53 protein-coding genes, 2 tRNA genes and 1 riboswitch (1 of these 56 running past the window's edge) are annotated in these 56,273 nt (G+C 63.6%); of the genes, 31 read left to right on the top strand and 24 right to left on the bottom strand.

The window, feature by feature from the left end:
• Positions 1-488 carry the end of a ketol-acid reductoisomerase gene (gene ilvC, locus ABID44_RS05290; RefSeq protein WP_354150654.1) on the top strand. The gene continues 532 nt to the left of window position 1, outside the view, so the window shows 488 of its 1,020 coding nt (coding positions 533-1,020); its start codon lies beyond the left edge, outside the window; its stop codon occupies positions 486-488.
• 75 nt (positions 489-563) lie between these two features.
• On the opposite strand, the gene ABID44_RS05285 is transcribed toward ilvC, so the two are convergent.
• Positions 564-947, bottom strand: coding sequence for a BA14K family protein (locus tag ABID44_RS05285; protein ID WP_354150653.1), 384 nt, complete (start codon positions 945-947; stop codon positions 564-566).
• Positions 948-1,171: 224 nt separating this feature from the next.
• Here ABID44_RS05285 and ABID44_RS05280 point away from each other — a divergent pair, with 224 nt between their 5' ends.
• Together ABID44_RS05280 and ABID44_RS05275 are read left to right on the top strand one after the other, a co-directional pair.
• Positions 1,172-2,284, top strand: a complete 1,113-nt coding sequence (locus ABID44_RS05280) for an endonuclease/exonuclease/phosphatase family protein (RefSeq protein WP_354150652.1) — start codon at positions 1,172-1,174, stop codon at positions 2,282-2,284.
• Positions 2,285-2,294: 10 nt separating this feature from the next.
• Positions 2,295-3,008 carry a hypothetical protein gene (locus ABID44_RS05275; RefSeq protein WP_354150651.1) on the top strand — a complete coding sequence of 238 codons (714 nt, stop codon included), beginning with the start codon at positions 2,295-2,297 and terminating at the stop codon, positions 3,006-3,008.
• Positions 3,009-3,026: 18 nt separating this feature from the next.
• On the opposite strand, the gene ABID44_RS05270 is transcribed toward ABID44_RS05275, so the two are convergent.
• The 3 genes from ABID44_RS05270 to ABID44_RS05260 are packed head-to-tail and all read right to left on the bottom strand — an operon-like array spanning position 3,027 to position 6,263.
• Positions 3,027-4,247 (bottom strand): ABC transporter permease, encoded by a 1,221-nt coding sequence (locus ABID44_RS05270; RefSeq protein WP_354150650.1) that lies wholly within the window; start codon positions 4,245-4,247, stop codon positions 3,027-3,029.
• On the bottom strand, positions 4,244-4,957 hold the full coding sequence (locus tag ABID44_RS05265; protein ID WP_354150649.1) for an ABC transporter ATP-binding protein: 714 nt from the start codon (positions 4,955-4,957) through the stop codon (positions 4,244-4,246). The genes ABID44_RS05270 and ABID44_RS05265 overlap by 4 nt, the downstream gene beginning before the upstream one ends.
• A gap of 4 nt (positions 4,958-4,961) precedes the next feature.
• Positions 4,962-6,263 carry an efflux RND transporter periplasmic adaptor subunit gene (locus tag ABID44_RS05260; RefSeq protein ID WP_354150648.1) on the bottom strand — a complete coding sequence of 434 codons (1,302 nt, stop codon included), beginning with the start codon at positions 6,261-6,263 and terminating at the stop codon, positions 4,962-4,964.
• Between the two features lie 117 nt (positions 6,264-6,380).
• On the opposite strand from ABID44_RS05260, the gene ABID44_RS05255 reads away from it, so the two are divergent.
• A complete protein-coding gene (locus tag ABID44_RS05255) occupies positions 6,381-7,280 on the top strand; it encodes a PhzF family phenazine biosynthesis protein (protein WP_354150647.1) in 900 nt (299 codons plus the stop codon).
• A gap of 219 nt (positions 7,281-7,499) precedes the next feature.
• Positions 7,500-7,575 (top strand) — tRNA-Lys (locus ABID44_RS05250).
• A 779-nt stretch (positions 7,576-8,354) separates the two neighbouring features.
• Here ABID44_RS05250 and ABID44_RS05245 read toward each other — a convergent pair.
• From ABID44_RS05245 to ABID44_RS05230, 4 genes are all read right to left on the bottom strand, one after another.
• Complete coding sequence (locus ABID44_RS05245; RefSeq protein WP_354150646.1) at positions 8,355-8,570, bottom strand: transposase; 216 nt, start codon at positions 8,568-8,570, stop codon at positions 8,355-8,357.
• A gap of 345 nt (positions 8,571-8,915) precedes the next feature.
• Positions 8,916-9,077, bottom strand: coding sequence for a Thivi_2564 family membrane protein (locus tag ABID44_RS05240; RefSeq protein ID WP_354150645.1), 162 nt, complete (start codon positions 9,075-9,077; stop codon positions 8,916-8,918).
• Positions 9,078-9,143: 66 nt separating this feature from the next.
• Positions 9,144-9,446: a helix-turn-helix domain-containing protein gene (locus ABID44_RS05235; RefSeq protein ID WP_354150644.1), complete on the bottom strand. Its 303-nt coding sequence runs from the start codon at positions 9,444-9,446 to the stop codon at positions 9,144-9,146.
• Between the two features lie 783 nt (positions 9,447-10,229).
• Positions 10,230-11,981, bottom strand: coding sequence for a putative bifunctional diguanylate cyclase/phosphodiesterase (locus ABID44_RS05230; RefSeq protein ID WP_354150643.1), 1,752 nt, complete (start codon positions 11,979-11,981; stop codon positions 10,230-10,232).
• Between the two features lie 290 nt (positions 11,982-12,271).
• On the opposite strand from ABID44_RS05230, the gene ABID44_RS05225 reads away from it, so the two are divergent.
• Positions 12,272-12,814 (top strand): DUF2478 domain-containing protein, encoded by a 543-nt coding sequence (locus ABID44_RS05225; RefSeq protein ID WP_354150642.1) that lies wholly within the window; start codon positions 12,272-12,274, stop codon positions 12,812-12,814.
• 3 nt (positions 12,815-12,817) lie between these two features.
• Here the strand turns inward: ABID44_RS05225 and cobT are convergent, their stop codons facing one another.
• Genes cobT through cbiE form a run of 7 tightly spaced genes read right to left on the bottom strand, consistent with a single transcriptional unit; the run spans position 12,818 to position 19,094 of the window.
• Positions 12,818-13,828, bottom strand: a complete 1,011-nt coding sequence (cobT, locus tag ABID44_RS05220) for a nicotinate-nucleotide--dimethylbenzimidazole phosphoribosyltransferase (protein WP_354150641.1) — start codon at positions 13,826-13,828, stop codon at positions 12,818-12,820.
• Between the two features lie 24 nt (positions 13,829-13,852).
• Positions 13,853-14,608, bottom strand: coding sequence for an adenosylcobinamide-GDP ribazoletransferase (gene cobS / locus ABID44_RS05215; protein ID WP_354150640.1), 756 nt, complete (start codon positions 14,606-14,608; stop codon positions 13,853-13,855).
• On the bottom strand, positions 14,605-15,924 hold the full coding sequence (locus ABID44_RS05210; protein WP_354150639.1) for a cobyrinic acid a,c-diamide synthase CobB: 1,320 nt from the start codon (positions 15,922-15,924) through the stop codon (positions 14,605-14,607). Before ABID44_RS05210 ends, cobS begins: the two co-directional genes overlap by 4 nt.
• Complete coding sequence (gene cobA / locus ABID44_RS05205) at positions 15,921-16,727, bottom strand: uroporphyrinogen-III C-methyltransferase (RefSeq protein WP_354150638.1); 807 nt, start codon at positions 16,725-16,727, stop codon at positions 15,921-15,923. The genes ABID44_RS05210 and cobA overlap by 4 nt, the downstream gene beginning before the upstream one ends.
• Positions 16,724-17,488: a precorrin-4 C(11)-methyltransferase gene (gene cobM / locus ABID44_RS05200; protein ID WP_354150637.1), complete on the bottom strand. Its 765-nt coding sequence runs from the start codon at positions 17,486-17,488 to the stop codon at positions 16,724-16,726. Before cobM ends, cobA begins: the two co-directional genes overlap by 4 nt.
• Positions 17,485-17,871: a cobalamin biosynthesis protein gene (locus ABID44_RS05195; protein ID WP_354150636.1), complete on the bottom strand. Its 387-nt coding sequence runs from the start codon at positions 17,869-17,871 to the stop codon at positions 17,485-17,487. The genes cobM and ABID44_RS05195 overlap by 4 nt, the downstream gene beginning before the upstream one ends.
• Complete coding sequence (gene cbiE, locus ABID44_RS05190; RefSeq protein ID WP_354150635.1) at positions 17,868-19,094, bottom strand: precorrin-6y C5,15-methyltransferase (decarboxylating) subunit CbiE; 1,227 nt, start codon at positions 19,092-19,094, stop codon at positions 17,868-17,870. The genes ABID44_RS05195 and cbiE overlap by 4 nt, the downstream gene beginning before the upstream one ends.
• On the opposite strand from cbiE, the gene ABID44_RS05185 reads away from it, so the two are divergent.
• Positions 19,093-19,854 carry a cobalt-precorrin-6A reductase gene (locus ABID44_RS05185; RefSeq protein ID WP_354150634.1) on the top strand — a complete coding sequence of 254 codons (762 nt, stop codon included), beginning with the start codon at positions 19,093-19,095 and terminating at the stop codon, positions 19,852-19,854. The two genes, cbiE and ABID44_RS05185, sit on opposite strands and share 2 nt — an antisense overlap.
• On the opposite strand, the gene ABID44_RS05180 is transcribed toward ABID44_RS05185, so the two are convergent.
• The 8 genes from ABID44_RS05180 to ABID44_RS05145 all read right to left on the bottom strand — a co-directional run bounded on the left by ABID44_RS05180 (position 19,821) and on the right by ABID44_RS05145 (position 29,604).
• Positions 19,821-20,582: a precorrin-3B C(17)-methyltransferase gene (locus tag ABID44_RS05180; RefSeq protein ID WP_354150633.1), complete on the bottom strand. Its 762-nt coding sequence runs from the start codon at positions 20,580-20,582 to the stop codon at positions 19,821-19,823. The two genes, ABID44_RS05185 and ABID44_RS05180, sit on opposite strands and share 34 nt — an antisense overlap.
• Complete coding sequence (locus tag ABID44_RS05175; RefSeq protein ID WP_354150632.1) at positions 20,579-21,346, bottom strand: precorrin-2 C(20)-methyltransferase; 768 nt, start codon at positions 21,344-21,346, stop codon at positions 20,579-20,581. The genes ABID44_RS05180 and ABID44_RS05175 overlap by 4 nt, the downstream gene beginning before the upstream one ends.
• Positions 21,343-21,975 carry a precorrin-8X methylmutase gene (locus ABID44_RS05170; RefSeq protein WP_354150631.1) on the bottom strand — a complete coding sequence of 211 codons (633 nt, stop codon included), beginning with the start codon at positions 21,973-21,975 and terminating at the stop codon, positions 21,343-21,345. The genes ABID44_RS05175 and ABID44_RS05170 overlap by 4 nt, the downstream gene beginning before the upstream one ends.
• A 2-nt stretch (positions 21,976-21,977) precedes the next feature.
• The gene (gene cobG, locus ABID44_RS05165) at positions 21,978-23,315 is read right to left on the bottom strand and encodes a precorrin-3B synthase (RefSeq protein ID WP_354150630.1); all 1,338 of its coding nucleotides are present in this window, start codon (positions 23,313-23,315) and stop codon (positions 21,978-21,980) included.
• Positions 23,312-26,635, bottom strand: a complete 3,324-nt coding sequence (cobN, locus tag ABID44_RS05160; RefSeq protein WP_354150629.1) for a cobaltochelatase subunit CobN — start codon at positions 26,633-26,635, stop codon at positions 23,312-23,314. The genes cobG and cobN overlap by 4 nt, the downstream gene beginning before the upstream one ends.
• 47 nt (positions 26,636-26,682) lie before the next feature.
• Entirely contained in the window at positions 26,683-27,720 is a 1,038-nt protein-coding gene (gene cobW, locus ABID44_RS05155) for a cobalamin biosynthesis protein CobW (RefSeq protein ID WP_354150628.1), read from the bottom strand.
• Complete coding sequence (locus ABID44_RS05150; RefSeq protein ID WP_354150627.1) at positions 27,717-28,136, bottom strand: DUF1636 family protein; 420 nt, start codon at positions 28,134-28,136, stop codon at positions 27,717-27,719. The genes cobW and ABID44_RS05150 overlap by 4 nt, the downstream gene beginning before the upstream one ends.
• A 37-nt stretch (positions 28,137-28,173) precedes the next feature.
• A riboswitch (cobalamin riboswitch) is annotated at positions 28,174-28,373 on the bottom strand.
• A 28-nt stretch (positions 28,374-28,401) separates the two neighbouring features.
• The gene (locus tag ABID44_RS05145) at positions 28,402-29,604 is read right to left on the bottom strand and encodes a winged helix-turn-helix domain-containing protein (protein WP_354150626.1); all 1,203 of its coding nucleotides are present in this window, start codon (positions 29,602-29,604) and stop codon (positions 28,402-28,404) included.
• 314 nt (positions 29,605-29,918) lie between these two features.
• On the opposite strand from ABID44_RS05145, the gene ABID44_RS05140 reads away from it, so the two are divergent.
• The 22 genes from ABID44_RS05140 (at position 29,919) to ABID44_RS05035 (ending at position 52,762) form a co-directional block, all read left to right on the top strand.
• Positions 29,919-30,284, top strand: a complete 366-nt coding sequence (locus ABID44_RS05140) for an NADH-quinone oxidoreductase subunit A (protein ID WP_354150625.1) — start codon at positions 29,919-29,921, stop codon at positions 30,282-30,284.
• Positions 30,275-30,856 carry a NuoB/complex I 20 kDa subunit family protein gene (locus ABID44_RS05135; protein ID WP_354150624.1) on the top strand — a complete coding sequence of 194 codons (582 nt, stop codon included), beginning with the start codon at positions 30,275-30,277 and terminating at the stop codon, positions 30,854-30,856. Before ABID44_RS05140 ends, ABID44_RS05135 begins: the two co-directional genes overlap by 10 nt.
• 5 nt (positions 30,857-30,861) lie before the next feature.
• Complete coding sequence (locus ABID44_RS05130; protein WP_354150623.1) at positions 30,862-31,464, top strand: NADH-quinone oxidoreductase subunit C; 603 nt, start codon at positions 30,862-30,864, stop codon at positions 31,462-31,464.
• Positions 31,465-32,655 carry an NADH-quinone oxidoreductase subunit D gene (locus ABID44_RS05125; RefSeq protein WP_354150622.1) on the top strand — a complete coding sequence of 397 codons (1,191 nt, stop codon included), beginning with the start codon at positions 31,465-31,467 and terminating at the stop codon, positions 32,653-32,655.
• Entirely contained in the window at positions 32,655-33,782 is a 1,128-nt protein-coding gene (locus tag ABID44_RS05120; RefSeq protein WP_354150621.1) for an NADH-quinone oxidoreductase subunit E, read from the top strand. The genes ABID44_RS05125 and ABID44_RS05120 overlap by 1 nt, the downstream gene beginning before the upstream one ends.
• Before the next feature lie 10 nt (positions 33,783-33,792).
• A complete protein-coding gene (gene nuoF, locus ABID44_RS05115; protein WP_354150620.1) occupies positions 33,793-35,097 on the top strand; it encodes an NADH-quinone oxidoreductase subunit NuoF in 1,305 nt (434 codons plus the stop codon).
• A 121-nt stretch (positions 35,098-35,218) separates the two neighbouring features.
• A complete protein-coding gene (locus ABID44_RS05110) occupies positions 35,219-35,770 on the top strand; it encodes a helix-hairpin-helix domain-containing protein (protein ID WP_378226886.1) in 552 nt (183 codons plus the stop codon).
• Positions 35,771-35,840: 70 nt separating this feature from the next.
• Positions 35,841-37,922: an NADH-quinone oxidoreductase subunit NuoG gene (nuoG, locus tag ABID44_RS05105; protein ID WP_354150618.1), complete on the top strand. Its 2,082-nt coding sequence runs from the start codon at positions 35,841-35,843 to the stop codon at positions 37,920-37,922.
• Between the two features lie 3 nt (positions 37,923-37,925).
• Positions 37,926-38,972, top strand: coding sequence for an NADH-quinone oxidoreductase subunit NuoH (nuoH, locus tag ABID44_RS05100; protein WP_354150617.1), 1,047 nt, complete (start codon positions 37,926-37,928; stop codon positions 38,970-38,972).
• Entirely contained in the window at positions 38,972-39,463 is a 492-nt protein-coding gene (gene nuoI / locus ABID44_RS05095) for an NADH-quinone oxidoreductase subunit NuoI (protein WP_354150616.1), read from the top strand. Before nuoH ends, nuoI begins: the two co-directional genes overlap by 1 nt.
• Before the next feature lie 134 nt (positions 39,464-39,597).
• The gene (locus tag ABID44_RS05090; protein WP_354150615.1) at positions 39,598-40,218 is read left to right on the top strand and encodes an NADH-quinone oxidoreductase subunit J; all 621 of its coding nucleotides are present in this window, start codon (positions 39,598-39,600) and stop codon (positions 40,216-40,218) included.
• Position 40,219: 1 nt separating this feature from the next.
• Entirely contained in the window at positions 40,220-40,528 is a 309-nt protein-coding gene (nuoK, locus tag ABID44_RS05085; protein WP_035023851.1) for an NADH-quinone oxidoreductase subunit NuoK, read from the top strand.
• A gap of 10 nt (positions 40,529-40,538) precedes the next feature.
• Positions 40,539-42,512, top strand: a complete 1,974-nt coding sequence (gene nuoL, locus ABID44_RS05080) for an NADH-quinone oxidoreductase subunit L (RefSeq protein WP_354150614.1) — start codon at positions 40,539-40,541, stop codon at positions 42,510-42,512.
• Positions 42,509-44,014 (top strand): NADH-quinone oxidoreductase subunit M, encoded by a 1,506-nt coding sequence (locus tag ABID44_RS05075; protein ID WP_354150613.1) that lies wholly within the window; start codon positions 42,509-42,511, stop codon positions 44,012-44,014. The genes nuoL and ABID44_RS05075 overlap by 4 nt, the downstream gene beginning before the upstream one ends.
• A gap of 18 nt (positions 44,015-44,032) precedes the next feature.
• Positions 44,033-45,469 carry an NADH-quinone oxidoreductase subunit NuoN gene (gene nuoN, locus ABID44_RS05070; RefSeq protein ID WP_354150612.1) on the top strand — a complete coding sequence of 479 codons (1,437 nt, stop codon included), beginning with the start codon at positions 44,033-44,035 and terminating at the stop codon, positions 45,467-45,469.
• Positions 45,469-46,305 carry a biotin--[acetyl-CoA-carboxylase] ligase gene (locus ABID44_RS05065; protein WP_354150611.1) on the top strand — a complete coding sequence of 279 codons (837 nt, stop codon included), beginning with the start codon at positions 45,469-45,471 and terminating at the stop codon, positions 46,303-46,305. Before nuoN ends, ABID44_RS05065 begins: the two co-directional genes overlap by 1 nt.
• Positions 46,306-46,410: 105 nt before the next feature.
• A complete protein-coding gene (locus ABID44_RS05060; protein ID WP_354150610.1) occupies positions 46,411-48,081 on the top strand; it encodes a ribonuclease J in 1,671 nt (556 codons plus the stop codon).
• A gap of 112 nt (positions 48,082-48,193) precedes the next feature.
• Entirely contained in the window at positions 48,194-48,601 is a 408-nt protein-coding gene (gene mce, locus ABID44_RS05055) for a methylmalonyl-CoA epimerase (RefSeq protein ID WP_354150609.1), read from the top strand.
• Positions 48,598-48,864 carry a DUF1467 family protein gene (locus ABID44_RS05050; RefSeq protein ID WP_354150608.1) on the top strand — a complete coding sequence of 89 codons (267 nt, stop codon included), beginning with the start codon at positions 48,598-48,600 and terminating at the stop codon, positions 48,862-48,864. Before mce ends, ABID44_RS05050 begins: the two co-directional genes overlap by 4 nt.
• 609 nt (positions 48,865-49,473) lie before the next feature.
• The gene (gene proS, locus ABID44_RS05045; protein WP_354150607.1) at positions 49,474-50,802 is read left to right on the top strand and encodes a proline--tRNA ligase; all 1,329 of its coding nucleotides are present in this window, start codon (positions 49,474-49,476) and stop codon (positions 50,800-50,802) included.
• A complete protein-coding gene (locus tag ABID44_RS05040; protein ID WP_354150606.1) occupies positions 50,799-52,082 on the top strand; it encodes a lipoprotein-releasing ABC transporter permease subunit in 1,284 nt (427 codons plus the stop codon). Before proS ends, ABID44_RS05040 begins: the two co-directional genes overlap by 4 nt.
• Entirely contained in the window at positions 52,082-52,762 is a 681-nt protein-coding gene (locus tag ABID44_RS05035; RefSeq protein ID WP_354150605.1) for an ABC transporter ATP-binding protein, read from the top strand. Before ABID44_RS05040 ends, ABID44_RS05035 begins: the two co-directional genes overlap by 1 nt.
• Positions 52,763-53,634: 872 nt before the next feature.
• On the opposite strand, the gene lipB is transcribed toward ABID44_RS05035, so the two are convergent.
• Complete coding sequence (gene lipB, locus ABID44_RS05030; RefSeq protein WP_354150604.1) at positions 53,635-54,405, bottom strand: lipoyl(octanoyl) transferase LipB; 771 nt, start codon at positions 54,403-54,405, stop codon at positions 53,635-53,637.
• Positions 54,406-54,592: 187 nt separating this feature from the next.
• Between lipB and ABID44_RS05025 the strand changes: the two genes are divergently transcribed.
• Both ABID44_RS05025 and ABID44_RS05020 read left to right on the top strand, forming a co-directional pair.
• Positions 54,593-54,677, top strand: a tRNA-Leu gene (locus tag ABID44_RS05025).
• Positions 54,678-54,762: 85 nt separating this feature from the next.
• Entirely contained in the window at positions 54,763-56,181 is a 1,419-nt protein-coding gene (locus ABID44_RS05020; protein ID WP_354150603.1) for a hypothetical protein, read from the top strand.
• The last annotated feature ends 92 nt before the right edge of the window (positions 56,182-56,273 follow it).

The raw sequence follows: 56,273 nt of genomic DNA, 5'->3' as shown, positions 1-56,273 counted from the left end.
GCATCATCGAGACCACCTTCAAGGAAGAGTGCGAGACCGATCTGTTCGGGGAGCAGGCAGTGCTGTGCGGCGGCCTGGTCGAACTGATCCGCGCCGGTTTCGAGACGCTGGTTGAGGGCGGCTATGCGCCGGAAATGGCCTATTTCGAGTGCCTGCACGAAGTGAAGCTGATCGTGGACCTGATCTACGAGGGCGGCATCGCCAACATGAACTACTCGATCTCCAACACTGCCGAGTGGGGCGAGTATGTGTCCGGCCCGCGCGTCATCACCGCCGAGACCAAGGCCGAGATGAAGCGCATCCTCAAGGACATCCAGACCGGCAGGTTCACGTCGGAGTGGATGCAGGAATATCGTTCCGGCGCGGCGCGCTTCAAGGGCATCCGCCGGATGAACGACGCGCACCAGATCGAGGAAGTCGGCGCAAAGCTGCGCGGCATGATGCCGTGGATCGCCAACAACAAGCTGGTGGACAAGGCCAAGAACTAAGTTTTCGCGAAGCCGATAACGGAAGGCCGGCGATCACGATCGCCGGCCTTTTTCACGTGCGGGCAGGGAAAGGTTTCAGCCGTAGGGCGAACGGCACTGGCGGCGCGGCCCGTGATAGGGCTGGAACGTATTGTCCCATGCCCGATAGGACCGGTAGCGGTTGTAACACCAGCGCACATGCGCATCGCCTGCCGGACGGTAATAGCGGCGCGGCTCGACATGGCGGTAGGACGGCACGCCGAGGCCGAGGCCGAAATAGAAGCCCGAGCCCCGATAGTAGGACCTGTGATGCGACCTGCGCGACCGCCAGTCGTCCCGGTGGTGCGGGCGGTTCCAGTGGCGGGGCGGCGGCCTGCGCCAGCGATGATCGCGCACCTGTGTCACGTCGTTGGTTGCGGCGGCCACAGGGGCGGCGGGCGCGCTGACCGGGGGTGGTCCGGCAAGCGCCGGGACAGACATCAGGCCAGCCAGGCAAAGAGCCGCCAGACCGGCCTTCAAGGGAGAGGAAAGAAGCGTTTTTATGTGCCACTCCAGTGATCGAACAAGCCCCCGCGCCGGATATTTCGGACGAGTGCCTGCAAGATGACGTCTGGTCAATGAACGCAGGATGAACGGCCGCGGTTCCGCCTGTGAGCTGTTTCCACCCTTGTGTTTGGCGTCGCTTGCGGGCAATTGTCGCTGCCATGTCGCTGCGCCTCGCCACCTTCAATGTCGAGAACCTGATGAACAGGTTCGATTTCTCCGGCTTCCGCAATCAGCTCAATCAGGACCGAACGCTGGCCCTGTTCGAGATACGGAGCGAGGCCGAATACCGCGCGCTGGAGCAGGCGCGCGCCATCGCCCATTCGGACGATACGCGCCAGCTCACCGCCCTGGCGATCGCGACGACGCGAGCCGACATCATCTGCATGCAGGAGGTGGACAATATCGAGGCGCTGAAAGCGTTCGAATATGGCTATCTGTTCAAGATGGTGGGGCACGGCTACAGGCAGAAATACACCACCTCGGGCAATGATTCTCGTGGGATCGACGTGGCGCTGATGATGCGCGACGAGACCGCGCACGGCCAGCCGATCGAATTCGTGCGCATGACCAGCCATGCGCATCTGACCTTCGGGGAGCTTGGCCTGCATACGCCGGAGCTGGCTTCATTGGGTCAGGAGCCGCATGAGCGTATCTTCCGGCGCGACTGTCTTGAGATCGACCTGAGGATCGGCGGCAAGCCGCTGACGCTCTATCTCGTCCATTTCAAATCCATGGGCAGCCCGCGCAACGGGCTCGACGGCCGTCAGGCGACGATGCCGATCCGCTTCGCCGAGGCGAAGGCCGTGCGCCATATCATCGAGCAACGGTTCGGGCGCGAGCGCGCCGCTGACAAGCGCTGGGCGATCTGCGGTGACATGAACGACTATCGGCAAAGGGTGGTGATCGACGGGGAAGGGCCGTCCGATTACCGTTTTGAAGTGCGGGACGAGGCTGTTTCCTGCCTTGACGTGCTGCTGCATGACGGCTTTTGCGAAAATGTCGTGGAGCGGCGGCCCGAGATGGACCGCTGGACGCTCTATCACACGCGCGGGCCGCAGGAGCGGCATCTGTGCCAGCTCGACTACATACTTCTGTCACGCTCGCTGGCGGAAGAAAATGCGGGAACCGTGCCGGATATCGTGCGCAACGGGCAACCCTGGCGCACGCCTTTTCCGGGCGGGCAGGAAGTCGATCGCTTCCCGCGCGTCGGCTGGGACAGGCCGAAGGCGTCGGACCATTGCCCGGTCGCCGTGACGCTGGACATCGTGTGAGGTAGTCGCCGTGAGCTTCAACCTGCCGCCGAATATGATCCTGCCTGTCGATGAGATCGACGTGCGGCTCGACCCGACGCCGCATCCGTTCGAGCGCGACAATGCCGATGCCATCGCGGCCGGATGGAAGGAATACAGCGCCGCCAATCCAGCTTTGTTCGACGGCACCATGGTGCTTTTGTCGGCGCTTACATATGATGACGGCCGGCTCCGCGGCGTCAGCCACGCGGTGCGCTATTCCACCTTCCTGCACTGGCGCCGCCACAGCGACACGCCAGATGCCCATCACGCTTTCGCCCACGCCATGCCGGTGTCGGGCGACGGGGCGCTGGTGGCGATCCGCATGGCGCCGCATACGCTCAACGCCGGAAAGGTATATTTCGCGGCGGGGTCGTTCGAGCCCGAGGATTTTGTCGACGGGCAGGTCGACATGCATCGCAACATGGCGCGCGAGGTGGCGGAAGAAACCGGCCTCGATCTTGATGCGGCGCAAGCCGAACAGCGGCACCATCTGATCTCGACGCCGGGCGGCGTGGTGATCTTCCGTCGCTATCATTTCACGGAAACGGCGGATGTACTGGCCGCCGGCGCCCGTGCCTATATCATGGCCGACGCCCACCCCGAAATCAGTGAGCCGGTCGTTATCCGTGATGCAGCGGAGCGCCCGGAGGGACTGATGCCCTACATGCCTGCCCTGATCGACTGGCATTTCTCCAACGCGTGACCGCCGGCAGTTTCGGCTTCATTCGTGCCTGAGCGCATCGATCGGATCGAGACGCGCACCCCGCAGCGCAGGGAAGAAGCCGAACACCATGCCGATCAGCGCCGAGAAACCCACGGCGAGCAGGACCACGGCGGGGCTCGGGGCAAAGGGTATCGAAAGGGCGAATGCCGCTCCGCCAGCCAGTGACAGGCCCAACAGGATGCCGATGACGCCGCCGAGCAGCGACAGCACGGTCGCCTCGACGAGAAACTGGATCAGGATGTGCTTTTCCTGCGCGCCGATGGCGAGCCTGATGCCGATCTCCCGCGTTCGTTCCGTCACCGACACCAGCATGATGTTCATGATGCCGATGCCGCCGACCAACAGGCTGACGCCGGCCACCGCGCCCAGCATTCCCGTCATGGTCGCGCTGGCGCTGGCCATGGTGTCGGCGATCTGGGTCATGTCGCGAACGCCGAAATCGTCCTCGCCGTCCGGCGGGATGCGGCGCACGTCGCGAAGGATGTTTTCCATGCGCGTCTGCAATTCCGAGGTGGGAATCGCCTCGTCGGCGGAGACATAGATGTTGTCGATGTTGCGGTTGCCGGCGATACGGCGCTGATATGTCAGCAGCGGCATCAGAACCACATTGTCCTGATCCTGGCCGAAGCCGGTGTAGCCCTTGGGCAGGAGCAGGCCGATCACCTTGCAGGTGCTGCGGTTGACGCGGATCAGCTCTCCATCTGGATCGCCGGACCCGAAGAATTGCTGGCGCACCGTCTCGCCGATCAGGCACACGCCCGCGCCGCCGCGCGTTTCCTGCTCGGTGAAGGGGCGGCCCGAGGCCAGCGTCCAGTTGCGGGCCTCCAGAAAGGCGCTGTCCGTGCCCGTTACCGAAGCGCTCATGCTTTCCGTGCCGTAGATGACGCGCACCTGCTTCTGGGAAGCTGCGGAGATGGCGCGCGCCCCGGTGAGGCGCATCGAAAGCGCATCGAACTCCTTGGCCCCGAGCCTGCGCCGCTGGCTCCAGTCCGCGCCGCCCGGGCCGCCGGGACCGGCAGGGCGGCCAGGATGGACGACCAGCAGGTTCGAGCCGAGCTGGGCGATATCGGATTTCACCTTTTCGGTGGTGCCGGAGCCGATGGTGAGCATGGCGATGACCGCCGCCACCCCGATGACGATGCCGAGCAGGGTGAGGAAGGAGCGTAGCGCATTGCGGCGCACCGAGCGAAGGGCGAGACGAACGGTCTCCCAGATCATGACGCCATTCTCCGCACCCCGTTGCGCAGGTCCGCAGCGACATTGCCGTCGAGGAAATGGACGGTGCGCTGGGCATAGGCCGCGATGTCGGCCTCATGGGTGACCATGACAATGGTCAGCCCCTGCTCCTGGTTGAGACGGGTCATCAACTCCATGATCTCATGGCTGCGGGCCGTATCCAGATTGCCTGTCGGCTCGTCGGCGACCAGCAGGGTGGGGCGGGTGACGATCGCGCGGGCGATGGCCACGCGCTGCTGCTGTCCGCCGGAAAGCTCGGCCGGCGTGTGGTGCTCGCGGCCCTGCAAGCCGACTTCGGCCAGCGCCTGCATGGCGAGGCTGCGTCTTGGACCGGCGGGCACACCGCGATAGATGAGCGGCAATTCGACATTCTCGGCTGCCGTGGTGCGCGCCAGGAGATTGTAGCCCTGGAAAACGAAGCCGATATAGTGGTTGCGCAGCAGAGCGCGGCGGTTGCGCTCAAGACGGCCGGCATCCACACCCTTGAAGGAATAGGCGCCGGAAGTGGGCGTGTCGAGACAGCCGATGATGTTCATCGCCGTGGATTTGCCGGATCCCGAAGGCCCCATGATGGAGACGAATTCGCCCTTGTCGATGACGAGGTCGACGCCGGCCAGCGCATGCACCTGCGCCTCGCCCTCGCCATAGGTCTTCCAGACCCTGTCGAAGCGGATGAGCGGTGAGCCTGCCATTGGGCTATCCCCGCTGCTGCTGCGCTGTGACGATCAGATCGCCTTCGGAAAGGCCCGACAGGATTTCGGTCAGCTCGCCATTGGTCGAACCGACTTGCACCCGCACGGGCTGCGGCTCGCCGTTCTTCAGCACGTAGAGCATACGGGCGCCGTCCGCCTCGCGCTGGCGGCCCTGTTGCTGCTGGCTTCGGCGTTCGCGCGGCGGCGACATGCGGCCGGTCAGCATCGAAAGCGCGTTCCAGCCGCTTTCACGCTGCTGCGTGACCGGGCGATAGCGGAAGGCGGCGGTGGGAACGGTAAGCGCATCCTTCGCGTGTTTGGTGACGACGGTGACGGTGGCCGTCATGCCGGGGCGAAGCAGCAATTCGTCGTTTTCCACCTCTAGCCGCGCGTCATAGGTGACAACGCCGTCGGTGGTGACGGAAGCATAGGAGATGTCGCGGATGGTGGCGTCAAAGCGCCTTTCCGGAAAGGCGTCGACCGAGAACCGCGACTCCTGTCCGGCCTTGACAGTGCCGATGTCGGCTTCGTCTATCGCCGCCTTGAGCTCCATCTTCTTCAGGTCGGCGGCGATGACGAAAAGAATGGGGGCCTGAAGCGAAGAGGCGACGGTCTGGCCGGGATCGACCGAGCGGGTCAGCACGATGCCGTCGATGGGAGCGTAGATCGTGCTTTTGGCAAGGTCGGTCTGCTGCGCCTTGAGGTCCGCCTCGGCGATGGCGAGATTGGCGTCGGCGCTGTCGAGAGCGGCTTTGGCCCTGTCGCGGGTGGCGGTAGCGGCTTCCAGCGCCTGTGCGGTCGCCATGCCACGTTTCGTCAAGGATTCGGTGCGCACCAGCGCCTGTTCGTTTTCCTTGAGGGTTACGGCGGCGTCGTTGACCTTCGATTCGGCGGCTTTGGCCGACGCCTTCGCCCGTTCGATCTGCACCTCCAGCTTGGAGGTGTCGAGCGTCGCCAGCACATCGTCCTTCCGGACTTCCTGGTTCTCGGCGACGGCGACCGAGCGCACGATGCCGGAGAGTTCGCTGGAAATGTCGACCTGCGTCAACGGCTGCAAGGTGCCGGTGGCGGACACTTCGATGACGAGGTCCGATCTGGCGGCGGGCTGCGTGACATATTCGATACGGGGCGCATCGGCGGAGAGGTAACGATAGCCGGCGAAGGCGGTGGCGGCCGCCACCAGCGCAATTACAGCATAGAGGAGCCGATGCCGACGCTGTTTCGTCGCACCGTTGGCGTCGAGTCCCAGTGTGGCCTCGATCGAGGTTTCCGATTCCGCTTTCGGCGGATTGACAAATTGGTCCACGCCGGACCCCTATATTAGCCGTGAACGTCCCTTACACGACACACATCAGGTCTTTAGGCCTGAATTTCAAATTAAATTTCGCTCATGTTCCGCCGGTGGGGCGGGGGGAAGCCGGCAATGCAGGGTCGCAGATATCTCATCTATGACGTCTTCACCGAAGAGGCCCTGGGTGGCAATCCGCTCGCCATAGTGCTCGATTGCGAAGGGCTGGACGAGCGCGCGATGCTTCGTGTCGCGCGTGAGTTCAACCTGTCCGAAACCGTATTCGTGTCGTCGCCCGGCCAGGCGCGGCACAGGGCGCGAATCCGGATTTTCACGCCGCAATACGAGATGCCCTTCGCCGGTCATCCGACGGTCGGCACGGCAGTGGCGCTGGCGCAGGACGCCGGGGAAGGGGCCAGCATACTCGTTCTCGAAGAGAATATAGGGCCTGTACGCTGCGCGGTTTCGCAGAATGGCGGTTTTGCCGAGTTCGATCTGCCCCGGTTGCCGGAAAGGCTCGATCTGAGCGCCGAAGCGGAGGCCGTGGGAGCCGCTCTCGGATTGTCGCCGCATGAGATCGGATTCGAGAATCATCGGGTCTCCTGCTGGAGCGCCGGTGTCCCTTACGTCCTGATTCCTGTCGCCGGAGTGGAGGAAGCAGCAAGGGCGCGGCTGGATCGACGCCTGTGGGCTGACCTCTCGCCGCGTAAAAGCAGCACCGCCGTCGCCAGCGCCTATGTTTATTGCCGCGAGACAATCCGGCACGACAGCGCTTTCCATGCGCGCATGTTCGTGCCGGGCGAGCCGTCTTACGAAGATCCGGCGACGGGGTCGGCGGCGGCCGCTTTCGCCGGCGCGGTGATGCATTTCGACGGGCCGGGCGAGGGCATGTCGCGCCTGTGGATCGAGCAGGGAATGGAGATGGAGCGTCCCTCGCGAATCCGGCTGGAACTGGATGTGGAAAATGGCCGGCTCGCCGCGGCCCGGATCGGCGGAAATGCGGTCAGGATAGCTGAGGGGCAGATTTTCGTCTGAAGCGCCTCGCGAACTTCTTGTATCGCATGATGCGGATCGCCCGTTGTTTTCAAATAAGATTTTGTTCCCTTATGCATTCCCGCCATTGTGTCGGATGCTTCTGACATCCGCTTTTTTCAATTCTGCCGAATGATTTCTCAGCGAAATATCGGGAGAGGGGTAGACAGGCTCAATAGGGGCGGCTATATGCCCGCCAACGTTGGTTTTGCCAACGCCCGTGGGTGATTAGCTCAGTCGGTAGAGCAGCTGACTCTTAATCAGCGGGTCGTAGGTTCGATCCCTACATCACCCACCATTTTCAATCACTTAGAAGACATGTTGTGGAGCCCATTTTACAGCTGGGCCAATATTCTAGAGATCATACCTGTTTCGTTCCAGCCCTGATCGTCCCGATCACCTCTCCCCCGCCAGATAGTGGCGACGGATAATTGCGTCATACTCTGCCTTGGGGTATCGGGAAATCTCCGCAATCTGCTCGATGTCTGCGCCCGTCGCGTAGGATAGGATATGCCTGTCCCTCGCAGATCATGGAATGTTACCCTCTTTATATCCAGACGCTTCAATTCAGATCGCCACGACGCGCGAAAGCCGCTTGAAGTCCAATGCTGACCGAAATTGTTGACCAAGATGCGCGTCCGCGCTGCGGATTTCGCTTCGCACGATCGGCAGTATCTCATCTGCCGGTCTTATCGTACGCGTGCCCCGGTCTTGCCTTGGTTGATCAGAGCCGGCCATCATCGTAGGCTACGGTCGGCATTGTCAGAATGTCGCCCTGCCGCTGTACGGTCCCCACGGCAGTTTTCATCACCATGACGATGCGTGACGAACCCTCCCCAATCAGCTTTCCGAGCTGAGAAGGCATCCAAATCGAATCTTTTCGGTCTGTCGTGGAGTTTCCCAGTACGTTCCAAAGGGTTTCGCATCACGATCTCGCGGTTCTTCGCCCAGGAAATAAGTGGAGCGAGCACCGACATATGGAGGTCCGCGAATCTAGGCTCAGGACTATTGATTGAGCCAGAAGATGACGGTTGCGGCAATGTAGATTGCGGACATGAAGGTGTGAGCGCATCGATCTTAGCGTGTGTGGATGCGCCACCAATCTTTGAGCCTGCCGAACATGATCTCAATCTTGTGGCGCTGACGATAGTGCGGTGTTGTCACAATGCGCACCTTTCGATTGGTCTTTGACGGGATGCAGGCTTCGATCCTGCTCTCTGCGAGCGCCTTCCGGAACCAGTCGGCATCATAGCCTTTGTCACCGAGCAAGCTCTTGGATGAGGCATCGATCATGAGGGCAGCACCCTGTAACCGCTCATCTGCCCTTCGCTGAGCAGTATGACCAGTGGGCGGCCCTGTCATCGCAGACGGCATGAAGGTTGGAGTTCAGGCCGCCTTTGGTGCGTCCGATACGTCGGGGAACAGCCCCTTTTTAGCGGGCTGGGCCGCGGTCCAGTGCGCTTTCAGCTGGGTCGCGTAATCTGCCGCCCTTGGCGGACAGCGCAGCAAAAATCTTGTTGAATACGCCCAGCCGGCTCCAGCGAATGAAACGATTGTAGATCGTCTTGTGCGGCCCGTGCCGCCGACGGGCCTCGACGTCTCAAATGCTGCATCGCTATGTGGTACGAGTCTAGCAGGTTAGAACACCGCCAGATAGCGCAGCAGCGATATGACTCCGATGATGATCACGATGATGCGGGCGATCTGTTTCGCTCGACTGTCCAGTGGCAGCATGCCGATCAGGTACAGAACGAGAAAGATCACCAGGAAGGTGACGAGAACGCTAATCAGCAGGCTCATGCAATATCCCCTAAAGTGGCAGTGCGGACTTAACTCGCGCCACCTCAAAAAGGTTCCGTCGGGCGATTAGGGTACGGCGTCTGTTGAGGATGGCCCGCCTTCGTCCACCATTGTTCGAAGCCTGTCCGTTACGGAAGTGCTGAATTTCAGGCGAACGCCAGCGCCGTTCGCGCCTTCTTCCGGGATGAAAGCGGCTCCCAGTTCTTCCAGTGCGCTTTGCAGTGCCGAGATCGTGGCGTCATCGGGAGTATGAATACCGCGCTCGAATATCTCGATCGTGTTCTTATCCACTTTCGCGCGTTTGGCGAGCTTGGCGCGGCCAACTTGCACGATGGCGCGGGCTGCCTTGCAGATCGATCCAGTAATCATGTCGTTCTCCCTGACTGACCGAGGGTATCGCAAATGTTGAAGCGCCTTTCCAGTCGGGAAATCCTCGAGAACCTTGCCTCCGATTGGGAGCGGCAAATCAGGTTGGCCTGGATCGAGGCTATTGAACGCATCAGGTCCAACATCGTGCTCAAGCGGATCGTGAAGCTGGAGCGCGGGGACGTTGCCGGTGTGTCCGTGCTCTCGGCATCGAAGATGGCGTGTTCGCCCGGTTCGAGAACGCCATCGTGCAGGTCTACCACGCAGGCGGGATCGCCACGGTGGACGCAATGCCCGCACTTCGTGATCCGAACGGCAATCGCGTCGTGTTCTCATGGGAAGTTCGAAACCTGCCTGCCGAGCAGGAGCTGCGTCGGCGCGCGGCCGAAATCGTGACCGGGGTTACACACGACATGCGGAGGGGCTGCGCGAGATCCTTGCCCAGAACCTTGCCGAGGGAGCAAATCCGAACCGGGCTGCCTTGAATGCCGTTGGCAGGATCAATCGCGCCACAGGTCGCAGGGAAGGCGGGTTGCTTGGCCTATAACCAGCCAACAGATGCGCACCGCCAAGTGGATCGGGCAGGCTTGCGCGATGGCGATGCCGCGAAGATGAGGGATTGTCTCGGGCTGAAACTGCGCGACAAGCGGTTTGACCCATGTGATCAATCCTGCCACCGAGACGGGTTGACAGCAACAGGCCTTCGTTCCTGATTCGTTCTCCCTGTGACGGGGGCCTTACCGAAGAGCCGATTGCTATTATCGGCGTGCGGCCCCCGCGGCCGGTTCAGCTTGCGACTGCGCGGGGGAGCATCTGCCGGTTGGCGCATGATTGCAGGCTTGCGATCATGTAGGGCAGGTGCATGAGGTTGCAGGCCTTGGCGAAATACCAGCCCTGCAGGCTGTCGCAGCCGAGCGCGGTGAGGATGTCGACCTGTTCGCTGGTCTCGACGCCTTCGGCTGTCACGACCTTGCCCATCCCGTGGGCAATATCGATCACTCCGCGCACGATGGCGAGGTCGGCGCGGCTGGCGCCGAGATTCGAAATGAAGCTGCGGTCGATCTTCACGCGATCGATAGGCATGCGCCGCAGATGCGACAGCGAAGCGAAGCCCGTGCCAAAATCGTCCAGCGCGATCTCCACGCCCGCCGCGTGAAGCCGGTGCAGGCGTCCTTCCAGTTGCTGGAAGTCGCGACCCAGGAACACGCCTTCGGTCACCTCGATGCAGAATTTGTCCGGTGTCAGGCCTGTGCGTGTGGAGAGCTCGAAGAAACGGTCGACGAAGGCGTCCGAGCGGAAGTCGGCATTCGTCACGTTGATTGCGACGCGGCGTAGCGGCAGCGCCATTTCCTGCATCTTCTGCATGTCGGCGAAGACCTGTTCCAGAACGAACATGCCGAGGGTGGCGAGAAGCCCGGGGTCGTTCATGTCGGACAGGAATGCGCCGGGCGTCAGATGCCCCTGTTGTGGGTGCTCCCAGCGCAGCAGACCTTCAAGCGCCGGCTTGAGAAACTGGTCGGTCGCGATAATGGGCTGATACTGCAGGTGGAACTGACCCTGCGCCAGACCGGTTTCGAAGGCATGGAGCAGTTCGCTCTTGCGCAGCGCCACCTCACGCAGGCGTGGAACAAAAAATTGCAGGCGGTCCCGGCCCAGTTCCTTGGCGCGGTAGAGAGCAAGATCGCTCGCCTTGAACAAGTCGTCGAGGGAGCCGGCCTGATCCGGGAATGTGGCGATGCCGATGCTGGCGGAGCAGCGGCGCACCACCGGGCCGAGGTCCACAGGCAGGCGCAGGCGGCACAGCACCTTACCCATCATGTCCTGCACGTCACGGTCCGAAAGGCCGGTCATGACGATTCCGAACTCATCGCCGCCCAGCCGGGCGACGAAAATCTCCGGACTGGCAAGCTCGCAAAGGCGTCCGCTGACGACCCGCAGCAATTCGTCGCCCACATCGTGACCGAAGGTGTCGTTGATTTCCTTGAACGTATCGATGTCAAGCAGGGCCAGATGCACCCGCGACGAATCCATTTTACCGTGATTTGATATTACCGTTTCCAGATATTCCTGAAACCGGCGGCGATTGGCGATGCCGGTCAAGGCGTCGATATTGACGATCTGGCGGAGCTTTTCGTCGGCGCGATGGCGGTCGGTGATATCGAAACGGATAGCGGTGTAGCTGTCCACCTTGCCGGCCGCATTCACATGGGGAACGATGGTCGTATCGACCCAGTAGTGTGAGCCGTCCTTGCGCCGGTTGCAGATCTCGCCCTGCCAGACCCGGCCAGCGGCGATGCGCCGGTACATCTGGCGGAAAAACCGGACGTCATGCATGCCGGAATGAAGCATGCGATGATTGGCCCCGATCAATTCCTGACGCGAATAGCCCGATATCTCGCAGAACTTGTTGTTGACGAAGGTGATCGCGCCTTTCACATCGGTGATGGCTACAATCGCGGCGCTGTCGAGGGCATAGCGTATGAACTCCATTTCGGAGGGAAAGGTCGGAGTGCTGGCCTTTTTTGTCTGCGATGTCATGCGCCCGTCGCCCGAGATTTGCCGCCTGCCGAACGCCGAGTGTTCGCCAGCGTGATACCCCAAATCCTCCTGAAGTTACCGTTTAGGAAAGCCCGGTTAAATTTTTGGAACTTTTGACTGGTCAGTCTTCCTGAAAACACGAAGATGAGCCCGCATTTGCCCGGATTCGCCTTGAATGAGTTTCAAATTCTCACGTCCTTGCACAAAAGGGTGCGACAGACTGTCATGAAGAAGAGCTTGATCAGGCCCGCTGCGAGGCTCAGGATGATCACGGCGCAAGGCAGGTGACAATGGTCCGAAACCCTATTGCAGCAATCACAGGCGCGGAAACGGTGGCGATCCAGGCCCTTCTGCTGAATACGGTGGCGCGTTGGCGCGCCGCTGGTCTTGCCGTATGTGGCCTCATCGAGGAAAGCGACGGGCCGACGCAGAGCAGTTGCAGTTGCGGGGTGCTGCGCAACCTCGTCACCAGCGCCCGCTTTCCAATGTATCTCGATGAGGCGCCCGCCCACACGTCGTGTCATCTCGATGAAATCGGCGTCACCACCGCCGGCGAAAGCGTGCTCGATCAGATTGCGGATGCTGACGTCGTGGTGCTGAGCAAATTCGGCAAGGTCGAGGCGGTCGGCGGCGGTCTGTTCTGCGCTTTCGAGGCTGCCGGGGCTCTGGGCAAGCCGGTCATCACCTCGGTTGCGCCCAAGCATGATTATGCATGGCGGCGTTTTGCTCCGCACGCCACGACAATCAGTTTGCGGCAGGACGAAATCGACGGCTGGCGGCAATCGGTCGTTCCAGCCGCTTCCCTGCATGGCGTTGTCGCCTCAGGTCGGTGACGTTCAGCCTTCGGAAATGCCGGCCTCGGCGAAACTCGCCATACGGGCGTGGCACTCCAACGCCGAACGCACAAGGTTGACGGCGAGACATGCGCCCGACCCTTCCCCGAGCCGCATGCCGAGATCGAGCAGGGGCTTCAGTTCGAGCGCTTCCAGCATGCGGCGATGGCCTGCCTCGGCTGAGACATGCGCCGCCAGGGTATGAGCCAGACCCTGTGCATGCAGCCGGGCCAGGGGAGCGACGGCGGCGGTGCATACGAACCCATCCAGAAGCACCGGCACGCCGCGATGGCGCGCAGCAAGCGTTGCGCCGAAGATGGCGGCCAGTTCGCGACCGCCGAGGCTCGCCGCCACCTGTAGCGGGTCCCGCAGAGCGGCGGAATGACGTCGCAAACCTGCTTCAATCGCCGTGACCTTGCGCTTCAGCCCGGCATCGTCCACCCCGGCCCCGCGTCCGGTCCAGCCCTGCACGTCGCCGCCGAACAGGGCGGCCGCGATGGCGGCGGCGGGCGTTGTGTTGCCTATGCCCATCTCGCCGAAGCAGACGAGATCGAGGTCTTCGTCCACGGCGTCATAACCGGCATGGACGGCGGCGAGGAAGGCTGCCTCGTCCATGGCGGGCTCTTGCGTGAAGTCACCTGTCGGCCTGTCGAGCTCGAGAGGAATCACGTTCAGTTCCGCGCCCGCCATACGGGCGAGCTGGTTGATCGCCGCGCCGCCATTGGCGAAGTTCGCCACCATCTGCACGGTGACTTCCGCCGGAAAGGCGGATACGCCCTGCGCGGTGACGCCGTGGTTGCCGGCGAAGACGATCACCTTCACCCGGTCCAGCTTAGGCATGTCTCGGCCCTGCCAGCGCGCCAGCCAGCCGGCAATCTCCTCCAGCCGGCCGAGGCTGCCCCGCGGCTTGGTGAGCGTGTCCTGACGTCGGGCGACAGTCGCCTGCGTCGCCTCGTTTCCGATCGGCAGATCGAGGCAGGCGGCGCGCAGTTCTTCAAGTGATTTGAAGGGCATGAGGCAAAAATCTCCGGAAATGATTCAGGAAAATGCGGAGACCGCGACCAGCAGGACGGCGATCTCTCCCAGTTGCTGGAGCGCGCCGGCGGCGTCGCCTGTCTGACCGCCAATCTGGCGGCGGCACAATGCGCCGAAACTGACGAGCAGCAGGACAAGCAGGATAAGCGCGGCGAGTGCGGCGCTGAGCCCGAGGACCAGAAGCGAAATGGTTCCGATGGCTGCGCCGAGCACGGCCGCCTCCGGCGACACCGTGCCGGCGCCGGCCGAAAGCCCGTCCGCGCGAGCGGGCGGCAAGGCATGCATCAGCGCGCCGGGAAGCGCGCGCGAGGCGCAATGGGCGGCGATGAGGCCGGCGAACACCTGTGCTGGGCCGGCGAGAGCAGCCAGTGCGCTCCAGCGCAGCAGCAGGGAGATGACAAGCGCGGCCGTGCCATAGGAGCCGATGCGGCTGTCACGCATGATCTCCAGCTTGCGCTCACGCGTCGAGCCGCCGCCGAAACCGTCCGCCACGTCGGACAGTCCGTCTTCATGCAGGCATCCGGTCGTCAGCATGGCTGCGGCGAGGGCGACGGCGGCGGCGGGACCTGAGGGCAGGCCGAACCATGTTGCGAGCGCAAAGGCGGCGGAAGCGATGACCGCCACCACCAGACCGGTAACGGGCGCAGCCCACATGGCGTCCGACAAAGTGCGGTTGCGGAAATCAAGGTTCGGCAGCGGCAGGCGCGTGAAGAAGGCGAGGCAAAGCGCGATGTCGAGCGGATTGAACCTGTCTCTCATGCGCCCGCCCGCGCTATCGCATGGAAGAACGTGCCGCCGACATGACCACGACGGCCACCAGCCGGGCCAAGCGAATTGCCCTGACCGTCCGCCAGTTCCACCAGAGCGCTGTCGGAGCCGGGGTCGGTAATCCGCGCATAGTGGAACTCGTGGCCCCGAATGGTGTCGTTGGCCTGTCCCAGAGAGCAGTCCGCCAGAAGATGCGCCTGCCGGTAGCCGAGGTTCATCTTGCGTTTGGCGAAGCTGGTGGTGTGGCCGAGCAGCCCGAGCATCCTGTGGGTAACGCCGTCCGCATCTTCCAGAGCTTCGCCAAGCACCATGAAGCCGCCGCACTCGCCATGCACCGGCTTTTCCGTCGCGAATACGGCCATGCCGGCACGGAAATTTCCGGCCGAGGCCAGCGCTCCGGCGTGCAGTTCGGGATAACCGCCGGGCAGCCAGCATGCGTCGCAATCCGGTCGCGGCGCTTCGTCGGCCAGCGGCGAGAAGGGCACGATCTCAGCGCCTTGGTCGCGCCAATGACGGGCGACATGCGGATAGAGGAAAGTGAAGGCGCGGTCCTGCGCCAATGCGATGCGTTGGCCCGGTGGGGGCAGCGCGCAGGCGAAATCGCCCCCCTGCGGCGAGAGAGGGGCCGCCAGTTCAATGACGGCGTCGAGGTCGATGGAGCGTTCGGCCATGTCGGCCATGCGGTCGATGAAGGCCATCAGATCGTCGTGCTCGCCGGCCTGCACCAGCCCCAGATGGCGTTCCGGCATGGTCAGCGTCGGGTCGCGCTCAACGGTCCCGACCACAGGCAGGCCGAGTTCTTCCACTGCTTGCGCGCACAGGCGGCGATGCCGTTCGCTGCCCAGCCGGTTCAGCACCACGCCGGCGATGCGCACATCCGGCCGGTAAGTGGCGAAACCCTTGGCGACGGCGGCGACCGTTGTGGACTGGCCCGACACGTCGAGCACAAGCAGGGTGGGAATGCCGTAAAGGGCGGCGAGATCGGAAGCGGCGCCAGAGCGGCCGGGCGTGCCCGGAATCCCGTCGAACAGGCCCATGGCGCTTTCCAGCACCACGATGTCGGCATCCTCGGCGGCGCGCCGGGCAAGCCCGTTGAGCAACGAAGGGGCCATCGCCCAACTGTCGAGATTGACGCCGGCGAGGCCGGTCGCGGCCTCATGGAAGCCCGGATCGATATAATCCGGCCCGGACTTCGCCCCGCGCACGCGCAGGCCCCGGCGGGCCAGCGCCCGCAGCAGGCCGATGGTGACGCTGGTCTTGCCCGAGCCCGAACGCGGCGCGCCGACAATGATTGCGCGGGCCGTCATGGCTTGCCCGCCAGTTTTTCGCGCAACGCCACGATGTGACCCACCACGATCAGTGCGGGCGAGGCGATCTGCTCGCGCTCGGCTGCCTCAACCAGCGTGCCGAGCGTCGCCACCACGGTGCGCTCTTGCGCCAAAGTGGCGTTTTCGATGAGCGCCGCCGGCGTGTCGGGCGATAGCCCGCCGGACAGGAGGTCGGCTACGGTCGCGGCCAAGTGGGTGAGCCCCATATAAATGACGATGGGCTGGCCGGTGCGGGCAAGGGCGGCCCAGTCCGGCCGGTCATCCGAGACGGCCGCAAAGCCGGTGGCGAGGATGACCGCGCCGTTGACGCCGCGCATGGTGAGGGGAATGCCCGCCGAGGTGAGCCCGCCGAAAGCGGAAGTCACACCCGGCAGCACGCGATAGGTGACGCCGGCTTCCACCAGCGCGTGGGCTTCCTCGCCGCCGCGCCCGAAAACATAGGGGTGGCCGCCCTTCAGCCGCACTACCTTGCGGCCTTCCCGGCCGAGCTTGACCAGCAAGGCGTTGATCTCTTCCTGCGGGATGGAGAGCCGCCCGCCGCGCTTGCCGACGTAGAATTTCTCCGCCTGCGTGGCGATGGCGACGATCCGGGGCGACACCAGCGCGTCATGGACGACGGCGTCCGCCTGCGCCAAGGCACCGAGCACGTCGAGGGTCAGCAGACGCGGATCGCCGGGGCCTGCGCCCGCCAACCAGACATGGCCGGGTTCAAGCACGCGCGGCTCGAAATCGAGACGGGCCAGCGCTTCGGCAAGGGCGGTTTTGGCGGCGTCGACGCTCATGCGCCCTCCCTGCCGCGAAAGCGGCGTTGATAATAGGCGTCGTAGAGCGAGCTTTCGGAAAAATCCTCGGCGGCCAGCGAGCGGCCGACGAAGATGATGGCCGAGCGCTCGATGGGGTTCTGGCCAAGTTCCCGCGCGATGGTCGCCAGCGTGGCCCTGACGATGCGCTCTTCCGGCCACGAGGCGCGGAACACCACGGCCACCGGGCAATCCGCTCCGTAAAGCGGCGTCAGTTCCGCCACCACCTGTTCAATGGCGTGGATGGCGAGGTGGATGGCAAGCGTGGAGCCGGTGCGGCCGAAGGCGGCGAGCGTTTCGCCGGGCGGCATCTTCGAGGCGCGGCCGGAAACACGGGTCAACACGAGGCTTTGCGCAACTTCCGGGATGGTGAGTTCACGGCCGAGCGCGGCGGCGGCCGCTGCGAAGGAAGGCACCCCGGGGGTGAGCGTGTAGGGAATGCCGGCGCGCTCCAGACGGCGGATCTGCTCCGCCACCGCGCTCCACACCGAGAGGTCGCCCGAATGCAGCCGCGCCACATCCTGCCCGGCCGCATGGGCGGCGCGATATTCGGCCTCGATTTCGTCCAGCGACATCGGGGCGGTGTCGACCAGCTTCGTGTCCGGCCCGCAATGCCGGAGCAGTTCGGGCGAAACGATGGAGCCGGCATAGAGGCACACCGGGCAGGAGGCGAGCAGCTTCGCTCCGCGCAGGGTGATCAGGTCGGCGGCGCCCGGTCCTGCGCCGATGAAATGGACGGTCACGGTTCTTCTCCGTTGACGGCTATGGCGCAAGTCACCGGTCCGTGTACGCTGCGGGGTCCCAGCAGCCGCGATTTCTGGCCGGCGGCGGCAAGGGCGGCCGTTTCCGAAACGGACGGTGTTCCCGCTGCGGACAGCGATGCCGTCGACCGGGTCAGGCCGCGCAGCGAAACCAGTTGCAGGGCGGGGCCGTCGACAAGGAAGACGGGGAGGCGCAGCGCGTTGCCTGCCTCGATGATCGCCTGTTCGCTGGCTTTCAGCCTGGCGGTTGCGAGACCCGACAGCGAATCGGGTGACAGACCATAGGGTTCGAGGGCGGATTCGACAGCTGCCATCACCTGCTCGCGCGAGACGCCCTTGCGGCATCCAATGCCGGCGACGATCATGATTTTTCCCAGCTCCATTGCGTGATCGGCATGGCCGGTTTCCAGCCCGTCATGCTGCCGACGGGGGCGGCGCGCGCCACCGAAATACGGCTGAGCGCGCCGCCCAGTTCGGCATGGCGGGCGATGAGCAGCGCCTCCATTTCGAGCGTGACGGCATTGGCGACGAGACGTCCGCCGGGGCGCAGCGCCCCGATTGCCGCATCGAGAACGCCCGGATCGCTGCCGCCGCCGCCGAGGAAGATGGCGTCTGGCGTTTCCAGATCGGCCAGCGCTGCGGGGGCTGCGCCGTGAATGACGGTCAGGCCGGGCACACCAGCGGCGGCGGCGTTGCGGCCGATGCGGGCCACGCGAGTCGCTTCGACCTCGATGGCGATGGCGCGCAATGAGGTGTGGGCCAGCATCCATTCGATGGCGACGGAGCCGGAGCCCGCGCCAATGTCCCACAACAGTTCGCCGCGTTGCGGAGCCAGTGCCGAGAGCGTCAGCGCCCGCACCTCGCGCTTGGTGATCTGGCCATCATGCTCGAACAGATCGTCGGCGAGGCCGGGGGTGAGCGGCAGGATGCGCGCCTGCGATGTTGATTCAATCTCCAGCGCCAGAACATTGAGCGGGTTGATGTTTTCGAGGCTGAAGGCATCGGCGCGTGCGCTGCGGAGGCATTCGTTCGGGCCGCCCAGCGCTTCCAGAACGGTGATGCGCGAGGAGCCGAATCCGAGTTCGGCAAGCAGCGTAGCGACTGCTTTCGGAGTGGTCCCGTCCGAGGTCAGCGCAATGATGCGTGCGTGCGGATGCAACAGCGGGCGGATAAGGTCGATGGAGCGGCCATGCAGGGAAACGGCTTCGACGCTCTGCAAGGCCCAGCCCATGCGCGCGGCAGCGAGAGAAACGGCCGAGGGCGCGGGGAGGGCGCGCATCTCTTCCAGCGGTATTTTCCGCGCCAGCGTGACGCCGACACCGTGGAAGAACGGATCGCCGGAGGCCAGCACGCAGACGTTGCGGCCGGCAAGGGCCATCACCGCGCTCATGGCCGCGTCGAACGGCACCGGCCATTGGCGCGCTTCGCCCTTGATGAGCGGGCGGCCAAGTTCCAGATGCCGGCTGCCGCCGAATACAAATTCTGCGGCCGCGATCGCCTGCTTGGCCTCGTCGCCGAGACCGGATATGCCGTCCTCACCAATGCCGACGATGGTGAGCCATGGGCGGGAAGGAGCCTCAGCCGACATGCGCATTCTCATTCTGGGCGGAACGGCGGAGGCCCGGCAAACCGCGGAACGGCTCGCGGCCGCGCCCGAACTCCATGTCACGCTTTCGCTGGCCGGCCGCACCGAAAACCCGGTTCGCCAGCCGGTTCCGGTGCGGATCGGCGGCTTCGGCGGGGCAGAAGGGCTGGCGCGACATCTGGCCGAGCAGCGAATCGAACTGCTGATCGACGCCACGCATCCCTATGCCGCGCGCATTTCGGCCAATGCGGCGGAGGCGGCGAAGCGGGCTGGCGTGCCGATACTGGCTTTGCGCCGCCCCGGCTGGCGGCACGGGGAAGGCGACCGCTGGACCTGGGCGGATGATGTGACGGACGCGGTGAGGGCGCTTGGAGCAGCTCCGCGCCGCGTGTTCCTGAGCATCGGACGTCAGGAGGTCGGCGTTTTCGCGGCCGCACCGCAGCATTTCTATCTTATCCGCAGCGTCGATCCGGTCGAGCCGCCGCTGGCCGTTCCAAACGCGCATTACCTTCTTGCGCGCGGGCCGTTCGCGGTGGAGGCGGAACACGAATTGCTGGCTTTGCATGGTGTCGACGCCATCGTCTCCAAGGACAGCGGCGGGAGCGCCAGCTACGGCAAGATCGCAGCGGCAAGGACGCTCGGCATCGAGGTAATCATGATCCGTCGGCCGGAACTGCCGCAGGCGCCGTCGACCTCCACTGTCGGGGAACTGGTTGCGAAGGCTTGCGCTCATTTCGGCCTCGTCGCGGCGCGCGGCGTGTAGACCAGCGCCGGCTTGTCGCCGCGTCTGATGATACGTGTTTCGGTCGAGCCGACGATGATGCAGGTGGCCATGTCGGCCATCTCCGGTTTTGCATCGGCCAGCAGGCAGGTCTGCATGCGTTCGTCCGGCCGGCCGGCGGCGCGGCCGAACACCACCGGCGTGGTGCCCGGAAGGATGGCGGACAGCGCCTCGAAGGCGCGGCCAAGCTGCCAGGGGCGCGACTTGCTGATGGGATTGTAGAGCGCGATGACGAAACCCGCGCCGGCTGCCGCCAGCAGGCGCAGTTCGATCAGATCCCATGGTTTCAGATTGTCCGAGAGCGAGATGGCGCAGAAATCATGGCCGAGCGGAGCGCCGACGCGCGCCGCCACCGCCAGCATGGCGGTGATGCCGGGCACGATCTCGATGTCGAGCGCCTTCCATACCTCCGGACCAGTTTCGATCGCCTCGCAAACGGCCGCCGCCATGGCGAAGACGCCGGGATCGCCGCCGGACACGACGGCGACGCTGTGGCCCTCGGCGGCCTTCTCCAGCGCCTCTTTTGCGCGCGCCAGTTCCTCGCGATTGTCCGAGGCGATGCGGGTCTGGTCGGGCCGCAGGTCGAGCCGCTCGACATAGGGCTTGTAGCCGTAGAAGAAGGCGGCCTGTTCGACAGCCCTGCTGGCTTGCGGCGTCACCTGTGTTTCATTGCCGGGGCCGAGCCCGATGATGGCGAGGCGGCCGCTCATACCACGACTCCCGAAGCGCGTTCGCCCGGCCGGTTTTCCCAGCCGGCGACGAGGATGATGCTGAAATAGGGCGCGGCATCGTCATGCTTGTCGGCAAGGCGCATGGACGCGCCGTTGGCCATGGTGCCGCGCTCGACATAGATCGCCTTTTCCAGCCGGTTCGAGGCGGCCAGCGCCCGCCTGATCTTGGGCAGGTTGCGGCCCACCTTCATGATGACGGCGGCGTCGGTGTCGGCAAGGCGGCGCGCGAGCTCACCCTCGCGCATGGTGCCGGGCAATACAGTCAGCACATCGTCGCCCTGCACGATGGGCTGGCCGGTGGCCGACCAGCAGCCGGACATGGCGGTGACGCCGGGGATGACCTCGGTGGGGAAGCGGTGAGCGAGGCGCACATGCAGGTGCATGTAGGAGCCGAAAAACAGCGGGTCGCCTTCCGACAGCACGGCGACGGTGCGCCCGGCCGAAAGATGTCCGGCCACCTTTTCCGCCGATTCTTCGTAGAAGGCGAGAATCTGCGCCTTGTAGTCGGCGTGATCCTTGTCGATCTCGGTGGTGACCGGATAGTGCAGCGGCAGTTCCACTGTGCCCGGCCTGATATGGCCTTCCACGATGGCGCGCGCATTGCCGTTGGAATTGCGCTTGGCGAAATGCGCGACGACATCGGCCTCAGTCAGCGCCCGCACCGCCTTGAGCGTCAGCAGTTCGGGGTCGCCGGGGCCGGTGCCGACGCCGATCAGCCGGCCGGAGGTGGCGAGCGCGCTCACAGGCCCGGTCTCGCCAGCGCGTTCAGGGCGGCTGCGGTCATGGCGCTGCCGCCAAGCCTGCCGCGCACGATGGCGTAGGGCACGCCACATGAATCTTCAGCCAGCGCCTCCTTCGATTCCAGCGCGCCGACGAAGCCGACCGGCATACCGATGATGGCTGCAGGTTTCGGCGCGCCGTCGCGCAGCTTCTCCAGCAGGTAGAAGAGCGCGGTGGGCGCATTTCCGATGGCGACGACCGCGCCCGCCATGCGTTCTTCCCACAGGTCAAGCGCGGCGGCGGAGCGGGTGTTGCCGATGGCCTGGGCGATTTCGGCCGTGCGCGGATCGCGCAATGTGCAGATCACCTCGTTGTCGGCCGGCAGGCGCGCGCGGGTGACGCCGCGCGCCACCATCTCGGCGTCGCAGAAGATGGGCGCGCCGGCTTGCAGCGCCGCGCGCGCCGCCTCCACGAAGCCGGGACCGAATGCGAAATGCCTCGCCGCTTCGACATCGCCGCAGGCATGGATCATGCGGATAGCGACATCGGCCTCCTGCGGCGAAAAGCGCGACAGGTCCGCCTCAGTGCGGATGATGGCGAAAGAGCGCTCATAGATGGCGTTGCCGTCGCGTATGTAGTCGTAGGCGGTCATTCTCATCCCTGCATGAAGGCGGTGGTTATGGCGGCAGCACCCAGACGGGCGAGGCATGCCGCGACGGTTTCGCCGGATCGGCGGCTCTGGCGCGCCAGCGAAGCGATACTGGCGATGCCGGCCTGTGCGTCGGAAGCCACCTTGTAGCTCGCCGCCGGCGATCTGGCAGTGGCGTCTAGCGCGATTCCCGTGCCCTCGTCATGGCCGACGAGGGTGAGCGCGGCTGGGGAGGGGTGCGCGCAGCCTTTTGCGCAGCCCGAGACGTGGAGCGTGAAGGAGCTGTCGAGCAGGCCCGCATGGTCTGCGGCTATGCATTCGGCCAGTGCGCGCGTGGCGATCCGGCCCGAGGCGCAGGCGGGAGCGCCCGGACAGGCGACGATGGACAGACGCGGGTCATTGGCGTGGGTGACGAAGCCGAGGGCGGCGGCGGTTTGCCGGAGCGTTGCGCAGGCGGCGGCGCTCATGCCGGGAAACAGCAGCGCGCGGGATGGAGCAGGGCGGATTTCGGTTACGCCGAGAGAAGTCGCGCCTTGCGCAAGCGCAATGATGTTTTCAGCGTGCATCGAGCCGAAGGGCAGGGCGACGCCGAGGGCGCAGGTTCCGTCCGCCAACGGGAAAACGCTGACGGGGGCGCCCGTTGGCCGCAGTTGAGAACCATCCGGCGTCGGCAGGCCAGAGAGAGCTATTCCCCCAACGATGTTATGCGGGTCGACCAAATCCCGTGCCCTTGCCTCGCGTCCCAAAACGGCGACGGCTTCGAGAATGGCGACGGTTGCGGCACAGGCTTCCGCCTTTGGGACAATGCCGAGCGGCTGGGCGCTCGCCGCAGTGCCGCCGATGGAAAGAAACCATGTAACCGCGTCGCCGCTCCGGACGGCGACAAGCCGCACATCGGCCAGCACGGCATCCATCGGCAGGCGACCGCCGCCATCGACCACCACGGACACCTTCGGGCCAAGCCGCGCGCCAAGTCCGGCTTTTTCGATGGCTGCCCGGATTTCGTTGGCCAGCGGGCGCGGGTCGGCGATCTCCTCGGCGTCGATGCCGGCCAGCGGGCCGGTCTCGACAGGCACGCCGGTGCGCACGTCAATCTCCAGCATATCGGCCTCGCGGGCCAGCGCCCGCGCCGATGAAGGGGTGAGACCGCGAATCTGGACCGAGCCGCGCGCCGTCACCTCGATCACGCCGCTGCCATTGCGCAAGGCCGATTCGCAGAGTCCGATCAAGGCGTTGGGGGGCAAACTTCCAGCAACGGTGTTGAGTCGGGCGAGCAGGCCGTCGCCGGTCTGCATCGGGGCGGAAAGGGCGGGGCAGGCGCCGCGTCTGGCGAAGGCGTTCATGCCGCCACCTGCCTTGCCTCGGCGATGAGGGCCGCAAGATCGTCGTCTATGGAATTGCGCAGCGGATGCCACAGGCCGCGCCGTCGCGCGGAGAGAAAACGTTCGGCGATGAGCGCAGCCGCTTCGCGATTTTCGCGCAGCAGGAAGGCGCGTACTTCGCTGTCGCCCAGATAGGCGTCGTGAACGGCCTCGATCAGCGCGCCCGATATGGCGTGCGTGGTTTCGGCGAAGCCGATCAGGCGGTCCACCGTCTCGGCGAATTCGGAAGCGCCACGCGGGCCGTGCCGCATCTGGCCGGCGATGAAGCGCGGATTGACGGCGCGGGCCCGCACCACGCGGGCGACCGCTTCCGACACCGAGCGCGGCTTCGGTTTTGCCGGGTCAGACGTGTCGAGCACAATGACGTCGGCATTACGGCCGAGCGCCGCAAGAGCGGCCGAGAAACCGCCGATGAAGGCGACATCGGCGGAGCCTTCGAGAATGTCGCGGCCGGGATCGTCGCCGGTGTGAACGAGCAGGTCGGCTTCCGACAGCCGGTCCGCGAATGCGCCGGGGGCAGCCACGCCTTCGCCTTCCGCGCCGCCATAGGCATGGGAGGCGCTGTCCAGATAGGCGCGCCCGATCTCGTCGCGGCTTTCCCAGTCGCCGCTGGCAAGCAGGCTTTCGATGCCCGCGCCATAGGTGCCGGGCGAGGAGCCGAAGATGCGCGGGCCGACCCGCCCTTCGGTGCGGGCGAGCGCTGCAAGCGGGTTTTCGTCATCGGTTTCGTCGCGGGTGGCGACTGCCCTTGCGGCGGCGTCGATCAGCGCGATCTGGGTCGGGAACATGTCGCGGAACAGGCCGGAGATGCGCCAGGTCACATCGACGCGCGGCCGGCCGAGCACGGCCGGCGGCAGCACCTCGACGCCAGTCACGCGGCCCGTGGCGGCGTCCCATTGCGGGCGGCAGCCCATCAGTGTCAACCCCTGTGCGATCTCCTCGCCGCCGGTGCGCAGCGAGGCCGAGCCCCACAGGTCGATGACCAGCGAGCGCGGCCAGTCGCCATGGCTCTGGAGGTAGGCCGTCACCACCTCGCTGGCCGCCGCCTTGCCGAGGTCAAAGGCGGTCGGTGTCGGCATGGTTCGTGGATCGGCGGTGAACAGGTTGCGGCCGGTGGGCAGCACGTCGGTGCGGCCGCGCGCCGGCGCACCCGATGGGCCGGCGGTGATGTGGCGGCCATCGAGGGCTGAGAGCAGTGCGGCTTTTTCCGCTTCCGCGCTTTGCATACGCAGCGGATCGTTTTCATCCGGCTGGTCGCGGCCGTAAATGTGCAGCCCGTCCTTGATGGCGAAATCCTTGAGGTCGCAGAGCCAGGCGTCGATACGGCGCAGGGCCTCGTCCGGTGCGTCCGTGGTGGAGACGCCGGCTTCGACGGCGAGACCGGTTTCGGCGGCGGTCTCGACGATCAGCTTCGCCAGCCGGTCGCGGCGGCGGCGGTCGAGGCCGTCGGCCTGCGCATATTCATCCACCAGTCGCTCCAGTTTTTGCTGGTGCTCGTCCAGTTCGCCGCTAACCAGCGGTGGCGGCAGATGGCCGAGCGTGACGGCTGAAATGCGCCGCTTGGCCTGCGCTGCCTCGCCGGGGTTGGAGACGATAAAGGGATAGACGACCGGCAGCGGACCGGTGACGATCTCGGGGAAGCAGGCTTCGCTGAGCGCCACCGTCTTGCCCGGCAGCCATTCCAGCGTGCCGTGCGCGCCGACATGGACGATGGCGTGCGCGTCGAGCGCCTTCTGCACCCACAGGCCGAAGGCGACCAGTTGGTGGCGCGGGGGCAGGGTGGGGTCATGATAGTCGGCCCGGCGGTCCTCGGAGCGGCCGCGATCGGGAGCGAGGGCGACCGTGACATTGCCGAATGTGGCCGCCCGGAAGGAGAAGCGCGTTTCGGTTGGTTCTCCCCAGGCCTGCGCCACTGCCTCGCGCGCCTCACCCGGCAACTCGGCGAACCGGGAGCGGTAATCGTCTACGGTGAAGTTGTGGCCTTCAGCGTCGAGCAAGTCGAGCAGGGCGCGCGGCGATTGCGGAATCCGGTCAACTGCATAGCCGGCGCTCTTCAGGTCGTGCAGCATGGCGAGCACGCTGTTCGGCACATCGAGCCCTACAGCATAGCCGGTGCGGCCGGGCGCGCTCGGATAGTCGGGGAGGAGGATGACGATGCGCCGCTTTGCCGGCGGCGTGGCCCGCAGCCGCAGGAAAGCGCAAAGCCGCCGCGCCACCTGCGCGATGCGGTCGGGCGCCGGCTGGTTCACATAGGCGCGCAGACCGAGCGCCGGGTCGGCATCCGTCTCCGCCTTCAGGGAGATGACGCCGGCCATGACGCGCCCGTCAAGTTCAGGCAGCACGGCATGCATGGCGAGGTCGGCGGGCGCGAGGCCGCGCTGGCCGCCTTCCCATGCCTCACGCTTCGTCGTCGCGACGACCACCTGAAAAACCGGAACGCCGGTGCGGTCGAACAGCGTTTCCGCACCCGCTTCAGCGCCGGAGGCGAAGGCCGTGGCGGTGATGATGGCGGCCGGCCGAAGAGCCGCGACTGCCTGCTCGACGAAGGCGAGGGAGGTCGCGTCCTTCAGGCTGGAGACGAAGACAGGAACCGCCACGACGCCGGTGCGGCGCAATTCGACTGTCAGCGCATCGATGGGGGCGATGTCGTTCGCCAGAAGCATCGAACGGTAGAAAAGAACCGGCACGACGGGCGCTTCCCCACCGATGCGCGGCGTTTCGACGACGCCTGATCCGGGTTCGTAAAAGCCGGCCCTCGGCACGGGTTCGGGCGCTGCGGATTCGGCCTCATGGCCTGCAAGCATGGCCAGCCGGCGCACCAGCGCCTGCATGTTGGCCGGCCCGCCCTCGCGGAAATAGCCGAGCAGCAGGGCGAGCTCCTCGCGCGGCAGGGTGGAGGCCTGCATCAGCCGCTCGTCCTCCTCGCGGCATTCTCCGGGCAGCAGGGCCAGCTTGACGCCCCCGGCGCGGGCGGTGGCGGCAAGCTGGTCGCAGCCGTAGCGCCACCAGTCGTAGCCGCCCAGAAGCCGCACCAGAATGACTTTTGCGTGGCTCGCGACGCTGTCCACCCACAGGTCGACCGACATGGGATGGCGCAGGTCGCGCAGGGCCGCCAGCCGCATGGAGGGCAGGCGGTCCGCTTCTGCTTTCCATGCCGAGGCCAGCGCCGCAAGATCGCTGTCCGTGAAGGACAGGGCCACCACGTCGCCCGGTGTCTGGCGCAGGTCGACCGGCTCGATGACGTCGTCGAGCGAGGCGGAACTGGTGGTCAGGATGTGCATCGTTCAATCCTGATGAATGGCCTGATGAGTGGCGTCCTTTGCCTTGTTCAGCCTGCGAGTATGGTCTCGATGGCCGGACGGTCGAGACCCTTGAGGCCGATCACCACCAGCCGCGAGCGTCGGTCATCCCCGGTTGCCCAGGCGCGATCATAATAATGATTGACGCGCGGTCCGACAGCCTGAACCAGCAGACGCATCGGTTTTCCCGAAACCTCGACGAAGCCCTTGACGCGCAGCACATCCTCCTGCTCGGCGGCGGCGGCGATACGGCGCGCCAGCTCCTCGGGGTCGGTCACCGCGGGAACGTCGATGACGAAGGTGTCGAAGTCGTCGTGCTCATGATCGCCCGCGCCGTCATGATGCGACTTGCGGTTTTCTATGTCGTCCTCGACAGCGAGGCCGAGGCCGAGCAGGATCGACGGATCGACCTTGCCATGTTCGGAGGGAACGACCTTCACGGCTGGGGTGATATGGGCGTCCACGATCTTGCGGGCGCGGGCGGCGGCGGCTTCGTCCAGCAGATCGCTCTTGGACAGGATGATGAGGTCGGCGCAGGCCACCTGATCCTCGAACACCTCCTCGATCGGGTCGTCATGGTCGAGCGATTCGTCCCCGGCGCGCTGGGCGGCGAGCGCGTCCATGTCGGAGGCGACCTTGCCCTCGGCAAGTGCGGGGCCATCCACCACGGCGACCACGCCGTCGACGGTGACGCGGCTTTTCACCGTCGGCCACTGGAAAGCCTGCACCAGCGGTTTCGGCAGGGCGAGGCCGGAGGTTTCGATCAGGATGTGATCGACCCTGGGCGTGCGAGACAGGATCTGGTCGAGCGCCGGCACGAAATCGTCGGCCACGGTGCAGCAGATGCAGCCATTGGCCAGTTCCACGATGTTTTCTTCCGGGCAGCTATCGATGCCGCAGCCTTTCAATATCTCGCCATCGACGCCGACGTCGCCGAATTCGTTGACGATGAGCGCGAGGCGTTTGCCGTTGCTGTTCTCCAGCAGGTTGCGGATCAGCGTGGTCTTGCCGGCGCCGAGGAAGCCGGTGACGACGGTGCAGGGCACACGGGTGGCGTTTGCGGTCATGATCTGTCCTTGAGGAGAGTGAGGGGAGGGATGCGCGCAACGAGGCCGCGCTTGAGCGAATCGGGACGACCGCGCCATGGAATCTTGCCGTCATCGGCGTCGGCCAGCAGGCTGGCACCGGCGACCAGATCGGCCCCGCAATCTTCGGTGAGATCGCCGAACACGTAGCTCCATGCGCCTTCCGACAGGATCGAGGCGCTTAACCTGCGCTTGCAGTTGCCGAGGCATTCTGCCGTGCGCACCTCGACCGGCAGGCCGGCGGCGGCCCGGCGCGCATCCTCCGCCAACTTTTCACCGGCGCGCGGATGCGCATCCGAGCCGGTGGCGTCGCGGCAGGAGATGCACACGATGATGGTCGTGCCGGCTCCTGTGGCGCTGGCGGCTGGTTCCGTCTGAGTGGGCGGGCCTGAATCCAATATCTGCTCCTTGCCCGGGACACCCGCCAGGCTTTCGGCTCGTTCCTTGCAGACGGCAGGTCTCCTGGCTCGCGGGTCGTCGCCCTGTCGCCGCCTTCCCGGGTCCGCACCCAGTGGCTGTCGGCTGAGGCTCGTCGCTTACAGTTGCGGGGACAGCTGCGGGTTCGGGGTCACCTCACCGCATTCCCTCTTAGCTCCCCTCCTTGGGAAAGGGAGACCGTCTGGGCGGATTTAGGCTTGGGCGGGTCCGGCTGTCAACTTGCGGCTACGACACGAGCATGTCCGCCAGCGCCGGGCCGAGATTCCCGGCGGGGATAATCTCGATCCGGTCGAGATTCAGCCAGTCGCGAAACTGCTCCAGTTCGGCGAGAAGAGCTTCAGCGGTTTCGGCCGGTGCCCCCTGTTCGGCGTATGCGGCATGGACGCGCAGCACGCCCGCCCCGCGGTCGGCCCTGAGATCGACGCGCGCGACGATCCTGTCGCCGAGCAGAAAGGGCAGGACATAGTAGCCATATCGTCGCTTGGCGGCCGGCGTGTAGATTTCGATACGGTAGCGGAAGCCGAACAGGTTTTCCGTACGATCCCGCTCGAACACCAGTGGATCGAAAGGCGCCAGCAGGGCGCGGGCTTCGACCCTGCGCGGCCGGCGCGCGTCGCGGTGCAGGTAAGCCTGCCGTGACCAGCCCTTGATGGCGACGGGAATCAACTCGCCTTCCTCGACAAGCTCGGCAATGCGGGGGGCCGCTTCAGTGGCGGAGAGCCGGAAATAATCGCGCAGACATGCGGCGGTGGCGATGCCATGGGCGCGGGCGGAGATGCGCAGCAGTTCGCGCTGGGCGTCGGCTGTAGCTGGAACCGGCGTGTCGAGTATGGAACGCGGCAGCACCCGTTCGGGCAGGTCATAGACGCGTTCGAAGCCGCGTCGGCAGGCCGTTGTGACCCTTCCGGCCCAGAACAGCCATTCGAAGGCCGCCTTGGCGTCGCTCCAGCCCCACCAGCCGCCCGAGCCCTTGTGGCCTTCCATGTCGGATGCGGCCAGCGGCCCGTGCGTTTCCACTTCGCGGAAAATCTCTTCGACGAAATCCGAGCGCTCCCGGCCGAATCTGGCCAATGTGCGATACATCTCCTCGCCGCGCGCTGCTTTTTCCATGCGCCAGCGCAGCAGCGGATATGTCTCCAGCGGCAGGAACGATGCCTCATGCGCCCAGTACTCGAAAAGCAGGCGTCTGGCCCCCGGACGGGTGGCTTCATCCAGAAGAGAGAGAGGGTAGGGGCCGAGCCGGGAATAAAGCGGCATGTAGTGCGCGCGCACCACCGCGCTGACCGAGTCGATCTGCAGCAGACCGATGCGCGACAGCGTGCGGGAAAGGCGCCGGCGATCCAACGCAGCCTTTGCGCGCCCTCCGCCGAAGCCCTGCGCGGACAGGGCGATACGGCGCGCCAGAGCCGGGGAGAGGGTTTCCTTCATGCAATCCAAACCTATCTCAAGTCATGGTTTACGGCAGCCCGATTCCAGCAATCTAGCAGCCGAGGCTCGTGGATGCTGTCAGGACTAAAAGTGGAGTAAAAAGTGAAGGAAATCAAAGATGATCAGTTTTGTCGCAGATAGTGTGCAGTGCAGCGTTTTGGTCAAGGTTTGACTTGCTTCGGCAATCCGGCTGCGCTAACCCTCGCCGCGTTGCAGCAGGGGACCAAATGGTTCCGGGCAAATCTGTCACGCTTCCGTAACAGGGCCGGCTGCGCTAGTTTCAGGCGGATCCGCCGCCAACGGAAAGTTGCAGCATGAACGAATTGTTGAGTTCGTATCTGCCGATCGTCATATTCATCGGCGTGGCGCTGGTAATCGGGCTGGCACTCATCGTGGCTCCGTTCCTGGTCGCCTATCGTGATCCCGACCCCGAGAAGCTGTCCGCCTATGAGTGCGGCTTCAACTCGTTCGACGATGCGCGCATGAAGTTCGACATCCGCTTCTATCTGGTGTCGATCCTGTTCATCATCTTCGATCTTGAGGTGGCTTTCCTGTTCCCGTGGGCCATTTCGTTCGGCGACATCGGCATGCTCGGTTTCTGGTCGATGATGGTGTTCCTTGGTGTTCTCACCATCGGCTTCATATATGAGTGGAAGAAAGGGGCGCTGGAATGGGATTGATCGGCAATTCCGGCACGCTTGTCGCGCCGCAGCCAAAGGGCGTTCTCGATCCGCGCACCGGCAAGCCGGTCGGGTCGGACGATCCTTTCTTCATCGGCATCAATGACGAGCTGGCCGACAAGGGATTTCTCGTCACCTCGACCGAGGCGCTGATCACCTGGGCGCGCACCGGCTCGCTCATGTACATGACGTTCGGTCTGGCCTGCTGCGCCGTCGAAATGATCCACTCGGCGATGCCGCGTTATGACAGCGAGCGCTTCGGCATTGCGCCGCGCGCCTCGCCTCGCCAGTCGGACGTCATGATCGTGGCCGGCACGCTGACCAACAAGATGGCCCCGGCGCTGCGCAAGGTCTACGACCAGATGCCGGAGCCCCGCTATGTGATCTCCATGGGATCGTGCGCCAATGGCGGCGGTTATTATCACTATTCCTATTCGGTGGTGCGCGGCTGCGACCGCATCGTGCCCGTCGATATCTATGTGCCCGGCTGTCCGCCAAGCGCCGAAGCGCTTATGTACGGCCTTCTTCTGCTGCAGAAGAAGATCCGGCGCACCGGCACCATCGAGCGGTGACAAGAATGAGTGAAGCGCTCAGCGAACTGGCCGCCCATATCGAAGCGAATGGCGGCGTCGAAATCCTGTCTGGCGAACTGGCCTTTGGCGAACTGACGATTACGGTTGCGCCTGCCGACATCGTCAAGCTGGCACGCTTCGTGCGCGACGACGCGAAGTGCCGGTTCGTGTCGATGATCGATGTTTGCGGAGCGGATTACCCGGCGCGGTTCGACCGTTTCGACGTGGTGTATCACCTGCTGTCGCCGACGAAGAACCTGCGCCTGCGTCTCAAGGTTCATGCCGGCGAGGAGACCGTCGTTCCGTCCGTGACCGGCATATGGCCGGGCGCCGACTGGTTCGAGCGCGAGACCTACGATCTCTATGGTGTGCTCTTCTCCGGTCATCCGGATCTGCGCCGCATCCTGACCGATTACGGTTTCGAGGGGCATCCGTTGCGCAAGGACTTCCCGCTCACCGGTTTCGTCGAGGTGCGTTACGATGACGAGGCCAAGCGCGTCGTTTACGAGCCTGTCGAGCTGAAGCAGGAATTCCGTAATTTCGACTTCCTCTCGCCGTGGGAAGGCACGGACTATGTGCTGCCCGGCGATGAAAAGGTGAAGCAGTAAATGGCTGAAACCTCCGTCCGCAATTTCAACATCAACTTCGGCCCGCAGCATCCGGCCGCGCACGGCGTGCTGCGTCTCGTGCTGGAACTCGACGGCGAGGTGGTCGATCGCGTCGATCCGCATATCGGTCTGCTGCACCGCGGCACCGAGAAGCTGATGGAGGCCAAGACCTATCTTCAGGCCGTGCCCTATCTTGACCGGCTCGACTATTGTTCGCCGATGAATCAGGAGCATGCCTTTGCCCTGGCGGTGGAGCGCCTGCTCGGCATCGAGGTGCCGAGGCGCGGGCAGATCATTCGCGTGCTTTATTCCGAAATCGGCCGCATCATGTCGCACGTCCTCAATGTGACGACGCAGGCCATGGACGTGGGCGCGCTGACCCCGCCGCTGTGGGGGTTCGTCGAGCGTGAGAAGCTGATGGTCTTCTATGAGCGGGCTTCCGGTTCGCGCATGCATGCGGCCTATTTCCGGCCGGGCGGCGTGCATCAGGACCTGCCGCAGCAGCTGATCGAGGATATCGGCGCGTGGATCGATCCCTTCCTCAAGACCATCGATGACCTCGACGCCCTGCTGACGCCCAATCGAATCTTCAAGCAGCGCAACGTCGATATCGGCGTGGTGTCGCTCGAAGACGCCTGGGCGTGGGGTTTCTCGGGAGTGATGGTGCGCGGTTCGGGCGCGGCGTGGGATCTGCGCAAGTCGCAGCCTTACGAATGCTATTCCGAACTGGATTTCGACATTCCGATCGGCAAGAACGGTGACAATTTCGACCGTTATCTCCTCCGCATGGAAGAGATGCGCCAGTCGGCAAGGATCATGCGCCAGTGCGTGGATCTTCTGCTCGGCAAGGAAAGCGCCGGCCCGGTCTCCAATCTCGACGGCAAGGTTGTGCCGCCGAAGCGTGGCGAGATGAAGCGCTCGATGGAAGCGCTGATCCACCACTTCAAGCTCTATACCGAGGGCTACAAGGTGTCGGCCGGCGAGGTCTATGCAGCCGTCGAGGCGCCGAAGGGCGAATTCGGCGTCTATCTGGTGTCGGACGGAACCAACAAGCCGTATCGCTGCAAGTTGCGCGCGCCGGGTTTTGCCCATCTCCAGGCCATGGATTTCCTGTGCAAGGGGTACATGCTGGCAGACGTTTCAGCCATCCTCGGCTCCCTCGACATCGTCTTTGGTGAGGTCGACCGCTAATGTCCGTTCGCCGTCTCGCAGATGCCAGCGTCCAGCCGGCTGTATTCTCCTTCAACGCGGAGTTCGCTTCGGCCGCGCAGAACTGGATCGCAAAATATCCGGAAGGCCGTCAGCAATCGGCGATCATTCCGCTGCTCATGCTCGCGCAGGAGCAGGATGGCTGGGTGACGAAAGCCGCGATCGAGTCGATCTGCGACATGCTGGGCATGCCCTATATCCGAGGCCTCGAGGTCGCGACATTCTACACCCAGTTCCAGCTCAAGCCGGTCGGAACGCGCGCCCATATTCAGGTGTGCGGCACCACGCCCTGCATGCTGCGCGGCGCAGGCGAACTGATGGATGTCTGCCGCTCGAAGATCCATCCCGAGCAACTCCATTCCAATGAGGACGGAACGCTGTCCTGGGAAGAGGTCGAGTGTCAGGGCGCTTGCGTGAATGCGCCGATGGTCATGATCTTCAAGGATTCCTACGAAGACCTGACGCCCGGGCGGCTGGCCGAGATCATTGACGAGTTCGAGGCGGGCAGGGGCGATTCCGTGCCCACCGGCCCGCAGGTCGAGCGTTTCTTCTCTGCCCCGACGGGTGGCTTTACAGCCCTGACGGACGAGAAGGCCGTGCTGAAGTCGACCAGAGACAAGGCCGTCAAGGCCGGGAAGCCGGCGACCGAAGCCGAACCTGCCCAGGTTCCTCCGTCCAATGCGGCCAAGCCGAAGACGGATGCGCCCGAAACCAGCCCCGCGCTGAAGACGCCGTCCACAGTGAAAGCCGAGCCGGCAGCGGAAAAGGCCGTGAGCGTCTCCGCTCCGAAAGAGGCTGCACCGGGCAAGGCGGCCAAGCCGTCGCTGGACGACAAGAGCCGCCCCGCAGGCATCGCGCGTCCGGCCACGGTTGACGACCTCAAGCTGATCTCGGGCGTCGGCCCCAAGAACGAGCAGGTTCTGCACGAACTCGGCATCTTCACATTTGCGCAGGTCGCCTCGTGGAAGAAAGCCGAGCGCGAATGGGTGGACGGATACCTGAATTTCCATGGCCGCATCGAGCGCGAGGACTGGGTCAAGCAGGCCAAGGCCCTCGCCAGGGGTGGGGTGGACGAATATGTCCGCGTCTTCGGCAAGAAGCCGGTTTGAGGGAAGAACGATGCTTCAGGACAAGGATCGCATCTTTACCAACATCTACGGCCACTTCGACAAGTCGCTGGCCGGGGCGATGTCGCGCGGTTGCTGGGACGGCACCAAGGGCATTATCGAGAAGGGTCGCGACTGGATCATCAATGAGATGAAGGCGTCCGGCCTGCGCGGCCGCGGCGGCGCAGGTTTCCCGACCGGCCTCAAATGGTCGTTCATGCCTAAGGAAAGCGACGGCCGCCCGAGCTATCTCGTGGTCAACGCCGACGAATCCGAGCCCGGCACCTGCAAGGACCGCGACATTCTGCGCCATGACCCGCATACGCTGGTCGAAGGCTGCCTGCTGGCCGGTTTCGCCATGGGCGCGGTTGCGGCCTATATCTATGTGCGCGGCGAGTTCATGCGCGAGCGCGAAGCGCTGCAGCGCGCTATCGACGAAGCTTATGACGCAAAGCTCATCGGCAAGAACAACAAGAACGGCTACGACTTCGACGTCTACGTGCACCACGGCGCTGGTGCTTACATCTGCGGTGAAGAGACTGCACTTCTGGAAAGCCTTGAGGGCAAGAAGGGGCAGCCGCGGCTGAAGCCGCCTTTCCCGGCGAATATGGGGCTTTATGGCTGCCCGACCACGGTCAACAATGTCGAATCCATCGCCGTTGCGCCCACCATACTGCGGCGTGGCGCGGCCTGGTTCTCGTCTTTCGGGCGTCCGAACAATGTCGGCACCAAGCTGTACATGCTGGTCGGCCATGTGAACACGCCCTGCACGGTCGAGGAAGAGATGGGCACCACCTTCCGCGAACTGGTGGAGAAGCATGGCGGCGGTATCCGCGGCGGCTGGGACAATCTGCTTGCGGTGATCCCGGGCGGCGCGTCATGCCCCGTCGTGAAAGCCGAGGACATCATCGATGCGCCCATGGATTTCGATGGTATGCGCGAGGTGAAATCCTCGTTCGGCACGGCGGCGATGATCATCATGGACAAGTCGACGGATATCGTGAAGGCGATCGCGCGGCTCTCCTACTTCTTCAAGCATGAGAGCTGCGGCCAGTGCACGCCGTGCCGCGAGGGCACGGGCTGGATGTGGCGCGTGATGGAGCGGCTGGTGCGCGGCGAGGCGCAGAAGCGCGAGATCGACATGCTGCTCGACGTCACCAAGCAGATCGAAGGGCACACCATCTGCGCCCTGGGCGACGCGGCCGCCTGGCCGGTGCAGGGGCTGATCCGCAACTTCCGCCCGGAAATCGAGCGTCGCATCGACGAATTCACCCGCAACGCCCATCGGGTCGAGCCGGTTCTGGTCGCCGCCGAATAGGCGTGATCGCAACCGACGGCAGGCAGGAACGGAAAGGGAACCGGAACGCAGCTAAACGGCAGGACAAGGCCCGCGATTGACGGCCCACCGTTTGCAGACCGATTTGAAAAGCTTCGAAGCCATGCAGAACAACGCACCAGAGATGATTCCGAGTGAGATGGCCAGCGCCGTCAATCTGCTCGTCCATCCGGCGGCCGGAATGGCCGCTGCGTCGGCGCTCGGTTTCGGGCTCGCCAGTCAGGCGTTCGGTATCTGGCTTGGCGCGCTGACCGGAGCTAGCGAGGCTTCGCAGAAGCTGTTTCAGGCTTTCGAGGGCGTTTCGGTGGAGAATGCCGGAAAGGCTGCCGGGGAGGGTGGGGTGACCCGGGCGGCTTCAACGTCGGCTCTCCGCCTCGTGAAAGAAGCCGCCGCGGAAGTTTCGACGCAGTCGCATCAGCCGCAGGCGATGAATAAACCGGCCGCGCCGGACGACCTCAAGGCGATCTCCGGGATTGGCCCCAAGCTTGAGGCGGTTCTCAATGGCTATGGCGTCTGGACCTGGCGCCAGATTGCGGCGTGGACGGATGCTGAAATCGCCTGGGTTGACGACACGTTGGGGTTTCGCGGCCGTATCCGGCGCGACGACTGGGTCGGTCAGGCGGCGGCGCTGCCGAGCGGGCGACGGGTAAAGTGAGATTGGGCAGGACGCCGTTTCGATGGCGTCCGCAATGAAGATCGCGGCATGGCCGCGGGGTTGAGGCAAGATGGCAAAGCTCAAGGTCGACGGGAAAGAGATCGAGGTACCCGACCACTACACGCTGCTGCAGGCGGCGGAAGTGGCCGGCGCGGAAGTGCCGCGCTTCTGCTTCCATGAACGGCTGTCGATCGCCGGCAACTGCCGCATGTGCCTTGTCGAGGTGAAGGGCGGCCCGCCCAAGCCGCAGGCTTCCTGCGCCATGGGCGTTCGCGATTTGCGCCCCGGCCCGGAAGGCCAGCTTCCCGAGGTGTTCACCAACACGCCGATGGTCAAGAAGGCCCGCGAAGGCGTGATGGAATTCCTGCTCATCAACCACCCGCTGGATTGCCCGATCTGCGACCAGGGCGGCGAGTGCGACCTGCAGGACCAGGCTATGGCCTTCGGGGTCGATTCCTCCCGCTTCCATGAGAACAAGCGCGCGGTAGAGGACAAGTATATCGGCCCGCTCGTCAAGACGATCATGACGCGCTGCATCCACTGCACGCGCTGCGTCCGCTTCACCACGGAAGTGGCGGGCATCTCCGAACTCGGCCTCATCGGCCGTGGCGAGGACGCCGAGATCACCACCTATCTCGAACAGGCGATGACCTCGGAATTGCAGGGCAACGTCATCGACCTGTGCCCGGTCGGCGCGCTCACGGCGCGGCCCTACGCCTTCCAGGCGCGCCCGTGGGAACTCACCAAGACCGAATCCATCGACGTCATGGACGCCGTGGGCTCCGCGATCCGCGTCGATTCCCGTGGCCGGGAAGTGATGCGCATCCTGCCGCGCAACAACGACGCGGTGAACGAGGAATGGATTTCCGACAAGACCCGCTTCATCTGGGACGGGCTGCGCACCCAGCGCCTCGACCGGCCCTATGTGCGGCGCGACGGCAAGCTGAAGCCGGCAAGCTGGGGTGAAGCCTTCGCCGCCATCCGCGATGCCGTTTCGGCTACCACCCCCGACAAGATCGGCGCGATTGCCGGCGATCTGGCCGCCGTCGAGGAAATGTATGCGCTGAAGCGCCTTATGGCCTCGCTTGGCTCCACCAATATCGATTGCCGTCAGGATGGCGCTGCGCTCGACCCGGCGCTGGGCCGCGCAAGCTACATCTTCAACCCGACGATCGAGGGCATCGAGAATGCCGATGCGATCCTCATCATCGGAGCCAATCCGCGCTTCGAGGCTTCGGTGCTCAATGCCCGCATCCGCAAGCGTTTCCGCGCCGGCCCGCTGCCAATCGGCGTAATCGGCGAATTTGGCGATCTGCGTTACGACTACAAGGCGCTTGGAGCCGGTCCCGACACGCTGAAGGATATCGCCGACGGCAACGGCGCCTTCTTCGAGGCGCTGAAGAAGGCTGAGCGTCCGCTCATCATTGTCGGACAGGGGGCTCTGGCGCGCGCCGATGGTGCGGCCGTGCTCGGCCTCGCGGCCAGGCTCGCGACAGCCGTCGACGCTGTCGGGCCGGAATGGAACGGTTTGGCCGTGCTGCACAATGCGGCTGCCCGCGTCGGTGGCCTGGACATCGGCTTCGTGCCGGGCGAGGGCGGCAAGGATGTTGCGGCCATGCTGGAAAGCACCGACGTGCTGTTCCTGCTCGGCGCCGACGAGATCGGCATGAGCAAGGTCAGCAGCGGCTTCGTGGTCTATATCGGCACCCATGGCGACGCCGGCGCGCACCGCGCCGACGTGATCCTGCCGGCTTCGGCCTATACCGAGAAGTCGGGAACCTATGTGAATACGGAAGGCCGCGTGCAGCAGACAAGCCGCGCCGGTTTCGCTCCGGGCGACGCCCGCGAGGACTGGGCCATCCTGCGCGCCCTCTCGGATGTTCTCGGTCACAAGCTGCCGTTCGACTCGCTCGGCCAGCTTCGCAAGGAACTTTACGGCGATTATCCGCATCTTGCCCGCATCGACCAGATCGAGGCTGGTTCGGCGGGCGACGTTGCCGCCGTGGCAAAGCTTGCCGGCCGTATCGAAAAAGCCGGTTTCGTGTCGCCTGTGCGCGACTTTTACCTGACCAACCCGATTGCGCGCGCCTCGGCCGTTATGGCCGAGTGCTCGGCGCTCGCGCAGGGCGGCTTCAAGCAGGCGGCGGAATAGGACATGGACGACAGCTTCTTCTCCTTCTACATCCTGCCTGCGCTGATCATTATCGCGAAGTCACTCGCGGTGCTGGTGATCCTGCTGATCTTCGTGGCCTACATACTGTATGCCGACCGCAAGATCTGGGCGGCCGTGCAGATGCGCCGCGGCCCGAACGTGGTCGGCCCGTGGGGTCTGTTTCAGGCCTTCGCCGACCTGTTCAAATTCGTGTTCAAGGAACCGGTGATTCCATCCGGGGCCAACAAGGCGGTGTTTCTTCTCGCCCCGCTGGTCACTTCAGTGCTTGCGATGGCGACCTGGGCCGTCATCCCGGTCAATGAAGGCTGGGCCGTCGCCAACATCAATGTCGGCATCCTCTACATCCTCGCGATTTCAGGTCTCGAAGTGTACGGCGTCATCATGGGCGGCTGGGCTTCGAACTCGAAATATCCATTCCTGGGCGCCCTGCGTTCGGCGGCCCAGATGGTGTCCTACGAGGTCTCCATCGGTTTCGTCATCGTCACCGTTCTGCTTCTGGTGGGCTCGCTGAACCTGACCGACATCGTCATGGCGCAGAAGGACGGCATCGGCACATGGCTCGGCCTGTCGAACAGCTTCCTCGACTGGCACTGGCTGGCGCTGTTTCCGATGTTCATCATTTTCATCATTTCGGCGCTGGCGGAGACCAACAGGCCGCCTTTCGACCTCGTCGAGGCGGAGTCGGAACTGGTCGCCGGTCACATGGTGGAATATTCGTCGACGGCGTTCCTGCTGTTCTTCCTCGGCGAGTATGTGGCGATCGTGCTGATGTGCGCGCTGACCACCATCCTGTTCCTCGGAGGCTGGCTGCCGCCCTTCGACTTCGCGCCTTTCACCTGGGTGCCGGGCGTCGTCTGGTTCGTTCTCAAGGTCTGCTTCGTGTTCTTCATCATCTCGATGGCCAAGGGCGTTCTTCCGCGTTACCGCTACGACCAGTTGATGCGGCTGGGCTGGAAGGTGTTCCTGCCGATCTCGCTGTTCATGGTCGTGGCCACGGCCGCGTTCCTCAAGCTGACGGGTCTTGCCTGATGTCTGCATTCGCTCAAGCGGCTAAGTCGCTGATTCTGAAGGATATCTTGGGTGGCTACTGGTTGGGCGTCAAGAAGATGTTCCAGCCCAAGGAAACCATCAACTATCCGCATGAAAAGGGGCCGATCAGCCCGCGCTTTCGTGGCGAGCACGCGCTGCGCCGCTATCCCAACGGAGAGGAGCGCTGCATCGCGTGCAAGCTGTGCGAGGCGATCTGCCCGGCGCAGGCGATCACCATCGAGGCCGGCCCGCGCCGCAACGACGGCACCCGCCGCACCGTGCGCTATGACATCGACATGGTGAAGTGTATCTATTGCGGCTTCTGCCAGGAAGCTTGCCCCGTCGACGCCATCGTGGAGGGACCGAACTTCGAGTTCGCCACCGAGACGCGCGAGGAGCTTTACTACGACAAGGAAAAGCTGCTGGCGAATGGCGACCGCTGGGAGCGCGAAATCGCCCGCAACATCGCGATGGATGCGCCTTATCGCTGAGCGCGGATGCCGGAGGTACGATCCGGACATCGGCATTTGACACATGGACGGGCCGCAACGGCTCGTCTAAGGAACACGCGGTTTCGTGACCGGAGGCGGCGCGGAATCAGGATTTGGAAACCCGGGGGATCCCCATGCTTGAAGGACTAGAGGCGGCTTTCTTCTACCTCTTCGCCCTCGTCGCGGTCGCATCGGCCTTGATGGTCATTTCATCGCGCAATCCCGTTCATTCGGTGCTGTTCCTGATCCTCGCCTTTTTCAACGCGGCGGGGTTGTTCCTGCTGGCGGGAGCCGAGTTCCTGGCGCTGATCCTGCTCATCGTCTATGTCGGCGCCGTCATGGTGCTGTTCCTGTTCGTGGTCATGATGCTCGACGTCGATTTCGCCGAGTTCAAGCAGGGGGCGCTGCGCTACGCGCCGATCGGCGCGCTGGTCGGGCTGATCTTCGCCGCCGAACTCATCATCGTGACCGGCGGCTATGTGCTGGCGCCCGAACTCAGCAATACGGCGGCGCGGCCGATCCCGGACATGGCGGAGCGCTCCAACACCGCCGCTCTCGGCGATATTCTTTACACGGACTACATCCATTTCTTCCAGATGGCGGGCATCGTGCTTCTCGTCGCCATGGTCGGCGCCATCGTGCTGACGCTGCGCCACAAGCAGGGCGTCAAGCGCCAGTCGATTTCGGCGCAGGTCGGCCGCACGCCGGAGACCTCCATCGAAGTACGCAAGGTCGAGACGGGGAAGGGCATCTGACATGACCGTCGGCATCGGACATTATCTGACACTCTCGGCGATCCTGTTCACGATCGGCGTGTTCGGCATCTTCCTGAACCGCAAGAACGTCATCGTCATCATGATGTCGATCGAGCTCCTGCTTCTGGCGGCCAACATCAATCTGGTCGCCTTCTCCTCGGTGCTCAACGATCTCGTGGGGCAGGTCTTCGTGCTGTTCGTGCTGACGGTTGCGGCGGCCGAGGCGGCGATCGGTCTGTCCATCCTCGTGGTCTTCTTCCGCAACCGCGGCTCCATCGCGGTGGAAGATGTGAATATGATGAAGGGTTGAGGCGCGGAACATGTATCAAGCCATCGTCTTCCTGCCCCTCATCGGGTTCCTGATCGTCGGCCTGTTCGGCACGTCGCTGGGCGCCAAGGCTTCGGAATACATCACTTGCGGACTGATGGTGGTGTCGGCCGCGATGTCGTGGGTCGCATTCTTCTCGGTCGGCTTCTCCGACGCCGCGACGTTCACCGTGCCGGTGCTGCGCTGGCTCCAGACCGGCGGGCTCGACGCTGCATGGGCTCTGCGCATCGACACGCTGACAGTCGTCATGCTGGTGGTGGTGAACACCGTCTCGGCGCTGGTTCACATCTATTCGATCGGCTACATGCACCACGATCCGCATCGGCCGCGCTTCTTCGCCTATCTGTCGCTGTTCACCTTCGCCATGCTGATGCTGGTGACTTCGGACAATCTTGTGCAGATGTTCTTCGGCTGGGAAGGCGTTGGCCTCGCCTCCTATCTGCTGATCGGCTTCTGGTACAAGAAGCCGTCGGCGAACGCCGCGGCGATGAAGGCCTTCATCGTCAATCGTGTCGGTGACTTCGGTTTCCTGCTCGGCCTGTTCGGCGTGTTCGTGCTGTTCGGCTCGGTCAATTTCTCGACCATCTTCGCCGGCACGGCCAGCTATTTGCCGGCCGAGGGCGCTGCGGAGACGGGCGCTGTTCTGACGTTCCTCGGATATTCGCTGGACAAGACGGCGGCGATCACCGTGGTGTGCCTGCTGCTGTTCATGGGCGCCATGGGCAAGTCCGCGCAGGTGCCGCTGCACACCTGGCTGCCGGACGCGATGGAAGGCCCGACCCCGGTTTCGGCGCTGATCCATGCCGCCACCATGGTCACCGCCGGCGTATTCATGCTGGCGCGCCTGTCGCCGCTGTTCGAGCTGTCGCATAGCGCGCTGATGGTCGTGACTTTCATCGGCGCGACCACCGCCATCTTCGCGGCGACGGTCGGGCTCGTGCAGAACGACATCAAGCGCGTCATCGCTTATTCCACCTGTTCGCAGCTCGGCTACATGTTCGTGGCGCTGGGCGTTGGTGCTTATGGCGCGGCGGTGTTCCACCTGTTCACGCACGCCTTCTTCAAGGCCCTGCTGTTCCTCGGTTCCGGTTCGGTCATCCACGCCATGTCGGACGAGCAGGACATGCGCAGGATGGGCGGCATCCGCAAGCTGATCCCGACCACCTACTGGATGATGATCATCGGCACCATCGCGCTGACCGGCGTCGGCATCCCGGCCACGGTCATCGGCACCGCCGGCTTCTTCTCCAAGGACGCCATCATCGAAAGCGCCTTTGTCGGCCACAATGCGGTGGCGGGCTTCGCCTTCACGCTGCTGGTCATCGCCGCCTGCTTCACCTCCTTCTATTCCTGGCGGCTGATCTTCATGACTTTCCACGGCAAGTCCCGCGCCAGCGAGGAGGTTTTGCATCACGTCCATGAATCGCCGCCGGTGATGCTGGTCCCGCTCTACATCCTCGCTGTCGGCGCGTTGTTCGCGGGCTTCCTGTTCCACGACCAGTTCATCGGCGAGGCTTATGAGACCTTCTGGAAGACGGCGCTGTTCACCTCGGCCGACAACCACGTCCTGCACGAGATGCACGATGTGCCGATGTGGGTGAAGCTCTCGCCCTTCGTGGCGATGGTGGTCGGCTTCCTCTTGTCGTACCAGTTCTACATCCGCTCGCCTGAGACGCCGAAGCGCCTCGCGGCGCAGCATCGCGGCCTCTACCAGTTCCTCCTGAACAAGTGGTACTTCGACGAACTCTACGACTTCCTGTTCGTGCGCTCGGCAAAGGCGCTGGGCCGCTTCCTGTGGAAGACGGGCGACGGGAAGATCATTGACGGGCTTGGACCGGATGGCGTTTCGGCGCGGGTCGTCGACGTCACCCAGCGGGTCGTCAAGCTGCAGTCCGGCTACCTCTATCACTACGCATTCGCAATGCTGATCGGCGTTGCCGCGCTTGCCACCTGGATGATGCTATGACCGACTGGCCCATTCTTTCTACGGTCACGTTCCTGCCGCTCGTCGGCGCACTCCTGGTGCTGCTGATCCGCGACGAAAGCGAGAACGGTCTGCGCAACATCCGTTCGATCGCCCTTCTGACCACGGTGTTCACTTTCGTGGTGTCGCTGTTCGTCTGGATCGGCTTCGACAATTCGCAATCCGGCTTCCAGATGGTGGAAAAGGCGGAGTGGCTGGATGGCGGCATCTCCTACCATATGGGCGTCGACGGCATCTCCATGCTGTTCGTCATCCTCACCACCTTCCTGATGCCGCTGTGCATCCTGGCTTCGTGGGAAGCGGTGCAGAAGCGCGTGAAGGCGTACATGATCGCCTTCCTGCTGCTCGAAACGCTGATGATCGGCGTTTTCTGCGCGCTTGATCTGGTGCTGTTCTACGTCTTCTTCGAGGCGGGCCTGATCCCGATGTTCATCATCATCGGCGTCTGGGGCGGAAAGCGGCGCGTCTATGCATCGTTCAAGTTCTTCCTCTACACGCTGCTTGGCTCGGTGCTGATGCTTCTGGCCATCATGGCCATGTACTGGGACGCCAGCACCATGGACATCCCCACGCTGCTCGCGCACGACTTCCCGGCCAGTATGCAGACATGGCTGTGGCTCGCCTTCTTCGCTTCCTTCGCGGTGAAGATGCCGATGTGGCCGGTTCACACCTGGCTGCCGGACGCGCACGTCGAGGCGCCGACGGCCGGTTCCGTCATTCTGGCCGGCATTCTGCTGAAAATGGGCGGTTACGGGTTCCTGCGCTTCTCGCTGCCGATGTTCCCGCTCGCTTCGGACATGTTCCAGCCCTTCGTGTTCACGCTGTCGGTGATCGCCATCGTCTACACCTCGCTGGTGGCGCTGATGCAGGAGGACATGAAGAAACTGATCGCCTACTCGTCGGTCGCCCACATGGGCTATGTGACCATGGGCATCTTCGCCATGAACGCCGAGGGCATCGACGGAGCCATCTTCCAGATGCTGTCGCATGGTCTGGTGTCCTCCGCGCTGTTTCTGTGCGTCGGCGTCATCTATGATCGCATGCACACCCGCGAGATCGACGCCTATGGCGGCCTCGTCAACAACATGCCCAAATATGCCGTGGCCTTCCTGATTTTCACCATGGCCAATGTCGGCTTGCCGGGCACCAGCGGCTTCGTCGGCGAGTTCCTGACGCTGCTCGGGGTGTTCCGGGTCAACACCTGGGTGGCCGTGTTCGCCGCCACCGGCGTTATCCTGTCGGCAGGCTATGCGCTGTGGCTCTACCGCCGCGTCGTCTTCGGCGCGCTCACCAAGGACGGCCTCAAGGACCTGCTCGACCTCTCCACCCGCGAGAAGGTCGTGCTCTATCCGCTGGTGGTGCTGACGATCTTCTACGGCGTCTATCCCGCGCCGGTGCTGGACGTCACCGCCGAGTCGGTGAAGGCGCTGGTGGATAATGTCAACGCATCGATCAATGCCGCGCAGACCGCGGCCGCAAACTGACCGGAGACCGAGGTAACAATGACGCCGGAACTCTCCACCAGTCTCGTGCTCGTCACGCCGGAGCTCATCATCGTCGCAGGCGCCCTCGTGCTCCTGATGATCGGTGTGTTCTCAAACGGCCGGCCGGGGGCATTGGTCACGACGCTCGCCGTACTGGTCATGGCTGTCGCCGGACTGTGGCTGGCTTTCGCTACGGGCGAAGGCAGCGCGTTCGGCAATTCGTTCGTGCTCGACCCGTTCGCGCGCTTCATGAAGCTGCTGACGCTCGCCGGGTCGGCCGTCGCGCTGGTCATGTCGATCGGCTACAGCCGCGCGCACAAGTTCGACACGTTCGAATATCCCGTTCTGGTCATGCTCTCGACGGTCGGCATGTTGCTGATGGCCTCGGCCAACGACATGATCGCCCTCTATCTCAGCTTCGAACTGCAGTCGCTGGCGCTCTACATCGTCGCGGCGATCAACCGTGACTCGCTGCGCTCCAGCGAGGCCGGCCTCAAATACTTCGTGCTGGGCGCGCTCGGCACCGGCATGATGCTCTACGGCGTGTCGCTGGTCTACGGTTATACCGGCTCCGTCGATTTCGAGGTGATCGCATCCGCGATTTCGGGGCAGGGACGCCAGATCGGCGTGCTGTTCGGCATCGTGTTCATCCTGTCCGGCCTGGTTTTCAAGATTTCCGCCGCGCCCTTCCACATGTGGACGCCGGATGTCTATGAGGGCGCGCCGACGCCGGTGACGGCTTTCTTCGCGGTCGCCCCCAAGGTCGCGACCATGGCGCTCATCCTGCGTCTGGTGATGGAGGCCTTCCAGCCCGCCGCATCCGACTGGCAGCAGATCATCGTCTTCGTGTCCATCGCATCTATGGCGCTTGGCTCGTTCGCCGCGATCGGCCAGCGCAACATCAAGCGCCTGATGGCCTATTCGTCCATCGGCCATATGGGCTTCGCGCTGGTCGGTCTCGCGGCCAACAGCGAGGCGGGCGTGCGCGGCGTGCTCATCTATATGGTGATCTACGTGGCCATGACGCTGGGCGTTTTCGCCTTCATCATCGCAATGCGGCGCAATGACGAGAATGTGGAGGAGATCGGCGATCTGGCCGGCCTTTCGCAGACCAATCCGATCATGGCTACCATCATGACCCTGATGCTCTTCTCGCTGGCGGGCATTCCGTGGCTGGCCGGATTCTGGGCGAAGTGGTACGTCTTCCTCGCCGCCATCGATGCGAATCTTTACGCGCTGGCGATCATCGGCGTGCTGACCTCGGTCGTGGCGGCGTTCTATTATCTGCGCATCATCAAGATCATGTGGTTCGACGAGCCGGCCGGCGGGTTCCAGCCCATGTCAGCCGAACTGCGCGTCATCCTCGGCCTGTCGGGCGCTTTCGTCACCTTCTATGTGCTGTTCGGCGCTCCGATCGGCGTGATGGCGCAGGCAGCAGCCAAGTCGTTCTTCTGATGGCGTTTGCGCTGGCGCCGACGGCAGCATCCGATGGCTATCGCCTGGAGGCGCTGGATACTGTCGGCTCCACCAATGCGCAGGCGCTCGATCACGCCCGCGCCGGAGATCCGGGCAAGCTGTGGGTCGTTTCGAAGAACCAGCGGAGCGGACGTGGCCGGCGCGGCCGCGCCTGGCAGTCGCCGCCTGGCAATCTCGCCGCGACCCTGCTTGTCGTCGCCGATTATGAGTTGAAGCTTGCCTCGACGCTTGGCTTCGTGGCCGGGCTGGCGTTGGCGGACGCGCTCGACGCGGTCGCGCCGCAAGCCGGCATTTCGGTTGGCGTCGATGGCGGCGGCAATTTCGGCAAGGCCGGCAGCAACCGCTTTGAGCTGAAATGGCCGAACGACGTTTTGGCGTCAGGCGCCAAACTCGCGGGCATCCTGCTGGAGTCGGCTATGCTGGGCGAAAGCCGGTTCGCGGTGGCGGTCGGCATCGGCGTCAATGTGATCGCTCATCCTGACGACCTGCCATATCCTGCGACCTCGCTGAGGAAGCTGGGCGCGAGCTGCGATGCCGAAACGCTCTTTCTGGCGCTATCCGACGCCTGGGCCGCGAACGCGCGACTGTGGAGCGAGGGGCGGGGTCTTGCGGCCATCCGCAACCGCTGGCTGGAGCGGGCGGCCGGTATCGGCAGCGAGGTGGCCGTGCGGGTCGACAACCGCGTGGTGCGCGGTATCTTCGAGACCATCGACGAGGACTGCCATTTCGTCATCCGTGATCATGACGGCGGCGTGGTGACGATTGCGGCGGGCGACGTGCATTTCGGCGCGGTCGCCAGCGCCGGCGCTGTCTAGACAATTCCGTGGAAACGGCAACGGCAACCGGTTCTTTCGTCTGAAATTGCGTGAAGCGTAAAGAGCTCTAGAGCGGAAATGAGACCGCATGATTTGGAGACGGGTATGGCTGTGAAGGAAAATGCCGAGCTGGTGTTCGCGCCCCTCGGCGGCGTCGGCGAGATCGGTATGAACTTCGCCCTCTATGGTTACGGTCCGGCCAACGCCCGCGAATGGCTGATCGTCGATGTCGGCGTGACCTTTCCCGACCCTACGCACCCCGGCGTCGACCTGATCCTGCCGGACACGCGTTTCATCGAGGACAAGCTCGACCGGCTGCGCGGCATCGTCATCACCCATGCGCATGAAGACCATTACGGCGCGCTGCACGACATCTGGCCGCGCCTGCAAGCGCCGGTGTGGATGACGCCTTTCGCCGCCGCTCTGCTCGAAGCGAAACGACAGTCGGAGCATGGCGCGCCGAAAATCCCGGTGACCATCTATCGCGGTGGCGAGAAGTTTACGGTTGGCCCCTTCGAGATCGAAGCCATTCCGGTGGCGCACTCCATTCCCGAGCCGATGTCTCTGGCCATCACAACGCCCGCCGGAACGGTGATCCATACCGGCGACTGGAAGATCGACCCTGCGCCGACGCTCGGCCCCAAAACCGACGAGGCGCGCTTCCGAGCCTATGGCGACAAGGGCGTTCTGGCGCTCATCTGCGATTCCACCAATGCGCTGAGGGAAGGGGATTCGCCCTCGGAGGAGGAAGTCGGCGCCAGCCTCAAGACGCTGATCGGGCAGCAGCAGGGCCGCGTCGCCATCACCACATTCTCCTCCAATGTCGGCCGTATCATCTCCATTGCCCGCGCGGCGCGGGATGCGGGCCGCAAGTGCCTCGTGCTCGGCCGCTCGCTGAAGCGCGTCATCGAGGTGGCCGACGAACTCGGCTATATGGACGGGCTGCCCGAATTCGTGGCGGAAGAGGATTACAACTTCATCGACCGGCGTGAACTGGTCATCATCTGCACCGGCAGCCAGGGCGAGCCGCTGGCGGCGCTCGCCAAGCTGTCGCGGGATGAGATGAAGTCGGTGGCGCTCAATGCCGGCGACACGGTGATCTTCTCCTCGCGTACAATTCCCGGCAACGAAAAGGCCATTCTGGAGATTCAGAATCGTCTCATCGATCTTGGCGTCAAGATCATCGAGGACGGCGATGCGCTGGTGCATGTGTCCGGCCACCCACGCCGCAGCGAGCTGAAGCGCATGTATGAATGGGTGCGTCCGCAGATCGGCGTGCCGGTGCATGGCGAAGCCGCGCATCTGGTGGCGCAAGGATCGCTGATGGCCATGGCCGGCATCGGGCAGGTGGCGCAGGTGCGCGACGGCGACATGTTGCGCCTGTGGCCGGGAGTGGCCACGATCATCGATCAGGTGCCGTTTGGTCGCCTCTACAAGGACGGCAAGCTTGTCGGCACCGATGAGGCGATGGGCATACGCGACCGCCGCAAGCTCTCTTACGCGGGTCATGTCGTGGTCAATGTCGTGCTCGATGATCGTTACGAGCTTTCCGGCGATCCCGATCTGGTCGCCATCGGCGTGGCGCAAGCGGACGCCGGCGGCGAGCCGCTGGAGGATCTGATGATCGATGCGGCAATAGGCGCGGTGGACTCTATCCCGCGTCAGCGCCGAAAAGACCTCGATCTGGTGCAGGAATCCGTTCGCCGCGCGGTGCGCGCCGCCGCCAATCAGGCCTGGGGCAAGAAGCCACTGGTGACGGTGTTCGTGACCCGCTAGTGTTCCGAGTTCGACATTCGCACCGTCTGTGGAAAGCGTCGTACGAATTTCGGATTCGATAGGGCGCTGGAACCTTGATTCCAGGCGCGGAGTTCATTCGGGAAGTGAGGCAATGAAGCTCGGACGTCTCAATCACGTTGCTATCGCAGTGCCGGACCTTGAGAAGGCGACCGCCACCTATCGCGATATGCTGGGCGGAACCGTCACCGAGGCTCAGGCGTTGCCCGAGCATGGCGTGACGGTGGTGTTCGTCGATCTCGGCAACACCAAGGTCGAGCTTCTGGAGCCTCTGGGGGAAGGTTCGCCCATCGCCGCCTTCCTGGAAAAGAACCCGTCCGGCGGCATGCACCATGTCTGCTATGAGGTGGATGACATCATTGTGGCGCGAGACCGGCTGAAGGCCGGCGGAGCGCGCGTTCTGGGCGACGGCGATCCGAGGATCGGCGCCCACGGCAAGCCCGTTCTGTTCCTGCATCCCAAGGATTTTTGCGGAACTCTGGTCGAGTTGGAACAGGCATGAGCTGGGTTTCGCTCGTCGCCATCTATTTCGTGACGTGGTGGCTGGTGCTGTTCGCCATCCTGCCCTTCGGTGTGAAGACGCAGGACGATGACGACAACGTCACGCTGGGCACTGTTTCCAGCGCGCCGCGGGGACCGCACATGCGGCGCGCCGTCATCTGGACGACGATCGTCACCACGATCATCATAGGCACCTATGGCTGGGTGACGCTGGGGCTTGGCTACAGCTTCGACGATATCCCGCGTATGGTGCCGGGGCCCTGATTGCGGAATACTGCAATCAGACCTGTCTCAGGCCCGTACCCAGAGTGGGATTTTCTGTAAGGAATGTACCGGCGATGCAATTCCCGGAAGCCTGAAACTGTAACAGGAACAATGCGTCAGGCTGCGGTGTGACCGTACAGATTCAACTCTGTACGGGCCGGGAAAAAGGTGCGGCGGCTGAAATCTGCACAAAAAAAATGCAAGGCAAAAAGCCTTGCAAGTTGAACGCGTCCGATCCGTTTCCGGTTTCCGGCGGCAGCGAATAACCGCGCCTAGATCGCATCCTCCCAAGACTTTGACCGCGTAGGAGAGCAGATTTTATCCTCTGCTCTCTCGATTATGCGTGGCACACTAGACCAAGAAAGCCGGCAAAGTCACTATAAATTTTACCCCGGAGTGAACTTAAGTGTGTTGCATTGCACAATAAGATGGCACGATCTGCCCACTCGATGAACATGCCCGGCTTGTATGGTTTTCAGTGTGGAGCTCGCGTCGATACGTCGAATGTCGCTGCGGGTTTCCAATTTGCCATGAAATGGCTATGAAGCCGAAGCAAACAGGCCTCGGCACGCCGATTCCGGTGGCGCCCTTTCTCTCACGGAACAGCATATGCGTGTGTCGCGCTATTTTTTGCCCATTCTCAAGGAAAACCCGCGCGAGGCTGAAATCGTCTCGCACAGGCTTATGCTGCGCGCCGGCATGATCCGTCAGCAGGGCGCGGGAAGCTTCTCCTGGCTGCCGCTGGGCAAGCGCGTGCTCGACAAGGTCTGCCGGATCATCCGCGAGGAGCAGGACCGCTCCGGTGCGCTGGAGATCATGATGCCGACCATCCAGTCGGCCGATCTGTGGCGCGAGAGCGGTCGCTACGACGCCTATGGCAAGGAGATGCTGCGCATCAAGGACCGTCATGAGCGCGACATGCTCTACGGGCCGACCAATGAAGAGATGGTGACGGATATTTTCCGCGCCTACGTGAAGTCCTACAAGGATCTTCCGCTCAACCTCTACCACATCCAGTGGAAGTTCCGCGATGAGGTGCGCCCCCGGTTCGGTGTCATGCGCAGCCGCGAATTCCTGATGAAGGACGCCTATTCCTTCGATCTCGACTATGAGGGCGCCAAGGCCGCCTACTATCGCATGTTCGTAGCCTATCTGCGCACCTTCACACGCATGGGCCTGCAGGCGATCCCGATGCGCGCCGACACCGGGCCGATCGGTGGCGACCTCAGCCACGAGTTCATCATTCTGGCCGAGACCGGCGAGAGCCAGGTCTATTGTCACCGCGATTATCTCGGCTTCGAAGTGCCGGGCGAGGATATCGATTTCGGCAATGACGCGGAGATAGCCGGCATCGTCGAGAAGTGGACCACGCCCTATGCGGCGACCGACGAAATGCATGATGAGGCCGCATGGAACGTCATTGCCGGGAGCGACAAGGTTTCGGCGCGCGGCATCGAGGTCGGCCATATCTTCCACTTCGGCGAAAAATATTCGAAGGCGATGAACGCCAAGGTGACCGGGCCGGACGGCAAGGAGCATTTCGTCTCCATGGGGTCCTACGGGATCGGGCCTTCGCGGCTGATCGCGGCCATCATCGAGGCGAGCCACGACGAGAACGGCATCATCTGGCCCGAATCCATTGCGCCGTTCGACGTTGGGCTGATCAACATGAAGTCCGGCGACGCCGAATGCGATCGCGTCTGCAACGAGCTTGAGGCCGCCCTGACGGCTGCCGGCAAGGACGTGCTTTACGACGACACCGACCAACGGCCGGGCGCCAAGTTCGCCACCGCCGACCTGATCGGACTGCCGTGGCAGCTTGTGGTCGGCCCGCGCGGCGTGGCCGCCGGCGAGGTGGAACTGAAGAACCGCAAAACCGGCGAGCGCGAGAACCTGCCCATCGCGGAGGCGATTGCGCGGCTTGGTGGCGCTGCATGAGCAAGGCGGCCGCGAAGCCTTCCTCCGCCGGACCGTTTTCCGGCTTCGAGCGCATGGTGGCGTGGCGCTATCTGCGTTCGCGCCGCAAGGAAACGGTCATCTCGGTTATCGCGTCGATCTCGTTCCTCGGCATCATGCTGGGGGTGGCGACGCTGATCGTGGTGATGGCGGTGATGAACGGCTTTCGCGCCGAACTGCTCACCCGCATCCTCGGGGTCAACGGCCATATCATCGTGACGCCGATCGATCTGCCGCTTGAGGATTATGAGCAGGTGGCGGATCGCATCAACGGTGTCGGCGGCGTCAAATACGCCCTTCCGCTGATCGACGGGCAGGTGCTGGCGCAGGGCAACGTCGGCTCCGGCGCCGGAGCTCTGGTGCGTGGCGTCAGGGGAACGGATCTTTCCAAGGTCAGCATGGTCGCCGACAATATCCGCTTCGGCACTCTGGAGAATTTCGACCAGTCCGATGGCGTGGCGGTCGGCTCGCGCATGGCCAGCAATCTCGGGCTGGCCATCGGTGACACAATCACGCTGACTTCCCCTGATGGCGACGTCACGCCCTTCGGCACCACGGCGCGAATCAAGGGCTACCCGATCGTTGCGATCTTCGAGGTCGGCATGTCGGAGTATGACAGCTCGATCGTCTATATGCCCCTGTCGGAGGCTCAGCTCTATTTCAACATGGAAGATCTCGTGCAAAGCATCGAGATCTATGTCGACAATCCCGATGCCGTCGACGCCCTGAAGCCGAAGATCGAGGAAGCGGCGCAGCGGCCGGTCCTGCTGAGCGACTGGCGCCAGCGCAACCAGACTTTCTTCTCCGCCCTGCAGGTGGAGCGTAACGTCATGTTCATGATCCTGACGCTGATTGTGCTGGTGGCGGCGCTGAACATCATTTCCGGCCTGGTCATGCTGGTGAAGGACAAGGGCCACGATATCGCCATCCTGCGCACCATGGGCGCGACGCGCGGGGCGATCCTGCGCATCTTCCTGATGACAGGGGCGGCGATAGGTGTCGTGGGCACCTTGGCCGGCTTCGTGCTCGGTGTCGTCATATGCCTCAATGTCGAGCACATACGCCAGTTCTTCTCCTGGATTTCCGGCACGGTTCTGTTCAATCCCGAGCTCTATTTCCTGAGCCAGCTTCCAGCCAAGATGGATGCCGGCGAGACCTTCTCGGTGATCCTCATGGCGTTGGTGCTGTCGTTCATCGCCACGCTGTTTCCCGCCTGGCGGGCCGCGCGGCTCGATCCGGTCGAAGCGCTGAGGTATGAGTGATGGCGCATGCCGTTCTCGAACTGAAGGGCGTCGAGCGCCACTACGTGCAGGGCGAGCGCAAGCTCACAATCCTGAGCGGCACGGATTTCGTGCTGCGGTCCGGCGAGATGGTGGCGCTGGTGGCGCCTTCCGGCACCGGCAAGTCCACCCTGCTGCATACGGCGGGGCTTCTGGAGAAGCCGGACAGCGGTGATGTCATTCTGGCCGGGCGCGCATGCGGCAAGCTTTCGGATGACCAGCGCACGGCGATCCGCCGCAATGAAATTGGTTTCGTCTACCAGTTCCATCATCTGTTGCCTGAATTCTCCGCGCTGGAGAATGTGATGATGCCGCAGCTCATCAAAGGGTTGCCACGCGCAGAGGCGGCGGAGCGGGCAGGGCAGCTGCTGGATTACATGCAGCTTGGAAAGCGATCCACGCATCGCCCTTCCGAATTGTCGGGCGGTGAGCAGCAGCGCGTGGCCATCGCGCGCGCTGTGGCAAATGCGCCGCTGGTGCTGCTAGCCGACGAGCCGACCGGCAATCTCGATCCGGTCACCGCTTCTTATGTGTTTCAGGCGCTGTCGGCGCTTGTGCGGCAGTCGGGGCTTGCCGCGCTGATCGCCACCCATAACCACGAGCTCGCCGCCCGCATGGATCGGCGCGTGACCCTTTCCGAAGGCAAGGTCGTTCCATTCTGAAGCTCCGCTTGCGCTTGCGAGGGCGTCGCATCGCATGATGCGGGCACTATATCGGGAGCGTCTTCCCATGACGGGAAGAGCCGGTCAGGGTCGTCTGCAACCCGGGCCTGACAACGGACTGTGTGGACGGCGCGGATCGGTATCCAGCTCCCTGTCCTTTTGCCCTGAATACTCATTAGCCTGACATCACGAAGCGCAATTCCCGGCACGCCAGCGCGGGCGGTTGCCGGTTGATCGCGTGCCTTGCTTCCCAAGCCCGGAAACCAATCTTTAATCCTGAGAAACAGCCGATTCCGATTCGGATGAAGATGCAATTCTGTTAATTGACATTTGAACAGAATAAGAACAAAGTGAGAACATACAGAAAACAGGAGCAAGCCATGACCGATCTCGTTCAGGATGTTGTCTCAATGGTGTGCATGGGAACCTTCCTCGTTTCCATGGCGATGTGGATAGGCGCGCTCTGATAATTGTGGCGATGAAGGACCCCGAACCGATCTGAGATACCGTTTCCCGCTAGAGCATTTTGCAGTCAGACGGAATTCTCTGACTGCAAAATGCGGCTAAGAAAACAGAATGGAGCAGTGGAAGGAGCGTTCGTCAGAACGTGCGCTGCTCTGGTGTCCCGATGTCGGGGCTCCTCTGGCGGGGGGGGCTGCCTTTGCCGCTCCGGCCTCTGCTGGAGATGGTGGGTTGTCTGCAAGGCAAGCTTCCGCCTCTGCGGTTTGCGTGCTTGCGTCCTTTCGGACGCACAAAGATGCCGCTCCAGCCATGGGGTTTCCCGCTGCTGGTTTTTTCTGCCGCTTGACATGAGAACTGCCACAGGCGTTCAGGTCGGGAACTGAGCGGCGGGAAAGGCACTGCCGCCTCGTTCAGCAGGCAATGTCGGGCACAGCTGGGTCGGGCACGCTTGGTGAGTCCGATTCGATCTGGGTCGTGACGGGGCCGAATACGTCTTCGAAGGCTGCTTTCAGCGCCACGTCCAGATCGGCCATGGCCACGGGCAGGCCGAGATCGACAAGACTGGTGACGCCGTGCTCCTGCACGCCGCAGGGTACGATGCCGCCGAAATGGCTCAGATCAGGTTCCACATTGATGGCGATGCCATGGAAACTGACCCATTTGCGCATGCGGATGCCGATCGCGGCGATCTTGTCCTCGGCGGTGGAGCCATCCGGCGTTGATGGACGGTCGGGCCGCTGCACCCAGACGCCGACCCGGTCCTCGCGGCGTTCGCCCCTGATGTTGAAGGCGTCCAGCGTGCGAATGATCCATTCCTCCAGTGCGGCTACGAAGGCGCGGACATCCTCGCGCCGGCGCTTGAGATCAAGCATGACATAGGCAACGCGCTGGCCGGGGCCATGATAAGTGTATTCGCCGCCCCGACCCGCCGCATAGACGGGAAATCGTTCAGAATCGATGAGATCCTCGATGCGTGCGCTGGTGCCGGATGTGTAGAGGGGAGGGTGTTCGACCAGCCAGATCATTTCGCGAGCGCCGGCGCTGCGAATCAATTCGGCATGGGCCTCCATGAAGGCCAGCGCCTCCGGATAGGCGACAAGCCCGGGCTCGGTGCGCCATTCGACGGGAGTTGAACCGGCTTTGGCAAAAAATGACGTGGCGATCTGGCTGCGTTCAGGCATGACTTGGTCCGAATTTTACCCCCATCATATGGCGAGAAATGCCCTGGAGGTCCAGCGGTGAGGGCATGGAAGCGAGCATGATGGCAAGGTTGTGATTTAAAGCGCGATTATTCCTGCAGATGCCCTTGTTTCGGGATAAGCGATTTGCTACACGCCGCGTGCCGAACATGTTTGGCTCCTACCACGGGCGGTCGTGGCGGAATTGGTAGACGCGCAGCGTTGAGGTCGCTGTGGGGCAACCCGTGGAAGTTCGAGTCTTCTCGACCGCACCATCACTCTCCGAAATGCCTTTCGGTTTAGATAGTTGTTTGATTTCAGGAGCTTGTAGTCGCCTCCCTGCTACAAAGGGCGCTACAAATGACTGTCACGATGACTGGCTTGAGGCGAGCTAAGAACGGCGATTGGTTCTCCCGGAAGGCTATTCCGGACGACGTGCGAGATGCCTACCAAAGCGCCTACGGTATTCGCCGTGAGGAACGCTTCCGACTATCCACAGACAAATCCCCCGGTGAAGCGAAGGCAGCCTTTGCAGAATGGCTGGCGGACATAGAGGGTCGTATCGGTGCGCTTCGTGCTGCGGCCACCGGCAGGGCGCTGGAACTATCGCACCGGCAACTCCACGACATCGCGGGACGCTGGTATGACTGGTTTGTCGTCCAATACGCAGACGATCAGGAGCCGGTTGAGGCGTGGGATTTTCGATATGAGCGGTATCAGGACGCCGTAGAAGCATCCGGTGGCGATTATCCCTACGATGATGAAGAGCAGGGACGCAGCCCGCGACATGCCGCCAAGGTCAAGGCCGTGGTGCTGGAACTGTCTCGCCTTCAAACGTTCCTCGCCGGCGAAGGCATCAACCTATCCTCCGATACCCTCGACCGCCTTGTGGATACCCTAGAGTCGGACCTTGTGGCCGCTATGGCGCTCCTGCGGCGGCGAGCCGGTGGCGACTATCGGCCCGACACCCATCGGGAACGTTTCCCGCAATCCATGCCTATCATTCCTGCCAACGTGAAGTTAGCTGGGTGGAATGTGCAGGAGGCTTTCGAGGCGTATGTTATGGAACGGCAACCCCAGCCCTCGACCGTCAATCGCTGGCGCGTGGTCTTCGTTGATTTCAACAATTTTCTGGACGGTCGAGACATCTCTCTGGTGACGGACGATGACGCCGTTAGCTGGAAGGACCGGCTGGTTGCAAAGGGGAATATGGGTGCGCGCACGATCAATGAGGTTTGGCTAACAAGCGCCAGAACAGTGTTCAATTGGGCGAAGCGACAGAAGAAGATAGCGACCAACCCATTGGAAGGCGTGAAGGTTGCCACCGGCAGGCAGACGCCTACGAAGGGAGCCTTCCAACCCGAAGACATAAAAACCATCCTGACAGCGACCCTACAACCTCAAGGACCCCGCGTATCACCGCACTTCCGCGCAGCCATCCGGTGGGTGCCGTGGTTGTGCGGATACACAGGGGCGCGGGTAGGAGAGATTACGCAGCTACGCAAGCAGGACATCGATCAACACCCGGAGGGCTTCTGGACGCTGCATATCACTCCGGAAGCCGGGGCGGTGAAGGGAGCGATGCCGCGCACGGTCCCCCTGCACGATCATCTCATTGAGCAAGGGCTCATTGAGTTCGTAAGGACGATGAAGGACGGGCCACTGTTCTACGACCCGAGCACCAAGAGGAAAACGAAAAGCGACGACCGGCTCAATCCGACCCGAGCGCCCTACGTGTTGATAAGGCAGAAGCTTGGAGATTGGGTTCGGGGCTTGTGAGGTGGACCCGTCTGGTGAGACAGCTTGGCGGCTTGGCTAAGGTGGATCGGGTTGGTTTCTACGCCGCCAATTGCTCCGTCATTTGTGCCGTA

This window comes from Aquamicrobium ahrensii (assembly GCF_040545755.1).
Taxonomy (GTDB): Bacteria; Pseudomonadota; Alphaproteobacteria; order Rhizobiales; family Rhizobiaceae; genus Mesorhizobium; species Mesorhizobium ahrensii.
Note: the sequence above shows the minus strand (reverse complement) of the source record. Positions and strands in the feature narration are given on the sequence as shown.

Bases quoted from the DNA above. Each gene is read 5' to 3' on its own strand.
- ABID44_RS05020 (WP_354150603.1), top strand. From the start codon at position 54,763: ATGACTGTCACGATGACTGGCTTGAGGCGAGCTAAGAACGGCGATTGG.
- lipB (WP_354150604.1), bottom strand. From the start codon at position 54,405: ATGCCTGAACGCAGCCAGATCGCCACGTCATTTTTTGCCAAAGCCGGT.
- ABID44_RS05120 (WP_354150621.1), top strand. From the start codon at position 32,655: ATGTCCGTTCGCCGTCTCGCAGATGCCAGCGTCCAGCCGGCTGTATTC.
- ABID44_RS05255 (WP_354150647.1), top strand. From the start codon at position 6,381: ATGCAGGGTCGCAGATATCTCATCTATGACGTCTTCACCGAAGAGGCC.
- ABID44_RS05035 (WP_354150605.1), top strand. From the start codon at position 52,082: ATGGCGCATGCCGTTCTCGAACTGAAGGGCGTCGAGCGCCACTACGTG.
- cobN (WP_354150629.1), bottom strand. From the start codon at position 26,635: ATGCACATCCTGACCACCAGTTCCGCCTCGCTCGACGACGTCATCGAG.
- ABID44_RS05240 (WP_354150645.1), bottom strand. From the start codon at position 9,077: ATGAGCCTGCTGATTAGCGTTCTCGTCACCTTCCTGGTGATCTTTCTC.
- nuoH (WP_354150617.1), top strand. From the start codon at position 37,926: ATGGACGACAGCTTCTTCTCCTTCTACATCCTGCCTGCGCTGATCATT.
- cobG (WP_354150630.1), bottom strand. From the start codon at position 23,315: ATGAACGCCTTCGCCAGACGCGGCGCCTGCCCCGCCCTTTCCGCCCCG.
- nuoN (WP_354150612.1), top strand. From the start codon at position 44,033: ATGACGCCGGAACTCTCCACCAGTCTCGTGCTCGTCACGCCGGAGCTC.
- nuoF (WP_354150620.1), top strand. From the start codon at position 33,793: ATGCTTCAGGACAAGGATCGCATCTTTACCAACATCTACGGCCACTTC.
- cobA (WP_354150638.1), bottom strand. From the start codon at position 16,727: ATGAGCGTCGACGCCGCCAAAACCGCCCTTGCCGAAGCGCTGGCCCGT.
- cbiE (WP_354150635.1), bottom strand. From the start codon at position 19,094: ATGTCGGCTGAGGCTCCTTCCCGCCCATGGCTCACCATCGTCGGCATT.
- ABID44_RS05050 (WP_354150608.1), top strand. From the start codon at position 48,598: ATGAGCTGGGTTTCGCTCGTCGCCATCTATTTCGTGACGTGGTGGCTG.
- ABID44_RS05225 (WP_354150642.1), top strand. From the start codon at position 12,272: ATGGTCCGAAACCCTATTGCAGCAATCACAGGCGCGGAAACGGTGGCG.
- ABID44_RS05060 (WP_354150610.1), top strand. From the start codon at position 46,411: ATGGCTGTGAAGGAAAATGCCGAGCTGGTGTTCGCGCCCCTCGGCGGC.
- ABID44_RS05040 (WP_354150606.1), top strand. From the start codon at position 50,799: ATGAGCAAGGCGGCCGCGAAGCCTTCCTCCGCCGGACCGTTTTCCGGC.
- ABID44_RS05230 (WP_354150643.1), bottom strand. From the start codon at position 11,981: ATGACATCGCAGACAAAAAAGGCCAGCACTCCGACCTTTCCCTCCGAA.
- ABID44_RS05265 (WP_354150649.1), bottom strand. From the start codon at position 4,957: ATGGCAGGCTCACCGCTCATCCGCTTCGACAGGGTCTGGAAGACCTAT.
- ABID44_RS05195 (WP_354150636.1), bottom strand. From the start codon at position 17,871: ATGATCGTCGCCGGCATTGGATGCCGCAAGGGCGTCTCGCGCGAGCAG.
- proS (WP_354150607.1), top strand. From the start codon at position 49,474: ATGCGTGTGTCGCGCTATTTTTTGCCCATTCTCAAGGAAAACCCGCGC.
- nuoG (WP_354150618.1), top strand. From the start codon at position 35,841: ATGGCAAAGCTCAAGGTCGACGGGAAAGAGATCGAGGTACCCGACCAC.
- nuoL (WP_354150614.1), top strand. From the start codon at position 40,539: ATGTATCAAGCCATCGTCTTCCTGCCCCTCATCGGGTTCCTGATCGTC.
- ABID44_RS05270 (WP_354150650.1), bottom strand. From the start codon at position 4,247: ATGATCTGGGAGACCGTTCGTCTCGCCCTTCGCTCGGTGCGCCGCAAT.
- ABID44_RS05145 (WP_354150626.1), bottom strand. From the start codon at position 29,604: ATGAAGGAAACCCTCTCCCCGGCTCTGGCGCGCCGTATCGCCCTGTCC.
- ABID44_RS05210 (WP_354150639.1), bottom strand. From the start codon at position 15,924: ATGACGGCCCGCGCAATCATTGTCGGCGCGCCGCGTTCGGGCTCGGGC.
- ABID44_RS05280 (WP_354150652.1), top strand. From the start codon at position 1,172: ATGTCGCTGCGCCTCGCCACCTTCAATGTCGAGAACCTGATGAACAGG.
- ABID44_RS05125 (WP_354150622.1), top strand. From the start codon at position 31,465: ATGGCTGAAACCTCCGTCCGCAATTTCAACATCAACTTCGGCCCGCAG.
- ABID44_RS05140 (WP_354150625.1), top strand. From the start codon at position 29,919: ATGAACGAATTGTTGAGTTCGTATCTGCCGATCGTCATATTCATCGGC.
- ABID44_RS05075 (WP_354150613.1), top strand. From the start codon at position 42,509: ATGACCGACTGGCCCATTCTTTCTACGGTCACGTTCCTGCCGCTCGTC.
- ABID44_RS05065 (WP_354150611.1), top strand. From the start codon at position 45,469: ATGGCGTTTGCGCTGGCGCCGACGGCAGCATCCGATGGCTATCGCCTG.
- cobW (WP_354150628.1), bottom strand. From the start codon at position 27,720: ATGACCGCAAACGCCACCCGTGTGCCCTGCACCGTCGTCACCGGCTTC.
- ABID44_RS05170 (WP_354150631.1), bottom strand. From the start codon at position 21,975: ATGACCGCCTACGACTACATACGCGACGGCAACGCCATCTATGAGCGC.
- ABID44_RS05245 (WP_354150646.1), bottom strand. From the start codon at position 8,570: ATGATCGATGCCTCATCCAAGAGCTTGCTCGGTGACAAAGGCTATGAT.
- ABID44_RS05185 (WP_354150634.1), top strand. From the start codon at position 19,093: ATGCGCATTCTCATTCTGGGCGGAACGGCGGAGGCCCGGCAAACCGCG.
- ABID44_RS05090 (WP_354150615.1), top strand. From the start codon at position 39,598: ATGCTTGAAGGACTAGAGGCGGCTTTCTTCTACCTCTTCGCCCTCGTC.
- ABID44_RS05130 (WP_354150623.1), top strand. From the start codon at position 30,862: ATGAGTGAAGCGCTCAGCGAACTGGCCGCCCATATCGAAGCGAATGGC.
- mce (WP_354150609.1), top strand. From the start codon at position 48,194: ATGAAGCTCGGACGTCTCAATCACGTTGCTATCGCAGTGCCGGACCTT.
- cobS (WP_354150640.1), bottom strand. From the start codon at position 14,608: ATGAGAGACAGGTTCAATCCGCTCGACATCGCGCTTTGCCTCGCCTTC.
- ABID44_RS05135 (WP_354150624.1), top strand. From the start codon at position 30,275: ATGGGATTGATCGGCAATTCCGGCACGCTTGTCGCGCCGCAGCCAAAG.
- nuoK (WP_035023851.1), top strand. From the start codon at position 40,220: ATGACCGTCGGCATCGGACATTATCTGACACTCTCGGCGATCCTGTTC.
- ABID44_RS05180 (WP_354150633.1), bottom strand. From the start codon at position 20,582: ATGAGCGGCCGCCTCGCCATCATCGGGCTCGGCCCCGGCAATGAAACA.
- ABID44_RS05235 (WP_354150644.1), bottom strand. From the start codon at position 9,446: ATGATTACTGGATCGATCTGCAAGGCAGCCCGCGCCATCGTGCAAGTT.
- ABID44_RS05285 (WP_354150653.1), bottom strand. From the start codon at position 947: ATGTCTGTCCCGGCGCTTGCCGGACCACCCCCGGTCAGCGCGCCCGCC.
- cobT (WP_354150641.1), bottom strand. From the start codon at position 13,828: ATGCCCTTCAAATCACTTGAAGAACTGCGCGCCGCCTGCCTCGATCTG.
- ABID44_RS05110 (WP_378226886.1), top strand. From the start codon at position 35,219: ATGCAGAACAACGCACCAGAGATGATTCCGAGTGAGATGGCCAGCGCC.
- nuoI (WP_354150616.1), top strand. From the start codon at position 38,972: ATGTCTGCATTCGCTCAAGCGGCTAAGTCGCTGATTCTGAAGGATATC.